The sequence below is a fragment of the Paenibacillus sp. J2TS4 genome (assembly GCF_018403245.1).
Taxonomy (GTDB): Bacteria; Bacillota; Bacilli; order Paenibacillales; family NBRC-103111; genus Paenibacillus_L.
On sequence record NZ_BOSH01000001.1, the window covers coordinates 519,042 to 576,712 of the forward strand.

Consider the following 57,671-nt stretch of genomic DNA (forward strand, 5'->3'; position numbering starts at 1 on the left):
GATATCGGTCATCGGCTTCTCCCGCGGAGCGGTCATGGCGCTGTTGGCTGCCAAGAAATGTACCGGGATAGGACCTGTTGTAGTATGGAGCGGGGTAAGCGACCTGAGGCTTACATATGAAGAAAGAGTCGACCTGCGGCGGATGCTCAAACGGGTCGTGGGCCATCCGCGCAAGGAGCCGGATAAATACATCGATAGATCACCGGTAGAGTGGGCAGAGCAGGTGAATTCACCGATTTTGATTATCCATGGAAGCGAGGATGATCATGTTAGCCCTGAGCATGCGTATCGGTTGGCCCGGGCCTTGCAGGCGGCAGGAAAGGAACATAGCTTGCTGATACGGGAAGGGCTGGGCCATCGCTTCCCCAAAGTAGAAGATGAACAAACGATGATGACGATTCATCTATGGATTCAGAGAAAATTAACGCAGAGTAGTAAATAAGTTCAAGCTTAGATAGTTTTATCGTTTTAGCCGTTGAACCGTCCTCATGTAATATGAAGCGTGTCCAAAGGCGCCTTCGATTTGCCACCCTGCCTTACCTTCAAATGAGCGGGCGCTTATGGAAGCCTTGTTCCCTTCCTGAAAATTTCCAGATCAAGAAGAGATAACCTACATTCTATTTCCTATCCTATTTTGCGGAGATCAATGGGGTCCGAGGCAGCGGATTTTCACCTCGCCCCAGCTTTCAAATTGGATGGAAGAGTGGAACTTCCAACGGCTAAGGAATATGAAACAAATGTTTGTTTTTGTAAAATATAGACGATCTATACGGATGCGGTCGCACAGTGGGGGAACGTTATGCCTAGGCACTTAATCCTTTTATATACCGCCGATTTCTATTCCTTGACTGAGTCGCTCCAGCAAGAAGTATATCGGGAATATTATATGCTGGTCTATCCGATGGTTTATGCTATCATCAGAGATCACGGAGCGGCGGAGGATATTATACAAGACGCCTTTATGAGAGCGATAGAAAGAGCGAAGCAAATTGAAGAGCCGGAGAAGCTGGCCGGCTGGTTGAAAACGCTGACAAAAAATTTTGCGATAAGTTTTTTAAGAAAATGGAGTCGGCAGCGTGATGAATTGCTTTCTGATGATGTCTTTTTATATAAGGAGGTTTCCTCGAACGAAATTGGGCTTTCTGTAGAGAAAGAAGTGGAGATTAAGATGATGAAGGAGGCCATTTCCCGCTATTTGGATCAATTGAAGCCTGAATATCGGCAAATTATGGAGATGAGATGGATCTATAATCTGTCTTATAAAGAGATGGCTGACGTATTGGGTTTAACAGAAGGCAGTATACGGCAGAAATTATTTCGTGCGCGGGAAGCAGTCAAAAATAAATTGAAGGAGGAGTGGGGAAACCGATGAAGAATGAGGAAGAATGGGATCGGCTGCTGGATTCGGTCTTCGAAGATGCGGTACGGGAGAACTATCGCTGTGAAGTGCCGGATCCTGCCCCCTCTTGGGAGAAGGTGAGGGAAAGACTGAAGGCCGAGAAGAGGAAGAGAGTGAGAAGAAGCTGGCGGATTAGGGTATCAGCCATTGCGGCTTCTTTAATAATCGGAGCCTTTATATTCGGGTCACCCCAGATGACGAATGCTTTCGAGCCTATAGGTTTAATGTTTAAGCAATTGACCGGAAATATGCTTTCGTTCTTCTATGGAGAGAGCGGGTTGGAGAAACAAACGGAGGCGAGAACTTCCCCGCCGCCTCTGGATGATATATCCCCTTCTCCTCATGCAGTGGGAAGCGACAATTCCGATGCCGATGGACCGAGAGTTACGAATACGCTCAAGACGACCTTGGAAGAAGCGAGGCAAAGATCCGCTGTGCCATTGTTGGAACCGCAGTATGTAATAGCTGGATATAAACTGGATTCGGTGAAGCTTTCCCTGGATCAGAACGGAACCGCGTTGGATACGGTCATGTACTATATGAATGAAGAAGGAAGCTTTTATCTGGTAACCCAGAGCCATCTGGAGTTAAATACGAGCTTATCGACGGTGTATGACGACAATGACCAGGTTAAGGATATAACGATTAATGGCTTCAAAGGCGCATTGATTCAGGGCAGCGTGAGTCATTATTTACTTCTGGCCGGTAATGATACCCTAATTAAAATCACCGGTTCTATGAGCGTTGAAGATATGATCAAAATCGCTGAAAGCTTGAAATAACTTCGTCTTTGCATTCTCTTTGCGTGCTGTACACTATATACACGGCACTAAAGAATTTATAGATCATGGAGTGGAGAAAGAAAGATGCTTCCAGGGCGAGTTTTGGCTTTGTATTCCTACCATCCGAAGGCCCATCCAGTAAATAAGGAGCTAGGTTTGGTTGGGGTCCCCGAAAAGTACCTGGAATCACTTCGAAGCCTATCTTCACTTTTTGGGGAAATAGTTTAGATGTTTGAAGCTTCGGAGGCACTTTCCTTCGGAACGGAATGATCGCTTTCTTTAGTGCCATTTATATAATACATGATAAAGAAGAGCAAGGTCGGAAATCATCATTTCCGACCTTGCTCTATCAAAGCTGAAAACTGCCCTACTGAAGCAGAATAGTCTTGGAATAACTGTAGCCACTTTCAAAATCTGTTCCCTGAATCACCCAATGATAGCCCTTCACGCGGTAGTAATAGCCGGATGTGCTGGTACGGGAGTCGGCTCCATATACGGTGACATCGTTATTCGCTTTAAACTCGTTTTCCTTTAAATCAATCCAGTCCTGGCCGGTCCACATTTGCAGGGTTAGCTTGATTGCGATCGTACTTACTATTTGCGTGGCAAAGGTGCTGCCGGAGAAGCCAATACTTCCGTTTCCTCTATCCGTGATTGTCAGGTCTCCATAGTCGAGGTACTTATGCCAAGGTTCAAACTTGTAAGTTCCGATTCCCCCCAAACCCATCTCGAAATCCCGGATGAATACAGTCCCGTGATGCATGTCGGATTCCGGGGGCGGAGGAGTTTTGGCTCCATTCGGATAGAGAGCTTCCGATTGTGCGCTGGCAGCTGTAGAGAAGGCAAAGCAGAGAATAAGGGCAACAGTGAGCAGAAAAGATGGTTTGAACATGCGATTTCGGTTCATTCAAAATACCTCCCATAAATATATTTTTTTGTATATCTTACATATATTGGACGCTTTTACCATATGGGAAGTTTCTCCAAATCTATGAAATAATTGTGAACAATTTGTGAAATCTCCTAAACTATCACTCACTTTTTATCTACCAGAGGCCTACAGTCAAACCCGGTTCGTTCTGCGAAATTCGGATGGCGTCATATTGAGCTTTTGAGTAAACAACCGGCTAATATAGTATCCGTTCTGATAGCCGCATCGTTCCGCAATCTCGTCGAGCGTCAAATCGCTCTCCCGCAGCAAGGCGCAAGCTTGATTCAAGCGAATCGAAATGAGATAGTCCACAGGGGTCGTCTGATAGGCTGCGTGAAATTTCCGCGAAAACTGCACCGGAGTTAATCCTAGCGAAGCGGATATCGTCCCCAGATTCAAAGGCCCGAGCGCCTTCTGCCGGATCATCAGCGCAGCTTGGTCCATAAGCGGGTCCTCCGTTGCCTTGCCGGTCGGAAGCAGCGCGGGATGCTGTTCGGCGCAATACATCAGCCAGCAATCGCCCAGCAGATGGTTTTTCCAAAAACGGACAGACGGCTCCGCTGTAATTGGCAAGGAACGTAAATAAGCACAGATGGATTTCAATCGGTTTATGTCCCGGATGGCGACTTTCCCCGCGAGAAGGAATTCCAGCTTCATCCCGGCGGGGCTCTCTTCGAAAGCGGGGTCCGCCCAAGCCCAATTAAACATAAACATGTGAAACGACAGCGGCGTGATGGTTCTTCGCTGAAAAGGCACGTTCGGCGGACAGAAGACGAGGCTGCCAGAGGATGCCTCTCCTTTACTTTCTCCGATCCCATAGGCAAAGGAGCCGTTTTCAACAACGAATAAGCACCATTGGTTGTACGTATCCGTCTCATATAGAAACTCTGCTTTCCTATTCCAATATACGTGGGTATGAAGCACAGGTGTGAACTGCCATATTTGCTGCATCGGATGGCCCTCCTCCTTGGCCGGGAAAAGTCTGTGCGACTCTTCCATCTGCTGAAATAATGTATAACATGTAGTATAAAATAGTGCATTAAAAATGAACAGCGATCCCTTTAGGATTGAAAATAAAGACAAATCCATAATAGACAACAGGAAAGAAGGAATCGTTATGTCCACATCGAAGCTGCGCAGCAGCAAATCTTTGAAAGCCGACATCGTAGTGGCAGGCGGAGGAATGGCGGGCGTCCTCGCTGCCATATCGGCAGCAAGGAACGGGGCGAAAGTCATCTTATGCCAGGATCGCCCTGTGCTAGGAGGTAATGCTTCCTCGGAAATCCGCATGCATGTGTTAGGAGCTTGTCCGCGAGGCAAAGAAATGGAGACGGAAGCGAGGGAAACAGGCATTCTGGAAGAAATCCGCCTCGAATGTGCTGTCCGCAATCCTCAGAGCAGCGCCAATATGCTGGATTTGATTTTATACGAAAAGTGCCGGGCGGAGCCTAATTTGCAGCTGCTCCTAAACACTTCTTTGGTAGGGGTGACGATGGATGGAGAGCGGATTGTATCTGCCCAGGCCAACCGCGAAAGCACGGAAGAGCGGTTCGACCTGACCGCCGAAGTGTTTATCGACTGTACGGGGGACGGCCGTCTCGGCGCAGAAGCCGGGGCGCTGTTCACTACGGGCAGGGAAGCTGCTGACGAGTATGGCGAATCTGGTGCTGCCGCGAACCGCGACAGCTACCGGCTGGGCTCGTCCTTGTTGTTCACGACCCGCGATCTGGGGAAATCCATGCCGTTCACTCCGCCGTCCTGGGCGCGCAGGTTTACTGAGGAGGATTTAAAATTCCGCAATCACAGCTCGTGGGAATACGGATACTGGTGGGTCGAATATGGAGGAACGCGCGATACGATCAAGGACAATGAAGAAATTCGCGACGAGCTTCTGGCTATTATGATGGGGGTCTGGGATCATATTAAAAACAGCGGCCACCATCCGGAGTCGGAGACCTGGGCGCTCGACTGGTTCGGCTTCCTGCCCGGCAAGCGGGAATCCCGCCGTTTCATCGGCCAACATGTCCTAACCCAGAACGATTTGGAGCAGGCGGTCGATTTTGAAGATGTTATCGCTTACGGAGGCTGGTCGATGGATACGCATCCCCCCCGGGGAATTGATGCGAAGGAGGAGAATCCGTGCCACCAACCGATGACGCCATATATGTACGGCATCCCCGTGCGCTCGCTGATCAGCCGGAACGTCGGCAATCTGATGTTTGCCGGACGGAATATTTCGGCTACGCACATTGCCTTCTCCAGCACGCGGGTTATGGCGACCTGCGCCGTCATGGGGGAGGGAGCGGGGACGTTCGCCGCCACGGCGATACGACGCGGCATCACGCTGCAGGAGGCTTGGCAGAACGAAGCGGTCATTCATGAGGCGCAGCAGCAGCTTATGCGTCAGGGCGTCTTTCTTCCCGGCAAGATGCTGGAAGATCCAAACCTGGCGGCGCAGGCCGAGATTACTGCTTCCTCTGAACAGCCCGGCGGGGAGGCGCGCCACGTGGTGGACGGCTATACGCGCACAGTGCACGGCGCTGGAGGGGTCAGACCGGAGCTGACGACGCCCGGCACGCACCGCTGGATGGCCGAACCGTCCGACCGTGAACCTTGGCTGAGTCTGAGCTGGCGGGAGCCTGCCGATCTTGCGCAGATCACCCTCGTTCTCGATACCGGCCTGCATCGCCAGCTTACGCTGACGCACGAGAATGGCTTTCGCCGCAGAATGAAGTGGAGCGCCCAGCCGGAAACGCTCAAATCGTTTACGATTGAAGCGGAGAGGAGCGGGCGCTGGGAAGAAGTCATGCATGTCGAGAATAACTACCAGCGTCAATTGGATTTCCCTGTCCAGCTTCAGAGTGTAACCCGGCTAAGGATCCGGATCCAGTCGACGAACGGGCTGGACCATGCTCGAATAGTGGAAGTACGATGCCAATAGCCCATACGATAAGATTGAATAACCCGGGATAGCTCGATGCTGTCATAGCAGGGACTGTTGCCTTTCAGGTGACGGTCCCTTTCCTTCAATTCTGATTAAGATTGGAATAGTCGCCCGTAATCTTCTATAATATTTAACAAAAGCTTATAAATTTCGTCCGTGGTATGCTTGTCAAAGAATAAACTGTGGAAAAGAGGAATGGCATGCAAGCAGCAAGTTTCGAAACATTACCGCTCGGAAGTGATTGGATCAAAAAGCTGAACGCCATGAATATCGTTACACCGACTCCTATTCAGGCTGAGGCTATTCCGGCTGTCCTTGAAGGTCAGGATGTGATAGCCCAATCTCAGACTGGGACTGGAAAGACGCTTGCTTATGTACTCCCGGTATTGGAAACTATCGACCGCACCTCCAAGCATCTGCAGGCGGTCCTCCTGACGCCTACCCGGGAACTGGGCATGCAGGTTCTCGAAGTGATTGAACAATTAACCGGAGAAACCGGGATTACAGCCCAATCGTTAATCGGAGGAGCCTCCATTCAGCGGCAAATCGATAAGCTCAAGCTTCATCCGCAGATCGTCGTGGGAACACCCGGAAGGGTGCTTGAATTGATCAAGCTGAAGAAGGTATCGATGCATCATGTCAGAACAATTGTTGTAGATGAGGCGGATGAAGTCTTCCGGCTGGGAGAGAGCAATGAAGCGGAGGCGATCATTAAGAGCGCGCTGCGGGAACGGCAGCTGGTGTTCTTCACAGCTACGGTCCCTGCCGAATTGTTGAATTGGGCCGAGCGGCTGATGAAGGACCCGGTGGCGCGTCTACGGATCGATCCGGGGCAAGCGGTGCCTTCCTCGCTGGAGCATATTTATTTTATTAGCGAGGAACGGAATAAGATCGATACCCTGCGCCGATTAGTGCGGCTCTATCATCCGAAATCGGCGATCGTATTCATCAACGATACGGATAAAGTGGCTGAGGTGGTCGCGAAGCTGCAATACGTTGGCTTGTCCGTGGAGGCCCTATACGGAGATTCCGGCAAGCAAGAAAGAGCACGGACGATCAAACGGTTCAGAGAAGGCAAATTTCAGCTTCTGCTGGCGACCGATGTCGCGGCCCGCGGTCTTGACTTTCCAGAGGTGTCCCATATTTTCAACCTCCAGCTTCCCGTCGACCCGGATCATTATGTCCATCGAGCCGGCCGTACGGGCCGGATGGGGCGCAGAGGGACGGTGGTTTCCCTGACGACCGTCGGCGAGCTTTTCATCATTGAGAAATTTTCCAAAGCGATAGGAGAGCCTCTTGTCCATAAGGATATGTATGAAGGGGTCATCATTGACGGCGGAGAGAAGAAAAGCCGGCGGTCGGTACGCAAGAAGGAAGAGGCCGTCATTTCAAGCCTCAACGAGAAGCCGGATGACACAGAGCTCATGAAGCGGCCGATCAAGCCAAGACGGGTTCAGGAATCTGCCGCCGTTTCCGCTTCGCCGCCATCTCCGAAGAAGGCTAAGGCGGACCGGATGCGCGATCGTAAAAATAAAGGCGCCCCCAAATGGCTGAAGGCTAAAAAGCAGTAAAGGAAGGCCGCCTTATGAAACTAGCCAAACTAACAAAAAGACTATTTAAGCTCCTGTTGCTGATTTTGGGATTAGTGGTTATACTGGCGGCCGCCTTATGGTTATATGTGAAGCCGGATAAGCCATTGGATCTTGCGTACGGACCGGTATCCATTAGAGATAAGGTCGAGCAGATGATTCGCAGCCGACAGCTTTCCTTTCAATTAAGCAAAGAGGAAATCAATAGCCTGGTCAAAAAAGCGATCCTTGAACATCCACTCCCTCTACCTCCCGACCTTCAAATAGAGGGGGTGGATATCCAACCGGTCGAACAAGGCTTCGTGGGTGAATTCAATTTGCGTTATAAAGAAAGGCTCCGCTTTGCGGCGACGGCAGACGTACGAATCGAATGGCAGAGCCCCGAGCTGTATATCGAACTGGAGCAGGTGAAAGTAAAAAAACTGCCGATTCCCAACGCTTTGTTGGACAAGCGGCAGTATCGCCTTCGCCTGGACGAGCAGCTCCCGTCGTTTGTCGATCTTTCCAGAATTGATTTTCATCCCAACGGCGTCCAGATTGAATGGACGATAGACCCCGACCGGGTGGAGGAGCTGCTGGACGATTTATTGCGGAAGTGGGAGAAGGAATTCCCATAGAATCAACTAAATAACGGACAACCCTTTCGGAATCTTTGTTCCCCGGGGTTGTCCGTTTTATTATGATGCGCTATCGGTCTTGGCCTGACCTTAACATCTCTTCAGCCCGCTATTTTGATCTGGAATAAGAGGGGAAGATGATTTCGCCCTTATTCAGTTTGCGGATTTCTTCCTCTGTCCAGCCGGCCAGTTTGTTCGTTGCCTGAATATTCGTCAGTTTGATTTGATATTGATTCTCCAAATAAGCATGCAGCTCGGGCCAGTCGCTTTCCGTCAACTGCTTCAGCGTCTTTTTGCCTTCAATCTGTCCTAGAATAACCCCGATCGATTCGGCGGCCAGAGCGGTATTGGGCTGAATTCTCGCGCTGCCATAGGCAATAGCGGAGGAGCCTACATTTTTACCGGCCATGATGACATTGTCGTAATTTTTAAGCAGGAAGCTTCGCAGCGGCATTCCGTATTTATCCGGCCGGCCCATCTCGATTCCCCATTTTTGCACACTGATGCCTTGAAGATCGAGCGGATATCCGCCGATGCTGACATTGTCATAGAACATGCGCCCGCCAAGCATATCGGATACCTGCATCACATAGTCTGTCTCATAATGATCGTACTCCCGGATGTACAGATAATCCGGAAATCCATTTAATTCTGCATTTTCCCAGCCGACGATGTTTTGACGGAAATGCTCCAGGATCAGGGGGATTTCCGCCTTGCCCAGCTCTATCGCTTCCTGCACCGATTGTTCGTCCGCAGGATTGACATCATAGATGAGAAAAGCGTTGATGATTACCTCCCCATCCCGCTGACTGACGGCGTTCAGCCCGCGCAGAAACACTTTATCGTTGGTTGGGGTATAGGCGGAGGTCATCCCGCTCAGGCCGATGGCGTAGCTTTCATTGACGGAGCCGTAGCCGTATTTTTTATTGCGTTCGGACGCGGATAAACCGTTGAAATGAGTGATGAACTTTTTCCAGTCGACGTTCTTGAATTTCATCATCATTCCGGCACTCATATATTCAATTTCATTCTTGCCGTAGAACGCTTCAAGCCCGGGCAGCCGATTCACTTTAAGCTTGCCGGCCATGGCAGCATAATCGGTATTTTCTACAAAATAAGAAGCTTTAATCCGATGGAGGGTTCCGTCTGCAGCCGTATATTCGATAGAAGCAACCGTCTCGCCCCCGTCCATTCCCGGCTTGGTTTCGATTCGATTAATCTGTATCCCCGATTCTATCGGGATATTCTCCCGCAGCTTCTCGTAATAGTCCGTGAACTCGGAGAGCTTGCGGATTCGCCCCGCGCGGAAGCCGTCGAACAGCTCCTTGGCCCTGCCTTGCACGAGCAGCTTGCCGCTGCCGTCTCTGGTTTCATCAAGGAACAGCATCTCCCCTTGCAGCAATTGACCGCCGACTTTGTCGCGAGGGTCCAGGACTACGACATTCAAGCCCTCATCTTTGGCCGCACGGGCCAAATACATTCCTTCCATCTCGCTGCCAATGAGAACAATATCGGCTGTCGCTTCTTTAAATTCAGGCTCCGGCTCTGGCGTCTGCTCCGGCGACTGGGAGGATGGCTGTCCCGGTGGAGCTGAAGAGTCGGGTGATTTGGATAAGGCGGAGCCTGGAAACATTCCGCCGGCAGGATTCATTACAATGACTGCCAGGATGGCGGCCACAACCAGGATTAATCCTGATAGAAGGACCCATTTTAATCGCATAATCTACTAATCTCTCCTTTAGAAGTGTGGGAATTGAATTTACTGTGGGTTAAATATGGACAAGCGAATCGCTGTAATCCAGATGGTGCCAGAGGACTATGTGACATGTGACCATTTATGAGTACGGCAGATCATTGTTAAATATCGTTTGTCCCAACGTATAGTCTAACATTTTCCTGTGACCCCCTCAAATGATTTATGGCCGGCGAAACGTTTAGTGAAACTGGGGAACCTTTCGCGAACAGGCCCGATCCCAGCCTATTATGAAGGGGAGTGTAATATTAATGAATAATAAATCTTCATCTATCAAAAAATTACTGATTGGCGGATTAACCGCGGCTATGGTATTAGGAGGGACGACTTCCGCTTTTGCATCGGATCATAAAGGGGAAGATCATCGAGGTAACGGTAAAAGCAAGCAGGAACAAAAATCGAAGCAGCAAAAACCAGCCAAATCCAAGCCTAAATTTAAGGCGGATTTCGCAGACATCAAAGGCGGGGATGTCGAATGGGCTAACCGCCATATAGCGAGCCTGGCTTCTTTGCAGGTGTTCGAAGGCTATGAGGACGGAACGTTCCAGCCGCGTAAGGCAGTTACCCGGTTGGAGACCATTGCTGCGGCGGTACGCTTGATGGGGCTCCGCGACCAGGCGGAATCGGAGAAGGAGATGAAAGCGCAGCTCAACTTCCGTGATGCCGACAAACTGACCAAGAAGTATCCTTGGGCTGTAGGCTACGTATCCGTTGCGCTCGCCAACGATCTGTTCCTTGAGAATGAGACCGCCATTCAGCCGGAAGCTTCAGCCGACCGTCTCTGGGCAACTACACTGCTGGTCAAAGCGATGAAGCTGGACAAAGAGGCGAAAGAGAAGATGAACACCAAGCTGGACTTTAAGGATGCCGATCAGATTCCAGCCGGCGCTGTCGGATATGTAGCGGTAGCTGTCGAGAAAGGAATCATTCAAGGCTATGAGAACGGCAAATTTATGCCTAACAAGCCGGTTACCCGCGCAGAACTCGCTGCCTTGTTAGACCGGACAGGAGACCAGATGCCTGATGTGGGTCATACACTGAAAGCAGGAACGGTTGTCTCCGCTGTAAGCAATAATAAGCTGATTATTCAGCAAGGCAAGGATTCCGTTCAGTTGACCTTGGATCCGGATGTATTTGTATTCAAAAATGGCGTTAAAGTGAACGTGTCCAGCATCCAGGCAGGAGATTACGTGAAAGTCCGAATGTACAATAACTTAGGCATCTTCGTCGATATTATCCGCAGCGGCGAAGTCAACTCCCTGAAAGTGAGAGGCGGCTTTGAAAAATTCGGCGTGGACAACCGGGGAAAAATCAGCTCGATCACCATTAGCGAAAATGTGAATGGCCAAACGAAAAGCGTTACCTATCCGGTCAACGATGACGTTCGTTTAATCGGCGACACCTCTAAGCTGGTTCTGACCGATCCGAAAACGCAAGTCGAACTGGTCGGAAGCAACTATCAGGTTGATGTCATTCAAGTAATCCAGAACTAAATCGGAATTACGGATATAATAAGTAAAGACTATCCCGTCACAGGTCGGCGCAGACCTGGGGGATAGTCTTTCTCATGCTGAGGCCGGGCTAAACGTATGCCGCCGATGCTTTTACTAAATGGCTTTCTTTACTTAAACCGCCGCATCTTCCAGATCTTTAACCCCTTGGAAGATCAAAGTGAACAGATCCTCGATATGATCCTCTTCAATACAGGAGAAGGCTACGCGCAGATCGGTATCTCCCAAGGCGATCGTGCCGATTCCGTACTTATCCAGCAGATGCGAACGAAGCTGCTCCGCATGGACGGTTTTAAGCTTCAGACACATGAAGTATCCAGAATTAAACGGATAGTATTCCCATACGTCATCGAATTTGCCGCTGTCCAGAATCGCTTTGACCCGGTTGGCACGGCCTTTCATTATTCCGTACTTTTCTGCCTTCTGAGCTGCAAAATCCGGGGATTGGAGTGCATGCAGGACGAAGGTTTGCGACGGATGAGGACCGCTGGAAATCGTCGCGCGGATAATGCCCAGCGTTTTTTGCTCCAGAGCGCTGAGGACAGCTTCGCTGGAAGAGCCGTAAGTAATGAAACCAACCCGGAAGCCCCATACGTATTCTTCCTTGGTCGCTCCATCTACTTTAACAGGCAGGATGCGCGGATGGAGGCCGCACAGCGAGCCAAACAAGGATTCATGAACGGATTCCTCGAAGAAGAGACCGAAATAGGCGTCGTCGGTTACCGCTACGACATTAATGCCTGCTTCCGCTCCGGCCTGGATGGCAGCGACAATCTCGCGGCCTTCCTCCGGGCCGGGAGTATAGCCGGTCGGATTGTTCGGGAAGTTCAGGATGACGATCGCTTTGCCTTTATCCTTCTGGGCAAGAATGGCGTCGCGCAGCCCTTGGGCGTTAAACCGGTTCTCGGCATTGTACAGCGGATAATGAACAATAGGGGAGCCTCTTCGGATTCCGAAGGTCAGCTCGTAGTTTTCCCAGTTTTTATCCGGAATAATAACGGCATCTCCCGAATCCGCAAACAAGTCCGCGACTATACTCAAGCCGTGTGTCAGGGCATTCGTTACGACCGGCTGGCCGAAGCTTTTGCCCTCCAGACTTGGATTTTCCTGCAGCATCTTGGTTCTCCAAGCGGTGCGAAGCTCCGGTTTGCCGGCAGGGGGAGCATACTCATAAATATCTTTAGGAGAATAGGCGGACAACGTATCCTGGATGACCTTGAGATGCATCGGCTGCCCATTCTCGAGTGCAATCCCGATGGTCGCGTTATATTTGTTCGCCTTCGCTTTAGCTTCCGCGGATTGACTCAGAATCCCTACTTTTGGAAAATAAATTTGTTGGCCCAGTCCCGAAAGCATGTCATAAACATATGGGTTCTCCCGTTGGATCGTTTCGTTAAGTTGTTTTGCCAGCTCGTTCACAGATGATTCATCCTTCCCAACAGCATAAAGATTTTAGGCATTATTATATCATTATCTTATCAGGGAGTCATCCGGATAAAGAGAGATCATCCAGTCAAGAAATGTTGTTATATTATGATAATGTCGTCATATCACGCATTTCTCCCCTAAAGCAGCGGTAAAATGGAATATTTACTATGAATTTGCTAGTATAGTGGGTGTGTATGGTTTATATTATCCACCGGAGGAGGATTACAGTTATGGAAATTCGTTACGCTACTAATCCGACAGAAGCTAAACAATATGACACAGAGCGTCTGCGGAAAGAATTTTTAATTGAAACTCTGTTCGTTCCCGGACAGCTTAACTTGGTTTATAGCCACGTAGATCGTATTATTACAGGGGGCGTCATTCCGACTAATGAACCGATTCTGCTCGATGCGGATAAAAAAGAAATGGGCTCCGACTTTTTCCTGGAGCGCCGCGAGATCGGAATTATTAACATTGGACCTAAAGGAACGGTTACGGTGGACGGCACGGACTATGAGCTGGAAACCAAAGACTGTTTATATGTAGGAATGGGCAGCAAAGAGGTAACCTTCAAGAGCGCGGATGCTTCTCAACCGGCGAAATTCTACCTCAGCTCCACTCCGGCGCATAAAACTTACCCGACAGTGAAAGCGGCACTGTCCGATGCTCAGCCGAACCACCTCGGATCGCTCAGCCAATCCAATGAGCGGACGATTTACAAGTTTATCCACAATGAAGGAATCCAGAGCTGTCAGCTCGTTATGGGCATGACGCTGCTTGATCCAAGCAACATGTGGAATACAATGCCTTGCCATACGCATAATCGCCGTGCAGAAACTTATCTGTACTTCGACATGCCGGAAGATGGAGTAGTCTTCCACCTGATGGGCGAGCCGACGGAAACCCGCCACCTCGTTGTTCGCAACGAACAGGCGATTATCTCCCCAAGCTGGTCGATTCATTCCGGCGTCGGGACAAGCAACTATACGTTCATCTGGGCCATGGCCGGTGAAAACCAAGAGTTCAGCGATATGGATATGGTGGACATGAAAGATTTGAAATAAGAACTGTGAGCCTTCCTTCGGGAAGGCTTTATTTTTGTTTAGCCAGGAAATTAAAACATTTCCCTTTTCTGTGGATAACTTTATGGTGGAATTCAATCCCATATCATATGAAGAAATAACAAGGATTGAAAAAGGTGCAGATGTAATCAAACCAATATTTATAGAGTGATGGGGAGCAGACATATTAGGGGTAAACATATAAATACTGAAAGATCACTCTGCGAGTTTCAGGGATTTACATAAAGGTCGTTTCCTAAAAGTTATCGTGATGATATTAAAGAAAGGGTAGGGGGGCTGGGGGAAACTGGGGAGATCCTCCGAAAAACCTGGTAAACCCGGAAAATCCGGTAAACCCGGTAAACCCGGTAAACCCGGAAAATCCGGAAAATCCGGTAAACCCGGTAAACCCGGTAAACCCGGTAAACCCGGTAAACCCGGTAAACCCGGAAAATCCGGTGAGCGCTGGTAAGACTCGTAAAACCTGAAGGAGCCATTGATTGCGGAATACAGTTTGGGTTTTGCACGATATGAGATGTTTTACGAGGGAATAATTATTGTAGGGCAAGACTCCGGATTAGGGGGCCTAGCCGAAATGTGCAGTCGCGGAGCATGTTTTGCTCCCTTTTCGACAGTTCGATTGCAAATATGCAGTCGATGGACGACTTTTTCTCTCATTTTGAGAAATCTACTGCAAATGTGCAGTAGATTCGTCCCTATAGGCCCGAAAAAGGGATGAACTAACGATTTGACTGCAGATTTGCAGTCAATGGACGGAAAAGAGCGAATTTCGGCCTAAACGACTGCACATTTGCAGTCGTTTGTCAGCGGGGTGCCTAGCCTACCTGGCAGCACGCTCCACTGTGCTTAATCTGCCTGACAGCACGTTCCGCTGCACCTAACCAATGTCGCTCTGCCTGACAGCACGTTCCGCTGCACCTAACCAATGTCGCAGCACCCGATTTGCACTTGTCCATCTTCATAAGACACCGTCAGGCATTTATCCTTGTGTACTATTTTTCGCAGTCGATTTTAGCGATCGCCTTTGTTTGCCTCCCCCTTATCATGACCCGGACAATATAACCGCATTAGCCTGGCGGTCTCCTCATCCAGCTCCGCCTTGCGGCTGTATAGCGAGGTGATTACTTGATCACGAACCTCTTCCCGCAAATTTTGCCCAAATTTAAACTTGGCCGTCATGTCCATAATGTTTATTGCGACGACAGCTACTCCTTTAATCCTTGCAGCATATTCCGGGTCTTCGGCTGTGATCGGTCTGAAGCCTCCTTCGGGCTGCAGCTTTTGCATGAAGGCTTGCAGTGCCTCGGCTTTTTCTGCGGAATCCTCCACCATTTCGGCGGTGCCCTTAACCCAGACCGACTTGAAGTAAGCGGTGGCGGGACAAGCCAATTCCGGGTCGGTATAATACGAAGGGATCAGAGCGTATTCTTTCGCTACGAGGAAGGTGACCTTGTCGGAGGTCTTTAGATGTTTCATTTTTTGCCCAAATCTGCTACCGTGAAAATAAATTTTCCCCTTGTAATAAACAAAATTGACCGGTGTAATATGAGGCCAGCCGTCTTCGTTGACTGTTCCCAAACAGCCGAAAGTCATTTCATCGAGAAACTGATCGATTTCCTCCTGTTGTTCCATCCTGAATTCTTTTCTTCTCATGGCTTTACTCTCCCCTTCATGTTTATGCCAAAAAATTTATAAAGACGGTCCATTCAAACTCCCATCCCAATTATCCTGGGTAACACAATAACCGATGCTTAGTTGCAGCAGGAACGCTGCGCTCACTTCTTGCAAATTATTTTAATAGTTTCATTGACATGAAAAAAGATCCACTTTACTATGCTTTTAATAGACCATTGAGTCGGAAGGAGGAAATCCGCCAATGGATTTTCAAGTTGCTTATTTCGAATATGTTAAACGATCCCCCACTAAATATGAAGCTTTATACCAGGCAATCAAGGCAGCGATTATGGAAGGACGTCTGGCCTACGGGATCCAACTGCCCTCGACACGGGAACTGGCCAAGCAGTATTCTTTATCCCGGGGAACCGTTAACGTTGCTTATGAAATGCTGGCGGCGGAAGGGTACACCTCTTCAGAGACGGGCAAAGGGACGTTCGTGGCGAAGAAGACGATACTGGGCGGACGAGCCGGAGGAAGCGGACGAACTGATCGCCCCCTGGTTCCACTTTATTTATCGGAGTGGGGGGAGCAGCTTTTGGCGTTGCCGCTGCGAGCTTTTGCCCCGGTGACCCGGACAGCCCATAACCGAATCAGCTTTCATCTAGGCGAGCCGGACTTGTCGGTTTTTCCAAAGGCCTTATGGAATAAATATTTATACGCTCAAGTTAGAAAGCAGAGTGAGCAGCCGATGGCGGATGCGTATCATACAGCGGGCCATGGGCCGCTGCGGCAGGCTATCGCTCAGCATTTGGGCCGTACCCGAGGGATACGCGCCGAGCCGGACGACATCGTTATCGTGAACGGATCGATGCAGGCGATCGGCTTGCTGGTGCAGCTGCTGGTTCGTCCCGGGGACGAAGTCGTAGCGGAGAATCCGGGCTATGCCGGCTTTCGCCACTCGGTTCAGGCAGCAGGAGGCCGGATTCTGGCAGCGAACGTGGATCAGGGAGGGATCGTGCCGGAAGCTTGGGATGCCCGGCTCGCGCTGGTTACTCCCGGCAGGCAATTCCCGACCGGCTGCGTCATGACGATGGAGCGGAGAATGAAGCTGCTGGAGTGGGCCTCCGATAAGGGAGGTATCCTTATAGAGGATGATTACGACAGCGAGTTCCGCCATCGCGGCAAACCGTACGAGCCGCTCAAAGTGCTGGATGAGGAGGACCGGGTAGCTTTTATCGGAACGTTCTCCAAAACGATGCCGCCCCGTTTAAGAATTGGCTATGCCGTGCTGCCTCGCTGTTTGCGGGAGGTCTTTATCAAAGCCAAACAATTGCTGGAGCCGCATTCCAGTTCTTTGCTGGAGCAGGGTGCGCTGGCCGCAATGATGAATAGCGGTCAATATGAACGGCATTTGCGAAGAATGCGGAGAGTGTACAGCCGCAAATATTCGATTTTGTTGGAGCGGATGCGGGCCGGGCTGCCTCATTTATTCCAGCCTGTTGAAGCGGATGCCGGCTTGCACTTGTTTGCCTGGTGGAAGCAGTCACCTGAGCAATTTAGCGAATATACGGCGGCTTGTAGGGAGGAAAGGGTCGAATGGTCGGATTCGTCATTTTATTATATTCAGGATGTTAAAAGCTCGGCCTGCTTCGGGTTTTCCCATCTGAGCCTGCCTGACATGGAAGAGGGGGTCGAGCGGATGATCCGGGCCTGGCACCGGATAAAGTAGCCGGGCTGGGCCAGTAAGGCTTGAATTTGACTTTAAAAAGCCATTCCTTGTCACAAATCGGGGCGGCACGGTTGTTATATCTAGTGAAGAAGGGGCCCCATCTGAACAGAAAGGAGTGCTTATGAACAACAAACCCGATTCGCCGATCCTTAAGCCGGGCGAGATAGAGGCGGTGGTCGATCAGGTTAAGCATGGAGAGACGGAATCGTTTCAATTTCTGGTCGAGCATTTTCAGCGCCAATTACATGTATACTGCTTTCACATGCTGGGGAACAGCGAGGAAGCGAAGGATGCCGTTCAGGATATTTTTATAAAAAGCTATGAGAACCTTCAGCGCTATCATCGAAAGACGTCTTTCTCGGCATGGCTGTACAAGATCGCCTATTACCACTGCCTGAATCTGCTAAAAAAACGAAAAGGCTGGCAGCGACTGCTGTCCATCTATTATTCCCGGCAGGTTAACGAGGAGAAATCAACCGGATATTCCGGGCGGATAGACGGGCTTTTGGATCGTTTGACTCCCGAGGAGAGACAATATTCTGTTGTTAAGAGCGGTGGAAGAGCACAGCTTTGGAAACTGGAGTGATTCTGGGGAGCAGGCCGGCCACGGTGCGTAAAAAGTACGAACGATTGCGGAGAAAGCGAGGCGGTTACCCGTGAAAGCTTTGGAACCTCCACATGAAGATCACAGAGATCAAGTAACCGATCATATTAAACAGCGGATTCAAAATACGAGCTTGCCCGTGATCGATTTTACCGGTTCGGTCATGGAGCGGATTCGTTCTTCCTCCCTGGAAGGAACGGCACGTCCAGCTGCATTGCACCATCCAAGGAAGCTCGCTTTTCGGGCCGCCATCATTGTGTGTGCTATTGCGGTCATGAGCGGGTTCAGCTACGCGATCCTTAACGATCTGATGCTAAAGGACGATCAGGGCCAAACGGCGATGGAAGTTCGCAAAGCGAGCGATATGGCAGAACCGCCGGAGATCCGTGATATATTGGCTGAAGTGAGGACAAAGCTGGAGCCGGGCGAAAGTGCCACGGTATTTATCGGAACGAGCCAGGAAGAGATCTCGGAAGGGAATAGCGAGTATATATATGGCACAACCCGTCCATACGAGTTCGCCTCGCTGGAAGAGCTCTATGACAACCTGGACACCCCGTATGCTGATTTGCCCCAACCTCCGGAGAGAGTGGCCGGGTATACTTTGCGCCAATCCTTTCTCCTTCCAGGTCCAACCGATCCTTCCTCCGACTATATTTTTGGAGACACAAGCTTGGGTGGGTTGGAATATGCCTATATCAAAGGAAAATCTGAAGGAGTAAACGGTCTGCAGCTACAATATGCATGGGATGATAAAGACCTTGCCTATGTAATGAATATCAGCGAGGAAATGATGATCTACTACGACAGCGCTCCTTCTGCGGATTCGGTCATTAAGCTGGAGGGGATCGAGGCTTATTGGAGCCGAAATGGAGAGCTGGGCGCAGTCAGGTGGTCGCAAAAGTCAGGGGAAATGATGCAAAACTACACCGTTGTGTCCAGCAGTTCCAGTCAAGAGGAACTGATCTCCTTCGCCAAAGAAATGATTAGAAACAACGCCCGATAGAGGGCCAGACTGGATCATAAGGTGTCATGTGGATTTTTGGATTGTCCATCTAAAGCCTGAAAAACCTCCGGGCCTCTATATAGAGGCATCCGGAGGTTTTTCGTTGTTACAAATATAGAATAAGGTGCAAGTGTGCACTTCAACTCTTTCATTTTTGCATTTTTTGAGATTAGGGTGCATAAATGCACTTTAATCTTCACAATTCTCGAAAATCGACGTTTTCGTTTAAATTAAGGGGTACTTTTGCGCTTTAATTGCCCCAAATGGGTAGACGTTGGAAATAAGAGGTACCTTTGCGCTTTAATTGCCACATATTGAGCGGCCACTGAAATCAGGGAGCGCCAAGGAGATATCACTGCGCTATGATTTTAAAAAAAGGGACGCCGACTGTAACGGGACTATATTGCTTTGGCCCCTATTCCTCTCCCATCTCCGCATTCCATTCTCTTATTTTGCGATCCGACGGCAGCAGCATCGTCAGGATTCCCATCAGAGGCAGAAAACCGCATGCGGTCATCATGAAGGTGATCGAGGTAAGGTCGATCACCTTCCCTAAGGCGACGGCGCCCAAGGCGCCCATACCGAAGGCCAGGCCGACAATCAGGCCGGAGACGGTTCCGATCTTGCCGGGCATTAGCTCCTGCGCATAAACGACGGACACCGAGAAGCTCGACAACACGATAAATCCGATGACGAGAAGCAGCACGAATGCCCAGACCGGACCGGCATAAGGCAGCAGGATGGCGAAGGGAGCAGAACCCAGCATAGAGAAGAACAGGATATTTCTGCGACCGAATCTATCCGCGAGCGGTCCTCCCAGCAGTGTGCCCAAGGCGCCTGCCGCGAGGAAAGCAAAGATAAAATATTGTGCTGTTTCTTTGCTAATGCCAAAGTTTTCTATCGCGTAGAAAGAATAGTAGTTCGAAATGGCAGCGTGATACCAGGAGCGGACAAAGACCAGAAACACGAGCAAATACAGAGCGATGGTAACCTGCCGTTTCCGCTCGGTCAGCGCTGCGGAAGGCCGGACATTCCGGACTTTCGGTTTGGGCGGATGGGCGATCATATAATTGCGATACCATCTGGCAATATAGAATTGGACACCAATGGCTGCTGCGGCTACCAACGTAAACCAGGCCGCTCCCGACAGTCCCAGCCGGTAAAAAATAAAGATCGCCATAAGCGGGGCCAAAGCTTGCCCTGCATTGCCGCCTACCTGGTAAATTGACTGAGCGAGCCCTCTCCTGGCGCCGGCCGCCATATAAGAGACCCGCGAGCCCTCGGGATGGAACACCGCAGATCCCAGCCCAACGAACAGTACGGAGATGAAGATCATCGTATAATTGTCGGCGAACGCGAGCGTAAGCATTCCGGCAAAAGTAAATACCATGCCCAAAGGAAGCAGATAGGGCGACGGCTTGGTATCAGTGTAGGCTCCGACAATCGGCTGCATGATGGAAGCCGTAAAGTTGAGCGCAAAGGTCAACAAGCCGATTTTGGTATACGACAAGGCCATCGAATCCTTCAAAATCGGATAAATAGCCGGAAACACGGCCTGAATCGAATCGTTAAATAAATGAACAAGACTGATTAAAAAAAGAACCCGATAGAGGGTCGGTTTAGGTTCCGGCCGGGCGATCCCCGCCGTTAAAGCTGGTTGCATGATACGTTACCTTCTCTCTAATGGTGCAGATTGATTACTCTTTAGGCTGAAGCGTTCCCAGACGCTCCCCTACCTTAACTTTGCTTCCGACAGCCAGGTCGTTGCGCGGATCGAAAGTTCCGTTCTCCGCCAGCAGCACGACCGTGGACCCGAATTCAAAATAAGCGAGCTCATCCCCCGCATTCAACTCATTAGGCAACGGCTCGACATAGCGAATGCTGCTTACGTTCATCGCTCCTACTTTGACGACTGCCAATTCACCGAAGGTATGGCGGATATAAGTGATAAGCCGCTCATTGCGGCTGAGCACCCGGCGCATATAACGCAGGCCGAATTCGTTCACCGGGTAGACCTTGCCGGGGATATGCTCTTTTTCGATCACCTTTCCGGTTACCGGAGAATGGATGCGGTGATAGTCTGTAGGGCTTAAATAGAGGACGAAATAAAATCCGTCGGTGTAGTTCAATTGTCTCGGGGACTGGTTTAGTAATTCCTGAGTCGTATAATCCTGCCCCTTCACGTTAATAATTTGTCCGGCTTCAATCCGCCCCATGCCCGTTATGGCAGCGTCTACAGGACTAACCAAAGAAGCCTCGGTATTATCGATCGGCCGCAAGCCTGGCTTAAGACGCCTTGTAAAAAAATCGTTCAACGACAAATATTCCGCCACGGACTTCTCGGCATCTTCTATTGGAATCCTATAAGATTTGGCGAACCAGGGAATGAGCGAACGGCTTAGTTTGGATTTGGCAAAAGCTCCGGTTAGTCTGGAAACCGATTTTCGCGAAGATAGTTCGGTAAGTAAACGAAAGAATCGTTTCGCCATATTAGTGTAGTCTCCTATATTCCCAAAATAAATATCTCTGTGGACTATCTTGACATAGAAGGAACGACAAATCAATAACGGAATCGATAGTTGTTTACTAAGATTCGCTTCTGTAGTACATTCAAAAGGATGTTATCGATTACAACAATTCATTGAGAGGATGAATGGAAATGCCGCTTATGGACCTGCCCCTATCCGAGTTACAACAATATCAACCTAAGCTGACGCTTGAGCCGGACTTTCAAACGTTCTGGGATGACGCCAAACAGCAATCGGCTGCAGTTCCCCTCAACGCCAGAATCGTTCCGGTCGATTATCCAGCCAAGAATGTGTCTGTATACGATGTGACTTATGATGGGGCGGACGGTACACCTATTCATGGCATCTATCTGGTTCCTAATGAATCTATGGCTGCACCCCCGATGCCAGCTATGGTTAAATACCACGGGTACGGCGGAAGAGCGGGGAGGCCGCATGATTATCTTCATTGGGTTTGTATGGGCATGGCGGTTTTTGCGATTGATATCAGAGGGCAGGGCGGGTTATCCCCGGATTACGCTCAATACCCGACCGGTGGAGCACCGGGATGGATGACGCTAGGCATTCTTGATCCGTCATGTTACTATTATAAGCAAGTATATCTGGACTGCATTCGAGCTATCGACTTCGTATGTGAACGCAAGGAGATTGATCCTGCCCGGATTATTGTATCGGGCAACAGTCAGGGAGGCGGCTTGACGCTGGCCGCAGCGGGATTGGACGATCGGCCGAAGCTGGCCTTGCCTCTCTATCCGTATTTATGCGATTTTCGCCGATCGCTGGAGATGTATACGACCGGTCCCTATGATGAAATCAAAAACTGGTTCCGTATCTATGATCAAGAGCATGCACAAGAAGAGCGAGTCTATCGGACGCTTAGCTACTTTGACGGGATGAATCATGCCGCTCAGGTCAAAGCCAAGACGATGATGGCCATTGCTCTTCAGGACACAACCTGTCCGCCTTCTACCTGCTTCGCCGCTTTCAATCATCTTCCAGGGGAGAAGGAAGTGAAGGTGTATAATGATTTCGGACATGAAGGTCTCCCGTTTCATGAGCTTGCGATGATGCAATTTGTAGAAAAGCATCTGTAAAATCGGGAAATCCGTTCCGTCATTCATAGCTTTCACATAATTCATTCACTGCAGTGAGGACCGCCGTTTATCCGGCGGTCTTTTTGGCGACCCTATAAGCAGGGGTGAGCTTATGAAAATCTTGCTGATAGCGGCCTCCATTGCCGTTCCAATCCTTATGCTGGCGTTGGAAAAGAAGTTTCCACATCTACGTCGGTGGTATTCTTTAGTGGCATTGATCGCCGCCTGGGGATTCGGCATTATAACGATTCTATCCATCTATGATATTCTCCGGGACGGAACTGTATTTATGACCCATATTCATCGGGTCTTTCTTAATCCGGTTTTTCTGGGATCCGGAGCCTATTTGGGCAATTATGGAATCTATCAGATAGCCAGTCTAGTTTGGAATAATCCTTCGCAGAAAGGAAGCCAACGAAAATAAAAGCGAACCTTTCTGTTACTGGTAAAAACCTCTTATCCGGGTCGTTTGACAAAAGAAAAAGCACATTCGACAAAATTAGAAGCTGCTGCGCCTAAATACATCCCATTATATGACATACTAATTCGATGCGCTAAGGTATACTTAAATTATGTTATCTATGCTGTGTCGGGAAACTTTAACTGTTCAGGCTTCAATATTTCAAGAGAAGGGAGAGCAGGAAATGGCATACGGTAAAGTATTTTGTGTGGAGTGCAATCATTTGATTTCCGAAGAGAACGCCAGATCTGTTTTTCAAACAGGGTTTTATCGGAGAGGAGTTCCGCTCGGGCAATGTCAGGAATGCATGGAGAGCAGTACTCCCCATCATTCGGTAACGGACAGGTATATAGTCAAGTTGTAGAATGTCAATCGAATTACTCTGTATCATATCGCTCCGCAGCCGTTTATATTAAATCGACAGGAATTAAGGATACAGGGGGAAGATGAATAAGGAACCCGCAGGACAAGCTGTCCTGCGGGTTCTGCTGCGTTGATAGATGAGTTACAACTTATAGTTTAGGATAGTCTGAACTTGGAGATTGCGTCCTGCAAATCTTGTGCGACTCGGGTCAGATCGTTAGCGGAAGCGGAGATCTCCTGCACGGCTGCCAGCTGTTCCTCTGTCGTGCCGGCTACCGTCTGCGCATTATCCATAGACTCCCGGGCTATAGAGGAGGATTGCTCCACGGAAGCCAGAACCTGCTGGGAGCCTGCGGACATTTGCTCGGTGACGGCCAAAGCTTCGTCTAATTGCCCGCCAATCCTTCTAATCGCCTCCAGAATAGCCTCGAATGCTTCCCCTGCTTGATTGACGATAGATGTTCCTTCCTCCACATCACGGGAGCCTTGCTCCATCGAACGGACGGCACTCTTCGTATCCCCTTGAATTTCTTCCACGAGTTGGCTGACTCTTTGCGCGGATTGCTCCGATTGAGCGGCCAGGACACGGATTTCTTTGGCTACTACCGCAAAGCCTCGGCCCTCCTCCCCGGCTCTCGAAGCTTCAATTGCTGCATTCAACGAAAGAATATTCGTTCTGCCGGCAATAGCGGATATATCATATACGATCTGGCCAATCTCGTCTGAACGGCGCTGCAGCCGGTCAATGGCTTCTGCCAACTGCTTAACGGAAATTCCGATCGTTTTCATTTGGGTTACGGCTTGTTGGGCCAGCTCGTAGCCTTGATCGGCCTGCTTCTCCGCATGATGGGAATTATCGGTGATGAGGCCTGCGGACTCGGCGACCTTCTGAATCCCGATCGTCATTTCTTCCATGGCCCGGGACATTTCCTCCGTTCTCACCATCGCATTCTCGGCGCCTTCCGCCATCTCTTGAATGCTTTGCGCCACGTCGTTGGAGGACTCGGCGGTCTGTTCCGCGCTGGCCGCTAGCTCCTGGGAGGATGCGGCGACCTGCTCGGAAGCTTCACTGGCTTGTCTAATGACTGTGCGCAAGTGCTCGACCATTAGATTGACCGCCTCCGCCATTTGTCCGCTTTCGTCCCGACTGCGGGTGATAATCGGCTCCACCGCCAAATTGCCCGACGCAATTTCATTCATGGTTCGGGTGACGCGGGAAAGAGGGGAGGCTATCAATTTAGCCAGAGAGCCTGCCACGATCAAGCCGATCACTAACCCGACAGCAATCGCTACCTGTCCAAAAGTGACGCTAAAGCGATATTCCTCTTGAGCTTGCTCTCCCGCCTGATTGGCCATTTCCCAGTTCAAAGCGATAAGAGGATCCAGCACTTCCTTAACTTTTTCTAACAAAGCCGCTCCGGCTTCCAACAATCGATCGGCTTCGTTTTTATCCGTCCGGCTCGTTTCGACCAATTGATTGCTCATGGCCAAATATTCCGACCAGCGGATGATTAATTGGTCGTACAGTGTTCTTTCCTCTTCGATAGTAATGTTACCCTCATAACTGGCTAATAGAGACTGGATATTATCGATTTGCTCCAGCCGCTCCTTAGCAGTCACATCTTCCATTTCCCCGGTGGACAGGACATAGAATAACGTTTTGGAACGAAAATCGTTTAATGCGGCCTCCATTTGGATAATAGTGGCCATTCCCGGCATCCAGTCGGTCAGAACCGCGTCCATTTTATTGTTAATACTCCCCATTCTGGACAGGTTCATAAACGAAGAAATGGTGGTCAGCATTAATAGAATCAGGAAGCCCCCCATTATTTTTTTCCCAATAGTCATTCGGAATGTTGATTTTAATATTCGTCCAATTTGCTCCATGCGGCACCTCTATGTCCATTATTTTAAGTTCAAGAAATATATCGGTTTTTTCGACAAAATTCAACATAGTTTTTATTGGTCTCAGAAAAAAAATTTTTACATCCCCGTCGTTTCCGGCGAAAAATCGCATCATTTTAATCAATAGCAGCGGCGAAAAGATATGTTCAAAAGCGTATTTGTCTATTTTAAGTAAATTGCATTGCAAAATTGTGAACTGTGACTTAAGTCATAGTGGAAGGTGAAGCTGGCTCCTACAATAGCTTTAAGAAACGCTATGGAAAGGGGGAGTAAAGATGCCATCACCAATTTCTGCCAAGAACGAAAAATCATCTCGAATCTCGTCTCCGATTAAAGCAGAAAAAGAAAATTTAAGAGGGACGTTTGCCGCGGTTATGATGCTGGGGGGCTTTCTCATACTGACCTGGCTAGGAGTATTTCTTCTATTCATCGCTCGAAATTAACAAAATAACCCCGCAAAGTGACGTGTGGCCTTCGAAGCGCATTCCATCCGCACCCTGACAGGGTCGGCGTCTAAACCTTCCTCTAATCGCGGTCGATCTTGCTGACTTGGCTTCGAAAGGGGTGTATACATTACTTTGCGGGGAGCCCCGGAATTAAATTCTATAAGGACAAGGAAACCGCGAATAAAGGAGTGGCTGTTATGCACATTCATCGGCTGGAAAAAATATGGTTAATCTTCGGAATATCGATGCTGTTCGTATTTTTGGCGGTGCTTGGAGTCGGCACCTTCGCCATGGGTGTCGCTCCGCCGGGCGGTCATCATCATGCGGTCGATCCGGATACCGTAATGGAGAAGGAGCCCTTCAACAATCCGGGGCTGCGGGAGATTGGCGAGAATGAATACGAGGCGGTCATGCTTGCTTTTGCGTTTGGCTATAGTCCGGAACGAATGGAAGTTCCGGTTGGCGCCAAGGTTCATTTTATCGTCACCAGCCCGGACGTCGTTCATGGGTTCGCTATTCCGGGAACTAACGTGAACATGATGGCTGTCCCCGGTGAAGTCAACTCGGTCAGCCATACCTTCAAGGATCCCGGCGAATATTTGATTCTCTGTAACGAATATTGCGGAGCCGCCCACGAGATGATGATGACGACGATAATCGTACAATGACCGACAGTTTCGGGAGGATGGAATCTATGAAGACAGATACGAATCAAGCGTTGCCGATAGACCGCCGTGATTCTAAATTGGTCTTGGCGCATATCCTTATTGCTTTTGGGGCCTTGCTTCTCGGCGGGATCGCCGGACTGCTGCAAGGAATGGTTAGAGGCGGGATGATTACTCTTCCTGCGGACATCGGCTACTATCAGCTGTTAACGGCACATGGAGTGCTGATGGCTCTTGTCTTTACCACCTTTTTTATTATCGGATTTATGCTTTCGGGAGTAGCGAAGACGACCGGCGGACAATTGCTTCCTTTAGCAAGAAGGCTGGGCTGGATCGGATTCGCCATGATGACTGCCGGAACAGTCATCGGGACCATCTTCATATTGTTGAACAAGGCGACAGTTCTCTATACTTTCTATGCGCCTATGCAGGCTTCTCCCTGGTATTACATTGCCTTGGTCCTGGTGGTCACCGGAAGCTGGATGAGCGGGATAGCTATTTTCTATAATTACCGGCGTTGGAAAAAATCGAACCGCGGCAAAATGTCGCCCCTCTTCGCCTTCATGGCCGTAGTGACCATGACGATGTGGATGGTAGCTACGCTCGGGGTCGCCTTTGAAATTGTATTCCAGTTAATTCCCTGGTCCTTTGGGTGGGTCGAGCGCGTCAACGTAATGCTGAGCCGCAGTTTATTCTGGCTCTTTGGACATCCGCTTGTCTATTTCTGGCTGATGCCCGCATACATTTGCTGGTACGTCGTGATTCCCAAAGTCATCGGCGGCAAATTATTCAGCGATGCGCTGGCCCGCCTATCCTTTCTACTGCTTCTGCTGTTCTCCATTCCGGTAGGCTTTCACCATCAATTGATGGAGCCGGGCATCTCCAGCTTTTGGAAATATTTGCAGGTTGTGCTGACGATGATGGTCGTTATTCCGTCCCTCATGACCGCGTTTTCGATTTTTGCTACGTTTGAGCGGACCGGCAGACTCCAAGGAGCGACAGGATTATTTGGCTGGTTTAAAAAGCTTCCCTGGAAGGATGTCCGTTTCTTTGCCCCTTTTATGGGAATGCTGATATTCATCCCTGCCGGGGCAGGGGGGATTATCAATGCCAGCAACCAGATGAATGCGGTAGTGCATAATACCCTTTGGGTGACCGGCCACTTTCATCTGACGGCGGCGACGAGTGTCGCACTTACTTTTTTCGGAATCACCTACTGGCTTATTCCATCTCTTACGGGACGCACATTGACTTCCCGCATGCATAAGCTGGGGATCGTGCAGACCGTCATCTGGATGATTGGGATGTTCTTCATGTCGGCTTCCATGCATACGGCGGGCTTGTTTGGCTCCCCTCGGCGCACAGCTTACACAACTTATCAGGACCATCCAGATGCCATTTTCTGGATGCCGTATCACGTAGCGATGGCAGTCGGCGGAATTATTTTATTCGCAGGCCTCGTTCTGATGATCTACAATGTCATCTCATTGCTAAGAGCGCCTAAAGGGTATACCGAGTATCCTATTGCCGAATCGGAGGAATCGCCGGAGCTAACTCCCCGACTGTTTGAGCGCTGGGGAGTCTGGATTACGCTCGTCGTCGTCTTGGTTCTCGTCGCTTATTCGATGCCGATGATGGATATGGTGAATCATCCCGTTCCGGGCTCGAAGCCGTTCGTAACCTGGTAAATTGTCCCTGTAACGCAAACATCCCGCTCCTCTCACGAGGTTCGGGATGTTTGCATACTGGTCAGGGGTGAACGCAGCTAAGTGACTTGGGCTAGATGCGACATATCTCTGGCGGGCAATCAGGGCAACGGACCACGCTCTTCAGATGAGCCAGGTCGCGAATAACGATATGGCCTTTGTCATAGTCGATGACGCCTTCACTCTTGTAGGCAGCCAGCATCCGATTGACACTCTCCCGGCTCGTTCCAATCATATTGGCTAGGTCGGTGTTGGACAGCTTGAGCCGAATGAAAATTCCGTCCTCCGTCGGTTCTCCGTAGGAGTTCGTAAGCCGGATCAAGGTGGAGGAGAGAGCGCCTTTTTTGCCGTAGAGGATTAAATCGCGGAATTTCGATTCGGTCGTCCGCTGCATCAGACTCATCCATTTGATGAATTGCAGGGCAAAGGCTCCGTCTTCGGAAATTAGCCGTTCCAAATCCTTTTGCTGAATGACGGCCGTTTCGGAGTTTTGCACGGCTTTGGCGTCGTATGAATATTGACAGGTGCCGGAGCTGGCAAACTCGCCAAAAAAATCCCCTTCCTGCAAATAGAACAGGATGAGATCTTTGCCGTCATCGGTCGATTTTGTAATTTTAATTTTGCCTTTCTTTACATAATATAGCTGTTCCGCAGGCTCTCCTTCCCAGAAGAGATGCGAGCCCTTGGTTAAATAATGATCATTCATCAGCTTCTGCAGCTGTTCAAAATGCTCTTTCGAAAGAAAATGGGCGATCTGGTAGTTCAACTCGTTGCTCTTCGCCTTGCTCACGTTCGAAGGGGACATAAGAACATTCCTCCCTTGTACTGCGCGGTTAAACCTATTATAAACTATCCGAGGATATTCAAAAAGGCCCCTTTTTAACCACAATGTATACCAAGAAGCCGGATCGAAATCGAACTTTTTGTCCATAGCATAATGAATTCAAGCTATTGAAAAGCGGAAAATCCGATGGTCTCATCGGAATTGAGCTTTAGCACTAGCAAAATGATTTTCTATTTCATAGTCTGTGAAAATAATAAAGTTTCTCTGAGTCTCAAGGGAGGGAAGGGGATGGATTCTAGGTCAATCGCTTTAGCAAGAAAAGTTCTCAATTCATATTCCATTCGTCCAAATTCGATTCAAGTCGTTCAGGGAGGCGGGATGAAAACCGTTTGGATGGTGAACACACTAAAGCGTACCTATTGTTTAAAGAGATTGAAGCATGGTTTGAAAAGAATGAATTTCTCCATTCAAGCCCAGAAATACATTAAAGATCATAAAGCACAGGTGGCCGATATCGTTAAAACGAAGAAAGGCGCTCAATATATTGTTCATAATGGACAATTATTTCTATTGTATGAGTGGGTTCACGGAATAAAGCCCGACTTCTCGTCCAGCTCTGATTTGAAAAAATCGATTGAAGTTCTCGCTCATTTTCATAAAGCATCGGCTGGCTTTGCTCCTCGTACTTCTTGTCGGGAATCCACAAAGTGGGGAAAGTGGCCGATTGAGTATCACAATATGATGGAAGACTTTAAATCATGGGGACGTTCTGATCATTTCCGCAACATAGACGAACCTATCCGTGAGATTATCGGGCAAGGAAAGCACGCGAAAGCTCTTTTGTCCCGCTCCTATTATGCAAACTGGATTAGAAAGAATGAGAAAGTGGTATGCCACCAGGATATTAAGGAAGATAACGTCGTTTTAACGAGAAAAGGCTGCGTCATTTTGGATTTGGATAGTATAACCTATGACCTCCCCCTGCGTGATCTTCGCGATATTATCCATACCGAAATGTTGAAAATTGGAAAGTGGGACTCCAGATTATTTCAAAAGATCATTTCTTGGTACATCTCAGTGAATCCGTTAACTTCAAAGGAATTAAAAGTTCTGTACATTGACTGTTTGTTTCCGCATGCGTTTCATGCAACCGCTGCAAGCGTTTATAAGAAAAGGGAAAGTGTTTCTTCTTCTATACTGACACAAGTAATTGAAATTGAAAGATCGAAAAAAAAGGATTTGCTCCAAAAAATTTAGCAAACTATATAAATTGAACTAATGATTGAATAGCTCATGAAGTGGAGAAAGAAAGATGCTTCCAGGGCGAGTTTTGGCTTTGTATTCCTACCATCCGAAAGCCCATCTATATAGAAGGAATACAAAACAAGATGTTTGAAGCTTCGGAGGCACTTTCCTTCGGAACGGAATGAGAGCTATTCTTTAGTTCAACATATATAGCAAATTGAGAGATATACTATCTGTTGAAATTTTCGGACCAACATAGAGGATAAAAGCCAGGGATATCCCTGGCTTTTGCATGTTCAGATAAGCATTTCAAATTCTTTTAATTCCTTTTCAGGGCATAAGCCAATTTTGGCACAAGTAGTTATTGGTCAGTGTCCCTCCATGGGGTATAGCATATCATTAACCATTAAGATTGAGAAATCTTATAAGACGCGAAAGGAGTGTGCTCTGTGAAAGGTGTAATTCTTGCGGGAGGTTCAGGAACCCGGCTTCGTCCTTTGACGAATATGATCAACAAACATTTGCTGCCGGTAGGAAGATACCCCATGATCTATTACAGCATAAAGAAACTTTACGAAGCAGGGATCGAGGATATTTTGATCATCATGGGGAAGCATTCAGCCGGTTTGTATACCGATTATTTGGGCAGCGGCCAGGAGTGGGGGGTCAGAATCACTTATAAAATCCAGGAGGAAGCTGGAGGAATTGCTCAAGCATTGGCGCTATCAGATGGATTCGTAAATACTGGCGATAAATTTGTTACGCTCCTTGGCGATAATTTGTTTGAGGATTCTCTCGCAAGCTATGTGCAGAAATATGAAGAACAGGATAAGGGAGCCATGGTGATGCTCAAAAAAGTAACGGATCCGCGTAGATACGGCGTTCCTATCCTTAACGAAAACAAAATAATCTTTATAGAAGAAAAACCGTCCACACCTAAATCGAATTACTGTGTGACAGGAATTTACATGTATGATTCAGACGTATTCAAAATCATTAAACAGATTGAACCTTCGAACCGGGGGGAGATGGAAATAACGGATGTAAACAATGTTTATGCCGCTGAAGGCCATCTCGCCTACAGTATTCTTAACGGTTGGTGGACTGATGCCGGTACTTTCGATTCCTTGCACGAAGCGGCAGCCAAACTTTTGACTTTTGATGGTGACCCGCAATGAGTGAGCCATATGATTATCTCATCATCGGAGCCGGTATCATCGGGTTAACAATCGCGCGTGAGATAAAATCAAGATTTCCGGAAAAAAGAGTCGCCATTATTGAAAAAGAATCGGATGTGGCTTTCCACGCGAGCGGCAGAAACAGCGGGGTGCTGCATGCTGGTTTTTATTACACCGCCAACAGCCTGAAAGCGAAGTTCACTCAGGAGGGAAACAAGGCGCTGAGAAATTATTGTAAGGAGAATGATCTGAAAGTTAATTACTGCGGGAAATTGGTAGTAGCAACGAACGAGGAGGAGCTTAAAGGACTCGAGGAATTGAAAAGAAGAGCGGAAATCACCGGCGTCGAATTGCACTGGATGGATGAGACTGAAGTCGCCCGAGTGGATCCTAACGCAAGAACTTACCGAAAAGCGCTGTATTCTCCTTCGACGGCAACGGTTGATCCTATTGAAGTTTGCCAAGCGATGAAAAAAGAAAATGAGCAGAATGGCGTCGTTTTTTACTTCAATACTAAATACGAGACATATAGAGAAGGGATGGTATTTACAAACCATAAATCGTTCCAATGTGCTTATGTCATTAACGCTGCCGGTTTGTATGCTGACAAAATTGCTCATGACTTCGGGTTTGGACAAAAATACACCATTATTCCTTTCAAAGGAATTTATTTGAAGTATGCCAAAAACAAAACGGCTATTCGCACGAATATTTACCCGGTTCCAAATCTGAACAATCCCTTTTTAGGTGTGCACTTTACTAAAACGGTCGATGGCAGCATCAAAATCGGGCCTACGGCAATCCCCGCTTTATGGCGGGAAAATTATACAGGAATCAAAAATTTTCGGCTGAAGGAATTCATCAGCATTCTTTACTATGAATTCAAGTTATTTATTACCAATTCCTTCCACTTTCGAAGGCTTGCCTTTGAAGAAATGAAAAAGTATGTCAAAGCGCATTTTGTTCGTCTCTCGTTGAAGCTTGTAAAAAATATCGACGAGCGGGATTTTGGTTCATTTATAAGGCCAGGGATAAGAGCTCAATTATTAAATAAGGAAAATCTGGAGCTGGTTCAAGACTTTATCATTGAAGGCGACGATCGATCCATACATGTGCTGAATGCCGTGTCACCGGCTTTTACGTGCTCCATACCATTCTCCAAATATGTAGTTGATTCGATTGTGGAGAAACAAGGAGGTCTAGAGCGATGAACTTGATTCCAACGAAACTGGAAGGTGTAGTCATAATAGAGCCGGATGTATACGGCGACCACCGTGGATTTTTCATGGAAAGCTATAATCAAAGCAAATTTGCTCAACTTGGACTCCATTTTGATTTTGTGCAGGATAACCAATCCCTGTCCGTTCAACCAGGCGTGATTCGAGGGTTACACTATCAGATGCATCCAAAGGCTCAGACGAAGCTTGTTCGGGTATTGACGGGAGCGATTTACGACGTGGTTGTTGATATTAGAAAAGGATCGCCGACATTCGGGCAGTGGGTCGGTGTTATTCTCAGTGAGGATAATAAAAGACAATTGGTTGTGCCTAAAGGCTTTGCTCATGGGATATGCACCTTGGTATCCCATACACAAGTGATGTATAAAGTGGATCAATTTTATTCTGCTGAACATGATCGGGGCATTGTATGGAATGATCCCGAACTTGGTGTGGAATGGCCTGTTTCCTCCCCTATTCTTTCGGAGAAAGACAAGAATCAGCCTAGTCTCAAACAGGCCGAAAATAATTTTGTCATGGGAGAGTGATCAGATGAAAACGGTACTGGTGACAGGAGCCGGCGGTTATATAGGCAGTGTGCTCGTTCCCAAGCTTTTAGACAAAGGCTATAAAGTCAAGGCGCTCGATCGATTTTTCTTCGGGGAAGATAAGCTGGAGCCCCATCGTAACTTGCTTTTGATTAAAGAGGATAGCCGGAGAATGAAAGAAGAATATATGGCGGAGGTCGATGCAATCATCGATCTTGTTGCATTGTCCAACGATCCGAGCGGGGAGACATTCCGGGAAGCGACATATCAGATCAACCATATATCAAGAGTAAACACGGCGACTATGGCCAAAAAATTGGGAGTTGGACGGTATATTTTGCCTTCATCGTGCAGTCTATACGGCTTTCAGGCTGAAGATGTAATCGTGAACGAAAACTCTCCGACCAATCCAATCTCTACGTACGCCAAAGCGAATGAAATGGCGGAAAAAGGCATACTGCCTCTCGCTGATGACCGTTTTACTGTTGTTGTTATGCGGCAAGCAACGGTATATGGCTATTCCCCTCGAATGAGATTCGATTTGGCGATCAACGGAATGACACTTGGAGCGTGGAAAAGCGGCGTCATACCTCTGATGAAAGACGGAACGCAATGGAGGCCGATGGTACACGTTCAGGATACAACGGATGTCATGTGTTTATTGCTGGAAGCTGAACATGACAAAATCAATGGTCAAATTTTTAATGTAGGATCAAACGATAATAATTATCAATTGGGTAAACTCGGCGATGAGATTGCCAAAGCGCTGCCCAAAGAAGTAAAGATTCAATGGTACGGAGATCCGGACCACCGTTCCTATCGTGTCAATTTTGATAAAATTGAGCAGGTTTTAGACTGGAAAGCCAAGTGGACGGCAGCAAAGGGCGCGGAAGAAATATATAACGCTCTGGAGACAGGAAAAATATCCGTCATGGAACAAACGATCACATTAAATTGGTATAGGGAACTGATCAAATGGCACCGATTAATTCGGCAAGCAGAATTGTATGGAGGAATTATCGATTTACAGGGGTCTGGTGTAGAGGAAAGGTTTTGATGGCATGAAAGCATGGAGAATAGGATGGGAAGACGGTTATCGGCGAGGATGGAGTTATGGCTATCATTTGGGCAAATGTGAAGCCATCGTACGCCAAAGCATGGAAGTGAAGGGGAGGTATTGGGATGTTAAGGTGCTTTTTGTGCCAGCACAAGGAGCACCTTATGCTTCTCTCGATCAAGGAATCGGCAGGGAACTGGAAGGACTTGTACAACAACTCAGGATCGCAGACAACCATCAGGATGCGGTTGTTCTTGCTGCTGAATTCCGTCCTGATCTTGTGATTGTCCTGGATGCTCTTGGGCAGACCTTTCCTGCCCATAAGGCGGATGAACTTCGAGCAATGGGAATAAGGACGGCCGTCTGGCTTCCGGACGACCCGTATCATTCGGATGTGACAGTAGGCATTGCTCCTCATTATGACTATGTGTTCACACTCGAAATGAGTTGTGTTTCCCTTTATCGGGAACTCGGCTGCAAGCAGGTCTACTATCTTCCTTTTGCCGTAAATCCCAACTATATTCGCCCAATTTATACAGAAACTGCTTATGAAACCGATGTTTGTTTTATCGGCAGCGCTTTTTGGAATAGAGTTGCGTTATTTGATGAAATTGCCGAATACTTGGCCGGAAAAAAGGTGAAAATTGTCGGATACTGGTGGGAACGATTAAAACATTATTCATTGCTTAAGGATAAAATCGACGGGATATGGCTGAGTCCGGAAGAAACGTTAAAACATTATAACAGAGCCAAAATTGTCATCAATCTCCATCGTTCAAGTGAAGATCCGTCCCATAACAGTAACAGCCGAAATCTCCCCGCGCGTTCTGTCAATCCTCGCATGTTTGAAATTTCCGCTTGCGGCACATTGCAGCTTTCGGATGTTCGTGAAGGACTTCCGGATTTGTATACTCCGGAATATGAGATGGCTACATTCTCTTCCCCCGACGAACTGGTGAATAAAATTGAATATTATTTACACCACGAAGACGAGAGACGCGAAATGGCCTGGAGAGGGTTGCAAAAAACGATGCGGGAGCATACTTTTCGAAACCGGTTGTCTGAACTGTTAAGCATTGTCTTCGATTAAAACACGAGAATAAAATGGACGGGTGTACCCGGCTCAATGAACGTACCAGGGAATAATATATTAACGAGTAAAAGAAGATGGATAGGTGGTGAACGAATGCTCCGTCTTAAGCGGAAAAAGAAGAGAATAACGCCCAAAAAAAACTGCAGTAAAGTATTTAACACTGGTTTTAACCAAGGCTACGACAAGGGTCATGATGAGGGTTATCAACGTGGAAAATACGATGGTGAATACAAGTGGAGGGACGGGGTTGAAGGAATAGTGGATTCACTGCTCCCGGATGGTGTAATCCTGCCGGAAATATCAGCCGAACAAATTATAGCAGCCGGACTAGAGCCGTTACGGCCGCACTTTCACCATCTTCTTACTGCCCAGCAAGTAGGAGACGAGATATTACATTCACTCGAAACGCGCATTCCGATGTCAGTCGTTCGCCTTGGAGATGGCGAACTGCTTACACTGGCTCAAGGAGTCGTCCTAAGTATTGAACAAGTAAAATCGGAAGGAGCTTTCCTGCAATACGCCGGGGTTAACGTTCCTGATTATGCAGCGCGCGATGAACTGGCTGATTCTGTGCGGCAAGCTACTATCGTAGGAATCCCCAAGCTGAGAGTTCGAAATTTCCAGCCCCTGTCCTTTCCTGTTTTGCGCGCACACGGAATTGATTATCAACAGTTATCTTTAACCGATTCCTTGATCAACTACTCTCTGTATCAGTCAGGTTACCTGTCCAAAATGGTTAGTGGACGCAATGTATTGATTATAGGTAACCTTGCCGTATCTTTGGCGGATTATTTACGACGATACGGAGTGAACGTTGTCGATGCGATCGCTCCGGTTCACGGGGTCAAAGATATTCCCCGGGTCATGGATGAAGTTTTCCACTGTGTCTTTGATATTGCTCTGGTTGCATCCGGAATTGCATCCGTTATTATTGCGCAGAGGATTGCCGACGGGCTTGGCAAAGTGGCCATTGACCTGGGACATCTTGCCGATTCGATGCTGAAAGGAGAAGCTCCGTACAAATAGTGGAGGCACCGGATGTTATACGACAAGAGAGCGATGTGAAAACATGTACTGAAAGAAAGTAAAAGGAGGTGATGATCATGATCCGTGATCGGAAGAAAAAGAGGGCTTCTTCCGCCAGACGCCGAGTTAAGGCGAAGAAACGGATTGTACTCAAAGTTCTTAACAGTAAAACGAGAAAAAGAAGCGGGGTCAGAAAGCGGAGGACAGGAAGGAAAATTAACGGCGTCCTTTACAATAAAGGTTATGATGTCGGTTTTGACCAGGCATATGAAGAAGGTTTTAAAGTGGGATATGAACAAGGAATGGAGCAGGGGCATCAGACGAACGAGAGGGTATCTTGATGGGTGGCAAGTCGGCACTTAAAGGAAGGGGGGCATTTATGGAACAAGGAAGCGTCCTGTCAAGAAAAATAATCTCTCATAAACGAAACGAACAGTATTCTTATCAAAAAGGATATGAGCGAGGCCGTCTTGTCGGATATGAACGGGGATATGAGGAAGGAATAGCGCGTGGCCTCCAATATACTTTATTGCCGATCGCTCTCGTCATAACGGCTTCCAAGGATTTACCGACATTAAAAATGATGATTTACCATCCGTTTGACCAATTGAAAAAAATGGGTCAATACAATTTCATCGTGAGAACGGAAGACGAAGTCAGTAGGGAAGATCTGGAACTCGCCAGTATCGTTGTATTTGTTCGTAATGTTGAACCCGGTGCTTATCGACATTTGGAAACGGCCCATGAGTTGGGGAAACGAACGGTCTATTGCATCGATGACAACTTTCTCGAAATTCCAGAGGGAGCACAAGAGTATCCTTACTACAAGGAACCGGTGCACAGGGAAGTTTTCGTCAACTTTTTGAGAAATGCACAACATATTCACGTCAATTCCGAATTTTTCGCAGATTATATCCGTCATCATTTTAATTCCCGGGTAACCTATTTTCCTGCAACGGTTGACTATGAATGGCTGGATCAAGGGGTAAAACCCATCCGACAAGACGGTCAAATTGTGATCGGTTATGAAGGAACCTATAAGGAGGATGATTTCAAACCGGTCGTTCCTGCAATCAAACGTCTTCTCGAGGAATACGGGTCGAGAATCAGGGTTGAATTCTTTGGTTTTATTCCTTCGTCTTTGCAAGGATACCCGGGAGTTGAGCATTTACCTTATGAACAAGATTATCGCATATTCATTCATCGATTATACGGATTAGCCTGGGATATCGGTTTAGCTCCGCTTGCAGATACCTTATTTAATCAGTGCAAAACAAATAACAAATTCCGCGAGTATGGGGCGTGCATGATTCCCGGCATTTACAGTAAGGTTCCCACTTATTCGAGTTGGGTGAATCACGGGGAAACCGGTTATCTCGTACCGCATTCAGAAGAAGGGTGGTACGAAGCCATGAAAATAATGGTTGAAAATCCGGCCTTGCGCCAGAAAATAAAAGAACGCGCTGAAGCTTTTGCCAGGAACCATTTCTCCATTGATGCCTGCGTCGAAAACTGGAAAAGTCAGATTTTATCTTAATTTAGAATAATGAAGGGAGAGACGTTGGGTTGGAGACCAAACACATTCCCGTACTGCAGCCTAGCATCGGGCAAGAAGAAATCGATGCCGTAGTCGAAGTGTTGAAGTCCGGTTGGCTTGGTTTAGGGCCGAAGACCGAACAGTTTGAAACCGAATTTGCCGCTTATGTCGGAAGTCGCTTCATGGTCGCTCTTAATTCCGGGACAGCTGCTTTGCACCTCGCGTTAGAGGTTCTTGACATAGGTCCGGGAGATGAAGTGATCGTTCCGTCGATGACGTTCGTTTCCACCGCTCACGCTGTCAGTTATGTAGGGGCAACGCCTGTCTTTGCCGATGTGGAGAAAGATACGCTGAATATTTCCCTTGTGGACATCGAGCGGAAAATAACGGACAGAACGAAGGCGATCATTGTAGTCCATATGGCAGGGCATCCGTGCGATATGGACGCCATTCACCAGTTGGCGCTTTCCAAAGGAATTAAAGTGGTGGAGGATGCAGCGCACGCCTGCGGAGCTGCCTATAATGGTCGCCTGATCGGTTCGATAAGCGACATTACCTGCTTCAGTTTTCATGCCGTTAAAAATCTGACCTGCGGCGAAGGCGGCGGAATCACCTGCAATCAAGAATGGATGGCACGCAAGGTGCGGGAAAAAAGATGGGTCGGCATATCCAAAGATACGTGGATAAGATCGTCAAGCGAAAGGGTCTATGCCTGGCAATATTTTGTCGATAAAATCGGGTACAAATACCATATGAACGATATTCATGCCGCACTCGGCATTGTACAGCTTGGTAAATTGAATCAACTTAACGGTCGACGAAAGGAAATTGCAAGCCGTTACCAACAGGAGCTCAGCAACATTTCGTGGCTTGAACTTCCGCAGGAGAAAACGTATGCGCAAAGCTCCTGGCATTTATTTCAAATTAAGCTGGAGAATGAACAACTAAGAGACAAATTAATCCGTCATTTACAGGATCATAATATCGCGCCGGGGGTTCATTATTATCCTTGTCATCTGCATCCTTATTACCTTCATCTGAAGGCAAGCGCTCCTGTTTCTTCGGAAATATGGAAGAGACTATTGACGCTGCCTATTCATCCTAATATGACAGATGAGGATCAGGAACGGGTTATCGATTGCGTCCGTCAGTTTTCATCCTAGTATTGCTGTAAAATGAAGGAGGTTTCGTGTTAGGAAGGGAAGAAAAGGACTCTGCGCCGGCTAGACGCGGGAGGCTTTTCACTTCCTATCCGGGCCTCCTTTCCTGAGCTTTTAGGATAAAAAACAGAACAGGAAAAGGAGGACCATATGAAAAAAAAATCGTCTTTTTCTTTTTCATATCAATTAGGTTATCGTGCGGGCCGTGACCGCGGATTTGCTGTGGGGAAAGAGGCGGGTTATCAACTTGGACTGAAGGACGTGCAAGTGGCCAGACAACCCGATACTCAAGAGCATGAAGCAGGTTTGGAGCAAGCAACGGAGCAAGCAAATCTATTAAATCTGGAAGCAGGAGCAATAGCCGTGGCAGACAAAGAAGTAGTAGCAGAAGGAGTAACAGAACTAGCCGGTGTAAACAAAAAAACGGCTCATATTCTAATTATTAGCGCAAAGAATTTGCCGTCTTATCAAATCGGAATCCATCAACCGTTCAGCCTGCTTAAAGATCAGGGGCTTTGCACCTTTGAAGTCAGAAGCAAATATGATGTCTCAGACAAGCATGTTGCCGACTCGGATATCGTGATCGTTCAACGAAGTGTCGAGCCTAATGTTTACAGATATTTCGAGCAGGCCCGCAAGCTGGGGAAACGTACCGTTTATGTCATCGATGACTATTATGAAGCAGTTCCGCCAACCGGCAAGCGGGGCAAATATTTTGCCGATCCCGGCAGACGAAAGGCATTTGCCGATTTTCTAAAAAATGCGGATATTGTGAAAGTAGATTCATCCTATTTCGAAAAGGTTCTGATTGAGAAATATCGTTCCAATGTTGTCTATTTTCCGGCAAGTGTGGATTTTGCCTGGATTCAACAAGTTAAGAAAAAACCGAAAACGGGAAGTGCCCTTGTCATCGGATATGAAGGCACCGACAAGGAAAATGATTTTGCTCCCGTCGTTCCTGCCTTGTTGCGGATCTTGAAAGAGTACGGTAAAGCCGTTAGGCTGGAATTTTATGGTTTTGTCCCGGAGGCTCTTAAGAATCATCCGTCCGTTACCTATGTTAAGCCGGAAGCGGATTACAGGACATTCATTCGCAGGTTATATCAAAGCAATTGGGACATCGGTCTGGCACCCCTGGAAGAAAATCTGTTCAATAATTGCAAGACGAATAACAAATTCAGAGAATATGCCGCTTGTGAGATTCCGGGCATTTATTCGTCTTCGCCGGCGTATAAGGATTGGGTCGATCATGGAAAAACCGGAATGATTGTTCCTCATTCGGAAGAAGGTTGGTATGAAGGAATGAAGCAATTGATCGAAAATCGCCAATTAAGAGCAACCATTAGAGAGCAGGCGGAACTGGTGGCTAGAAGACACTTTACGATCGATGCTTGTGCGAAGGAGTGGAGAAAGCGTATTTTGCATATTTAAATGGATTAAAGTTGAAAGGAGTGATTATATGAGCGATACAATCAATGAAAAAGTGATTTATAAAAAATGGGAAGAGTATGGATTTGACAAAAGCTTCAGAAAATTTTTCGGCGGAGACGGACGCTTAGATAAACGTAAGATAAAATGCCTGAAAAATTCCTTGGCCTATCCTTATTACAAAAGCGGCGTCTGGAAATTGCAGGTCACCGTCAAGAAGCGATCTTTCCCCGTTATTCTTAAGGTTATCAAGAAAGGGAGAAGAGGCAATGAAATTGAAATCAACATGTACCGGAAAGCGGGGAGGACGCTGCAAGATGTAATACCGCAAATTTACAGTGTGCGTTCAGATGGTGACTATATTTGGGTACTTACGGAGCATGTGCAGCCCATTGATGAGCAGATTGAATTTCATCCCAAATATTTTCTGAAGGTTATCCCAGGTTTAGCGAAGATGCATTCCCGGACGTTCAATAAATGGAACAGGGACTTGTATGGAGATTGGCTGCCTTTTTATCATTCAGAAGATATGAAAAAGGAACGAGAGCAAATGATGGAGCAAACATTGCGATATCTGGATGAAGGAATGAAACAAGCAGATTTAAAAGCAGTGTTGAAACCGCATTATCATATGCTGCAAAAAATTTATAAAAAGGGCCCTATCTTTTTCCCTCAGGTCATCAAAGCCGGACAGTGCATTACCCATAACGACCTTCAAATGAGAAATGTCGGTTGTAACAATATGAGCAAAAGTCAATGGAATGTTAAATTTCTGGATTGGGAATCTGCCAAATATATTCCATGCTGGTTCGACGTCGTCAGTTTAATCGGTGTATTCTTTGGATACAGGCAGGATTTCAAGAATGAAGAGGATCGTATTCTCAAGCAATGTGTCCGCTTATACGCTCATGAAATGCAGAAACACGGGGTGAAATTCAGAAAAGATCCGATGAAACTATATAAAATGGCCTATTTGCAGCGAGTGTTGGAATATGATTTATATTATCATATAACCAAGGGGTTGGATAGAAAGGAAATTACGTTATTGCCGGTCTTTTTAGAGAAAATTAAAGAGTGGGGAAAAGAACTGAGGCTGTATTAATCGGACTATAGAGTATGGCTGGGGACCTTTATCGTCCCCATTTTTATGTTCTATATAAGCTTAACGAGACACTTTCTTTTGGACGGAATGGTTAGCTATTTTACAAGAGAGTGGCTATTGGTCGTGTCTCTTAAACAGGGAAGAGAATATCATATAAATAATATATTAATATTCCTGTAGTTCTGGGCGAATAGGAGGGGGTGTGCTATGAAAGGTAAGGTTAGGATTGGCCAGCCTAGTAGTGACGTTCATGTAGGGATATCGGATAAAATTGTGAAACGATTACGTGGTGGCAGAAAGCTTTTGCATGTGCTAATCATAAGTGTGGAGCAACTTCCATCTTTTCAAATCGGTATTCTGCAACCATTTCTCTTGCTTGAAAAGCAGGGGGTCTGTACCTTTAGTGTAATAAATGAACACGGAATGACGGAGGAACACCTTGTTGCCGCGGATATAGTTATTGTTCAAAGAAGCGTCAAACCAAGCGTTTACAACTTCTTTAAGAAAGCGAAAAAGATGGGAAAGCGTACGGTATATGTTATTGACGACTATTATCTGGCATTCCCTCCAACCGAAGATATCGGCAAGTATTATGCTGAGCCAAGCCGCCGAAAAACATTCATCAAATTTTTGAGAAATGCGGATATCGTTAAAGTTGACGCTTCGTATTTCGGTAAATTACTGCAGAGGAACCATAATTCTCATGTCGTCTACTTTCCGGCAAGCGTGGATTTTACCTGGATTGAACAAGTAGAGAAGAAACCTAAAGATAAAAGTGTCATTGTCATAGGATACGAGGGAAACAATAAGGAAAGAGATTTCACACCTGTGACGCCAGCCTTATTACAGATCATTGATTACTATGGAGGCCTTGTAAAACTGGAATTTTACGGGTTTGTCCCAGAAGCGCTTAAAAATTACCCTGGCGTTTATTATGAGATGCCGGAAGCGGACTACAGGACATTCATTCGCAAACTGTATCAATGCAATTGGGACATCGGTCTTGCACCGCTAGCGGATAAAATTTACAACAACTGCAAGACGAATAATAAATTTAGGGAATATGCCGCCTGCGGAATCCCGGCCATTTATTCTGATTCGCCGGCTTATAAAGATTGGGTCATCCAGGGGGAGACGGGAATGGTTGTGCCGCATACGACAGAGGGTTGGTATGAGGGGTTGAAGCAACTGATCGATAATCGTTCCCTGCGTTCGAAAATTAAGAAACAAGCGGAACAGGAGGCGAGAAAACATTTTTCGATTGAGGTTTGTGCGAAGCAATGGGAAGAGCACATCCTGCTTTTAAAAAGGAAGTGAAATATATATGAATAAAGATAGGGTGATAGACAAAAATGCCATTTTCCAGAAATGGGAAGAGCTTGACTTGGGTAAATGTTTCCAGCCTTCCTTTAATGGAGATGGATTGCTTGATAGGACCAAATTAGAGTGTTTGAAAGATTCATATAAAAGCAGCATCTGGAGATTGGAAGTAACCGTTCATGGAAAGTCTTTCCCTGTTATTCTTAAGATCATGAAAAAAATTGGGAGGGCGAAGTCCGAAATTGAAGTCAAAATGTACCGGAATATGAATAGTGTCTTACAACACTTGATGCCACAAGTTTATTGCATTCATTCGGAACCAAATCATGATTGGATTCTCATGGAGCATGTAGAGCAAATAGATGGACAGGTTACATTCCATCCTAAATATCTTTTAAAAATTATCCCCACGTTAGCGAAACTGCATTCCTATACGATTAATAAATGGCAGGAGGAATCCTATGAAAGATGGCTTCCTGCTTATGATTCGGAGGTAATGATACAGAAACGGCACCAAATATTTGATCAAACAATAAAATACCTTGATGAAGCAATGAAGCAAACAGATTTAAAAAAGCTCCTCGAGCCATCCTATTCTCTATTGCAGACGATATTGCAAAAAGGTCCCGATTATTTTCCGGAAGTCAGAGAAGCCGGTCAATGTATTACCCATAATGATCTGCAAATCATCAATATCGGATGTAATAATGTGAATGAACATGATTGGCGAATTAAATTTTTGGATTGGGAATCTGCACAAATCAACCCTTGTTGGTATGATATATATAGTTTGATTGGGGTATTCTTTGGATATCGACAAGACTTTCAAAGTGACGAAGATCAGCTGGTTCACAAATGTGTAGGACTCTATGCACACGAGATGAATAAAATGGGGGTAACCTTTCATAGGGATGCCATGGAACTATACAAGATGGCTTATCTCCAGCGTGTATTGGAATATGACTTGTACCTTCATCTCAAGAAAGGTTTAGAAAAAGGAAAAATCGTATTATTACCGATCTTCCTACAGAAAATAAACGTGTGGGGGAAGGAACTGGGACTGCATTAACATGACAAAAATAAAGAGGTCGATGAGCAGATCATCTGCTCATCGACCTCTATTTCACAAGACAGGCTATGATCAACCTAATTATAGGATAATCCACTCACCTTTGGATAAGCTCAACGATCAGCCGTGTACGAAGCATGAGGAAAGAAATTGGACGGCCGCCAAATGCAACGGCCGGTGTCGGTTCTACGATCGTATGGGCTCCCTGAGCTTCCAGATCAGAAATGGATTTATGAATATCCAGGCACTCAAAGCATTGGTGGTACATTTTGATGCCTCTTGCCAAAATATTGAGTACAGGAGAGTGATCTCCTGCCGGCTCAATTAATTCTATACGCATAGGGCCATGTACGATGAAGATGCCGTTAATTTGCTGAATCGGATCGTGAAAAGGCGCTCCTTCCACTACATAACCAAGCGATTCATGCGTTTTGATTTCGGCGGCTAACGACTTGCAAGCCAGCCCGATATGGTGAAAAGTAAATTCCATTACTTCTGCAGACATTCAGGTCACTTCCTCTAAGAATCGTTCAGCTATTCTGGCGGCAGGTTCCAGGCGGCTTCCAACAAGCGGCCACTTATCGGCTGTGACTGTATGGATGATCCAATCCATCGACTTCCCCTTAATGGTGATGGCTCCCGGCTCTATTCCGGATCTTACCGCGCCGCTGTTGTCATGAAATGAAACCACATGTTGATTGTCTATTACTGTTCTGCAAAATACGCTGGATAAACGGAGAATATCAAAAGCGACGTGATACATAAGCCATACACTGCCTGGAGCGGCTGGATAGTGAGGCTGAATAATGAGCCTGCCCCATTCGGCGGTATTTCCATTCCGATTGTATATCGCAATGGTTCCTATCGGAATATTGGATCGGGCGGTTTCGATGCAAAAATAGTAATCGCCCTCCCGTTGAAAATATTTTTTTAACCATGCCACATGAACAGAAAATTGTTCATCGAACTCGCCAATGTATTGAGCTAATTTCGGATCGCGCCGCAGTTCAAAAATGAAAGCCGCATCCTCCAACGTCACCGGCCTTAATTTTAAACCGAAATTTTGAACGGTAATCGAATGGTTCATCAGCTTCCACCCAATATGGCTACAATATCCTCGAGACTCTGAATATTCGCAGTTTGTTCAGCGGAAAATCTAACCTGAAATTCTTCTTCCAGCACAAGGATCAATTCCAGGTGTTTAAGTGAATCCCATTGTGCAGTTGTGTTGCGAGTAAGATTGAGATTAGCTGAAACAGGAATTTGTAAAACCTCTGATACCAGCGTAGACACCTTGCTGCGTATTTCCTCTTTCACGGGATCTCCTCCACTTCTACAGGATAGCTGGAATAGGATGCACTGACACGGGCATATAAGTCAGATACGCTTTGCTCGTTCCCCGGATCGGTTATGAATCGCTGCAGCCATTCGCGCGCCGGAGCATTCCGCGGCCCCTCCTGCACTTCTATGGTTAATTGTTTAATGCCAAGTTCCAGTAATCGATTCAGTAAGCGGGCGAAAGCGATGGTTTCAATTTCTCTGCCCAATGCCCGGCAGCTGAACACAACTTCGATAAGCTCTGCTTTTTCTTGTTTAAGACGGCATACGAATGTGCCAATAATGCCGCTGTCTGAAAGGATATCAGAAAGTTGTACCGTCATTATTAAATATTCACTGCTCTTCATGAACTGTTCTACTTCCGTTTTGCTCATTCGCCGAAGCGCAAGATTAAACTGGTTGGTTTTATGGCTCATTTCAAATACCCGATTCGTATGGGTCGCTTCGTTCACATATATGCGTACAATCATCTGCAGGCTCTTCAGGTACGAACCATAATCAGATGATTGGTTTTTTAGCTCTGCCCGGGCCTGATTGGCCTGAATATCGGCTGTTCTTAAAGACGCGGAATCATCTTGAAGCAATTGGTAGCAACCGGGATAGTGGGAAATTTTAATTAGTGTTTGTTCGCCTGACGGATCGGCCCGAAGTAATCGGACAGCCGGGATGTGATTTGCCATTTTAAGCAATTCCGCCGGATTGTCATCGACGAACAGGATCGCGGACGGATCGATATTCAGCTTTTGCGATATAGTGATCAAATTATCCGGTTTTGGATTCCAGTTGGCGCATACGACAGCAAAGTCATCCCATCCTAGCGGAAAATCGGTTCTTTGTTGAAAGAGCTCCCGTACATCCTGTTCCTCATTTCGGCTGCAAATCGTAAGCATCATACCCGAGCGCTTCAGCTGCAGTAACAAGTTTTGCAACCTGCTATGAGCATCGCTTAGAGTGAGGCCATCTACGCCGTCCTCTCCTAATACTCCGTCATAAAGCGTATCGTCCAAATCCAAAGCGATCGCTTTGATTCTGGGAGACAATACGGCAGGCAACAGATGCACTCCTAGATGACGGGCAATCGCAATCGTTGCTTGATCAGAGAAAGGATAATGACTTACACTATCATTTCTGCTATCGAAGAAAGCCTCGCCCAGTTCAAGAGCAATATAAGACAAATCAATGATCCAGCAGTCCGAAACCAGATTAGACAGGCGGAACAAGCCTTCGTTAAACTGGCGAGCCCACTTTCGTTTTCCAGTTTGGATACTGAACAGCTTATCTTCTATCTCATATTGCTCCGGCCAATTATTAATCAATATGGGTTTGTCCGTTCTGGACCTTAACGTAAGGATTCTTTCCTTTACCCAATCGCAGGCTGCTTGTTCCGTCATAGATTCATAATATAATCTCCAGTCCGACCAGAGGATAAATACGTCTGCACTGGCATCGCCGCCTATGGATGAGAACGAAGTATCATATGGCGACAGGTCGATGGTCTCTTCCGCATCCCATAAACTTAAAAAAGGCGGCATAACGCTATGAATAAACTCAAACGGCATGGTACGTTCTACTCTAAGTTTTACTTTACGCTGCCCCGGGAATCGTGGTATGTGATTCAGTTGTCTTCTGGTAGGCAAGGGACCGAGCAGTGTATCCAAAGCATCCAAGTATGTGAGTTGTCGGTTGATAATAATCCCTCCTGTACAGTAATATGCAGTAATTCTTAACAACAGTTTATGGGAAAAAATCATATAGAAACACGGCCCTCGCCTTAAATATAAATTTTCTATAATATTTATTTTCAATGGGCAGGCTGGGCCAATATCCCTAATTCCTCACATCAGCCAGGCAACGTTACAAGCATATTTTGGAACCATTCTGTAACAGACCAAGGACTTGGGAATACAATAGTGTGATTTTGAATGCAATGATGAAGGAAAAGATGTCTGATCATAGCGGCGACAATGAAAGAGAGGGATCTATTTGGCGAATTATCAAGTGGTATGGAGAGGTCCGGTATATGATGCTACGGGATATGGAACGGCCAGCAGGGAATATGTTTTTCAGTTGGATAGGCAAGGGGTGGATGTCAAAATTGAAGCATATAGATGGGGTATTCCTTTAATCGAAATAGATAAGCTCGAGAAAGATAGATTAAAGAAATTAATTGAAAAACCTTATGCAAAGAATAAAAGAAAAGTTTTAATTTATCACTCTCCACCATGGAAAATCGATACAAAAAAAGAAAGAAAACAGTTCGATTATCTGATTCTCAATACGGTATGGGAAGCCGCCAGGATGCCTAATTCTTGGTTATTAACAATCAATCAATTTGATGCGGCATGTGTCCCCAGCACTCATAATATGGAGGCTATGGGCAATAGCGGCGTTCATGTTCCGCTATTTCTTGTTCCACATGGAGTGGATACAAATAAATATAAGCCGGAGAATAGGAAACTATCCATAAAAGAAGCTGAAGGAAAATTTATCTTTATTTCTGTATTCGATTTCAATCACCGAAAAAATCCAGAGACTTTATTAAGAGCTTACTGGGAAGAGTTTAAAGCGGATGATCATGTCGCATTGGTAATCAAAACGGCAAAAAAATATTGGGACGGATCTAGTAAACAGCGGGTGAGAAACAGAATAACCGAATACAAGAAAAGGCTTGGTTTTGGGGATGAAACAGCCCCTGTTTATCTATTCACCGATGTATTTGAAGAAATGATTCTTACTGGTATTTATACGCTCGGCCATGTATTTGTACTCCCTACAAGGGGAGAAGGGGTGGGATTGCCATTCATGGAAGCACTATCGAGCGGTATTCCAGTGATAGCTACCGGATGGGGCGGACAAATGGATTTCTTAAATGAACGAAATTCATTCTTGATCGAGTATCAATTAAAATATCCAGGGATTAGCATGAACAGTGAACATGCCATTTCGTCGGTTTACCGCGATTTATTTGAAGAAGAAGGACAGCTTTGGGCAGAGCCCGATCTTCGTGATTTAAAGAGAAAGATGAGATATGCCTATGAAAACCCGAATCTTTGCAAGAAGAAAGGAAAGCAAGGCAGAAAAGACATGCTGCCATTCTCTTGGAATAAAGCCGGAATAGCATTACAACAAACTGTTGAGAAGGTCATCGATAACAAGAAATCATGAACGGGACACAACATTGCGAAAAACGCGTAGCGTTTCCTGTGCATTCTTTGCCCAAGAGAATAATTTCGCTCGTTCCTTGCCTTTGCTAATTAATCTTTTTCTCGTCTTCGAATGGGATACTTGCATCATTTTTGTTGCCAAATCTTCAGGATCACAAGGGTTGAACAGCAGAGCTGCCTCTCTAACAATCTCGGGAATGCTTCCTCTGGTGGAGCAAACGATAGGGGTTTCGGTTCTCATCGCTTCTACTAAAGGGATCCCAAATCCTTCATGAAGGGAAGGAAAGACTAGAAAGGCAGAATTGAAATAAAGATAAGGCATTTCGTTCTGTGGAATATATCCTAATATTATCACCTGATCTTCCAGAGCGTGTTCTTTAATGAAACCTGCAACAGACTCGTACACCCTATTCTTTTTTTCCCAAAAACCCGATAAAACAAGCGGAATTCGTTCGTTGTACTTGTCCCGAAGAAGCAGTATCGCCTTCAGCAGATTGTGATGATTTTTGTGCGGATTATAGCTCGCGGGGTAGAATCCGTAGTTATCGGGCAACCGGTATTTGGCCTTGATTTTCGCTTTCAGCTTCTCTTTTGGAGGGAGATAAAAAACATGGGGCGCATCCGGATAAATAACATGAACTTTGTTTGATGGAATATGAAGGCGTTCGGTAATCGATGCTTTGGAAAATTCAGAAACGGTAATTACGGCATCGAAGGCGTCCTGATATTTTTTATAATACCGGTTATTCTTGTCTAATCCGCCTGATACGAATTCCGGATAAAAAGTATGGAGCACATCATGAATGGTCACAACGGTTGGAACAGGAATGTCGGGAAGATACGACCGGTGCAGGGGACAAAACCATAAATCTAAACGATGCTGTTGGACAGCTTTACAAATGTCGGATGGATTTCGTAAGTCGCTAAATAATACTAAATTTATTTGTTTGTGATGATCGGGGAATAGACTTCTGTTCGAAGATGTGAGAAAAAGGAACAGTTCCAACCCGTCTCCTTGGACTGCTAATTCCCGGATTAAATTTGTCAAATATTGTTCCGCTCCGCCGAATCTATCTTTTGACAGATTTAATAGATTGATTCCAACCCTCATCCGTTCACACCTCCCATCTATATTTGGTTAATTAATCGATCTATTTCTTTCTTGATGTTTTTCGCCAATTTGAACCATGAATAGTTTTTATTAATGTATTCTTGTCCACGTGAAGCTATTTTCTGCAACCTTTTTTCATCGCGGCAAAACGTATTGATCTTGTCTGCGAAGTTTTCTTTTTCCACTCTGATATAATGTTTCATATCGATAAGATTTAACCCTCTGGCCCCGAATGGGGTAGAGAATAAAGGGATTCCGGCGGATAAAAATTCAAGGGTCTTAATGTTAACGCCTGCCCCTAAAGACATGGGGTTGATAGCTATATCGGCTTGGGAGAATAGTTTTAGTTTTTGTTTATGACTGACTTTGCCTAGTAATATGACATTAGATTTAGTTGGTATTTCAAAGGTTTTGCAGCAGGATCCCGCAATAATAAACTGTATATCCGGACACTGATCTGCCAAATGCTGCAAGATATAACGTACAGCTTCGATGTTAGGGGGATAATTCGCTCCAATGAATAATGCCTCTGTTTTTCCATTGGATTTCATAGTTCTTCGAATCCATTCTTCCGGATTAATGCCATTTGGTGCTAGCTTTATTTTGGAGGAGTCTAAATTATACATGGAAAGAAAACTGTTTCTTTCATCCTCTGACGTGGCAAATATTAAATCAGCGTTCTCCACCAATTTCTTTTCCAGCTCATAGATAGATTGGAGGTATTTCCTTGCCTTTTTATTTGTCCAGAGTTGTTCTGCCAATAAGAACTCGTGATTATGACTGTTATAGATTCTCGGTTTATGATCCACCCCCAGATAGCGGTCATACTTAAGTAAGTAAGGAGATTCATGAATAATGATATCGCTGGTTTTGTATAAGTCATCATAATATCGTTTATATTCTGTCATTTGTTCTGATACTTTCATATTGACGATCAAAGGAAGTTCATACTTCATCTCCTTATTTTGTATCTCCTTACTAATCTGCTTATGCAGGGGGTCTTTCTGGACCTTATATTCCCTGAAGGTCGGAGAAAATTCAACCCTTTCTCCTACTTCACTGAGCGATTGGGATAAAAGAGTAATATCATAATAATTGCTAAGTTGATTGTAAAGATGGAAATACCTCAGCGTCCCTCCGCTTCTTGGCGGATAAACAGTGGGGAAATGATTGAGGACCAATATTTTTTTCATGATGCTCCCCTTTCACAAAAACCTTTTCTCGGGCTTATTTTAATCATGCTCCTCCGTTATAACCGGTTAATTGTCTATAATGTCGGATGACTTTGTTACATACTCCCGAAAATCTTTTAGATATGGAATAATCAGAACATTGGAAGATGAAACCAGCTTTTGGTCACTGATCGGCCATGTATGATCTTTGGCATTCTCTCTGCGGACGGCAACAAAATTATACCTGTCATTCGAGAACATTTTAAAACCCAATTTCCCACAATCCCCACAAAATTTGCTGTCCTCACCCAAATTTCGATCCGGAAACCGGACCTTATCAAATACTTCTTTTTTTATGACCATTGTTGCTCCGGGAAGATTGGAAACAAATTTGTTTTCATTTTTGGGAGAGCGGAGCAGAAGTAAATTAGATCCTTCAAGATAAACATAATGCGTATATTTGCCAACGATATCTGCATTGGTCTTTTTAAAAGAATACATGCACTCTGTCAAGTAATGAGGAGAATAATAGTCATCATCGTCGAATTTAGCCACATAGCTATGCTTTGAGTTATCTACGCCAAAATTTAAACATTCGCCTAAAGAATGGCCTTCCGGCAGTTGATAAACCGTTACATTTTCATATTTTCTTGCTTTCCTTCTGAACTTCTCAATGTCCATGTCATCTTTATTTAATATAATAATGAGTTCCTTTAATTTCCATGTTTGCTTTCTATAATTATCAAATACATTATCTAGATACTCCTGTCGCTTGGTACAGGTAATGATGGAGATTCCTTCATTATTTTTTGATTCTGAAGATTTTTGCTTACTCAATCCTACTCCCCCTCGTCTTATATAAATACTTCTCTGATAGGATATAATTCGCCGGATCAAATGGAAACGGCAAATATCCGACTTACCGGAATTAATTACGCCTTTTATGAGTGCACTGAGAAGGACTTGAAGACATCTTCGAAAAGGCTTCGGTGGATGGAAGTTTTTTTATCTTTCTATCAGCATACGCCCTTCCACATATGATAAATGGTCATAGAATGAAAAAGACAAGAAGGCGTTTATACACTGGAGGGAATACCTAGAAGTAAGGGAAGATGGGGAGATCATTCTATGAAGCGTAAGAAAACAGCGATGAGACGATATCGTCGGGATCATCTACACAAAAAATTTAATACGGGGTACGACAAAGGTTATGATCTTGGTTATAGGCGGGGCTACGATCTTGGATTCGAGAAAGGAATATCAGGAGCGGCTGATTTATTTGTCGGAACAAGTATTGTCATTCCAACTTACAATCAGTTGGAATTTCTCAAGGAATGCATACACAGCATTCAGAAGTACACTCCTGAGCCTAATGAGATCATTATCATCGATAATGGATCAACGGATGGTACGGATCAGTACTTGAAATCTTTAAGCGGAAAAATACGTTACAAAATCTTTAAGGAAAATCTGGGATTTGCTGGCGGAGTAAATCAAGGTTTGATGATGGCTACAGGAAATACATTGTTATTTTTGAACAATGATACGATCGTTACGACAAATTGGTTATCCAATTTGCAAGCGTGCTTGCAGAGTAATGAAACATTTGGCTTGGTTGGACCTGTTACCAACTATATCGGCGGTGATCAGCTAATTGAAACCACCTATCAATCGCTTGATGAAATGGCCATTTTTGCGTCTTCCTTCAATCGTTCGGACCCCGAGCGTTGGACGAAAACAGGCAGATTAACTGGGTTTTGTGTACTGATGAGACGGGAATTTTTCCAGCGCTTGGGTTATTTGGACGAAGGTTTTGAAATTGGTAATTGTGAGGATGACGATTACGGCTTGCGGGCCCGGTTAATGGGTTCGGATTTGATCATTGCGAGAGATACTTTTATTCATCATGCCGGCAGCAAAACAATTAAAGCATTCACACCTTCCCAGTTCGATCAATTCTATGGAAAAAATAAACAGTTTTATTCTAATAAGTGGGGGGACACTCACGCACTTCTGACAGAAGTTTTAGACGGTCAGGACGGAGCTCCACTCCAAATGAAAGACTTCTATCCGACTCATGTCCTCGTAAAAGGGGCAGGATCTGCCACGTTTTGGGTAGAAAATGGCGTTCGTTATCCTCTGGAAGAACCGGCGGAGTTCGTATCTACACGCCTTTCTCAAGTAGATTTGCGAAACTGGCCTGTCGGCTTCACGCTTTCGAATGATCAAGTAAAGCAAAAGTTGCTTTCCTTAACAACTTCTACCGAAGGAGCGCTTTCTGATGGAGTTCTGGTCAGGACCCCTGAAGGAAAGAGCTATCAGTTTAAACAGGGGAAATTACATCGTTTTGTCACGGATTGGGCTTTGACGACGTGGAATTTGGATAATCGTCATATCATTCCTATATCGGATGCGGAAAAAAATAAATATGCCGAAGGAATTCCCATTATAGCACCGCCGATCATACGCGCAAACAATTTGTAAATAAGGGGGGCCAAAGGAAACGATGCGGAAAAAAAACAGACGGCTTACACTCACAAGGCGTAGGAAAGGGCGTCTTACATCCCAATCCCGTAAAAGGAAGAAAAAGTTTAATAAAGGGTTCGATTCAGGTTATAATCGGGGTTTTGATTTTGGCCTGGCCCAAGGGTTTGAAGATGGATACGAGAGAAAGTATATAGAGTCTTATTAACGTCCGCACAAGAAAAAATCGTGGGAAGTTGTTAAAAAACCGGGTACCTTTGAGGTGAGACCATGAAAAAACAAATGATCCGGAAGGTGCGACAGCGAAGTAGAACGACCCGCGCAAGAAGAACTAAAGTGCGCAAACGAAGTAAATTCGTTCGTAAAAAAGGAACGAAAAGATTAAAAAAAGCGTTGCGTGTTCAAAATGTTCCACGCAAGGTGCTCCTGCCGACCGACAAGCGGATCGGCGTCGTCTTATCGGTGCAGAACGAGGCGCAAACATTACCGCTTGTGCTACGTGAATTGAGCAGGCTCCCCTTACATGAACTGATCATCATCGTAAACGGTTCGACGGATGCCAGTCTGTCCTTGGCGAGAAACGTTCCGGGAGCGACGGTTGTTCATTACCAGGAACCCGTTGGTCATGATGTGGGACGGGCGATCGGTGCCAAGCTGGCAACGTCGGATATCCTTGTCTTTGTTGACGCAGACTTCATCATTCCTGCAGAACGACTTGTGCCGTTTGTTACTGCAGTGGATCGTGGAATGGATGTGGCCTTGAACAATATTTCTCCTTATTTAAAACCGTCCCGTTCTTTAGACAGAGTAACCTACTTGAAAGAGTTTTTGAACCGCATTCTGGGACGGCCGGATTTACGGGCGAATTCGTTAACTGCGGTACCCCATGCCATTTCGAGAAAAGCGCTTGACATGATCGGTTGCCACCAACTTATGGTCCCTCCGAAAGCACAGGCCTCCGCCATTATAAAAGGACTTGTTGTCGGGGCGCCGGGCAGTGTAGAGGTACTGAAAGCGAACAGACACAAAGCGGGGAATGTTGGCAGAATGAATATGGTTTCGGAACTGATTGCGGGAGATCATCTGGAAGCCCTTCAATTTGCAATGGATGAATTGGGGGGAAGACTATGGTTTTCCGATCACGGCCGGAGACGGGATTTGCTCGGGGGTGCCTAACATGTTGACAAGTATTATTATTCCGACCTATAAAGGTCTTCATCTGCTGCAAGATTGCGTGCAGTCCATTCGGCAATTTACGGAGGAACCGTATGAAATCATTGTAGTGGATAACGCTTCAGGTGACGGTACGCTTGAATATTGTGTGCAGCAAGGGATAGATTTCGTGTCACTGCCTTCCAATCGGGGATTTCCCGTCGCCTGCAATTATGGCATGAAGCTGGCGAGAGGCGATTGTGTGCTGTTATTAAATAATGATATCGTTGTATCCCATCATTGGCTAGCGAATCTACTGAATTGCTTGACAAGCCAACCGGATAGGGGAATAGTCGGACCGATGACCAATTATGTCAGCGGCAAGCAGCAGTCTGATCTTCAATATGAAGATTTAAGCCAATTTCATCATCTTACAGAGACGGTGAACCGGCCAGATCCGGCCAAATGGCAGGAGGTGGAACGGCTCGTCGGATTTTGTTTTGCATTTAAACGAGAGTTGATGGATAGAATCGGATGGCTTGATGAACGTTTTTCTCCTGGACATTACGAGGATGACGATTACTGTTATCGTGCACGGCAGGCAGGGTACAAACTAGCCATTGCCGGAGACACACATGTGCATCACCACGGCAGTGCAAGTTTTAAACAGCATGCGCCTGAACAATTGTTGCAGCTGCCAGAAACTAATTATTACAAATTTATGGAAAAGTGGGGAGTCGATCCCCGACAATTCATATAAGGTGAAGACGGGAGGTACTAGGCGGTTGTTTACGCAGGTCACCTCCCGTTATCATTTCATCCGTTTCCCAAAGAAAACGCTTCACCCTATTTCTTGATAGAGCCCGGTCCACTATAGTTCACGCATTTGCTTGTCGCAATAATTCAGATGATAGGTTCAAACGGATGGAGTGTTTTACAGAGATTTTTTTGAAAAAAAAGATAATATATACTCGGCACTAAAGATTTCAAAGCTCATGAAGTGGAGAAAGAAAGATGCTTCCAGGGCGAGTTTTGGCTTTGTATTCCTACTATCCGAAGGCCTATTCAATAAATAAGGAACTCGGTTTGGTCGGGCCCCCGAAAAGTACCTGGAATCGCTTCGAAGCCTATCCTCACTTTTTGGGGAAATAGTTTAGATGTTTGAAGCTTCGGAGGCACTTTCCTTCGGAACGGAATGATAGCTTTCTTTAGTGCCACATATATAGAAATGAGTTTGCATGTGGAAAAGAAGGGATTTAGAAGACCCCTCCTTTCTGGGTGGGTGTCTATTTTCGGCTGATTTTCATCTTATTGGGTGACCGCCCTGTCAGGCTCCGCATATGTTACAGATGACTAGGTAACTTGGAAGAGAGGAGTCGAGCGATGAAAAAGCGAAAAGCACCGCCTTCCAGAAAACGCGTTCGGGAACGCGGTACGTTCATTGACGCCAAACTGTCGGAGTTGAACTGGCTGGATGACGATCTACATCAAAGGGAAGAACGTCTACCGAAGGAAAAAACGGCAAAATCTGAAATTAAACGGATCAAGGAAAAGGAGGAATGGGCCCCAAAGAGCCGATTAGAGCTTCATAGAACGTTGCTGGAAAGGAATAAGGAGCGGATGGGTCATGTTCCCGTGCCCAGACCTCCCCAATATTCCGTTTCGCGCCAATCCGGACCGAAAGTGGAATCGTTCCAGTCTTTAGAGGCGGCAGAAGAAGAAAGGCCGGCTCCGGAAGAAACTCATTTCAATGACGAAAGAAGCTTAAACGAAGGAAACTACTTCGTTGAAAGGAAGCAATCTCCCGCTTCATCCCGGTTGGAGAGAGCGGCAGCCGAGGAGGAAAGGCTTACGAAGTCGGCTCCATCCTCCGATGCTAAGAAGACACGTCCTGCGGAGATCCGTCCGGATAAGTCCGCGGTATTGGAAAGAAAAGTGGAAATGCGGAATACTCCGGTTATCTATACCGACGATATTGTCGATGCGGCTATAACCGGGGAGAAAATCGCAGCTCATGCCGTCGACTCCAGAAAGCTTAAGCCGGGAAGCGTCGTTACCGAAACGTTAGAAGATTATGCGGTCGTAGTCGAGAAGCTTGGGAACGGTGCGGTCACCGGAATTAAGCTGGCTGAGGGAGCGGTGGAAGAAAAGCATCTGGCCGAGCGATCTGTTTCTGGAAACAAGCTAAAGGATCAATCTATTTCCGGAGACAAGTTAATAGATAACAGCATTACCTCTGCCAAGCTGGCGGACAAAACGATTGACTCGATTAAAATTGCGGACGGATCCATTCTCGGCAAGCACCTTCATGCTCAGTCGATTTCGACCGAGCTTATTCAGGATCAGTCGATAACTTCGGATAAGATCAAGAGCGGGGCTATCCTGTCGATCAATCTGGGCAACCAAACGGTCAATTCCGCCAAATTAACGGACGGATCGGTCACGACGGATAAACTGCGGGACGGTGCGGTCGTGTCCGAGAAAATCTGCCCTAACAGCATAACCTCCATTCACCTGCAAGGGGATTCGATCGAGAGCAGGCATATTCGGGACGGTTCCATTGGCACGGAACATCTGGCCGACGGCTCCGTCACCCCATCCAAGCTCAGCGATCACGTGATCCAATCCTCTAATATCGCACCGCAATCGATCGGAACCTGGCATTTGCAGGAACAGTCGTTAACGAACGCTCACTTCAAGAAGGAATCGGTTGATTCCGAGGTTCTCTCACCCGAATCGGTAACGGCCAGGCATATAGGAAATCAGCAGGTCGGGACAGAGCATTTGACTGATTTGTCAGTGACAGGCTCCAAGCTGGCGGAAGGCTCTGTGACAAGCGGCAAACTAGCGAATCAGGCCGTCGGAAGAGATAAGCTCGCTGACGGCTCGGTCGGTCCGAGCAAGCTCGCCTTCGACTCGGTTCAGAGTGAGCATCTGACGGACGGTTGCGTCACACGGGAAAATATCGCTAATCAGGCCGTGGAGGCTCACCACTTAAATCGAAATTCCGTATCCGGACATCATATCCAGGATCGGGCGGTGGCCACTTCGATGATTATGAATGAAGCCGTCACCTCCCAGAAGCTCGCGCCGGGTTCTGTTACGAAGGATAAGCTGACCGAGGATTCGGTCGAAGGCATTCATATTGTTGCCGAGGCGATTCGCGGGTATCATTTGCCCGCCGATGTTATCCGTACGTATCATTTGGACAGCGAATCGGTGAATGAGGAGAAGCTGGCCCCGGAGGCGGTCAATGGAAGCAAAATCCGCAAGCAGGCCATCAGTTCGCATCATTTGGCCGATGGAGCGGTTATAAGCGATAAAATT

Annotated in this window: 51 protein-coding genes (2 of these 51 cut by a window edge); 35 read left to right on the forward strand and 16 right to left on the reverse strand. The window is 46.6% G+C overall.

Annotation, left to right across the window (positions count from 1 at the left end):
* The 3 genes from KJS69_RS02345 to KJS69_RS02355 all read left to right on the forward strand — a co-directional run.
* Window positions 1–442, forward strand: the end of a protein-coding gene (locus tag KJS69_RS02345; RefSeq protein ID WP_374706598.1) for an alpha/beta hydrolase family protein. Its footprint begins 518 nt before the window's first position; 442 of the gene's 960 nt are visible here — the last part of the coding sequence; its start codon lies beyond the left edge, outside the window; the stop codon is at window positions 440–442.
* A 357-nt stretch (window positions 443–799) separates the two neighbouring features.
* Window positions 800–1,372, forward strand: a complete 573-nt coding sequence (locus KJS69_RS02350) for an RNA polymerase sigma factor (protein ID WP_213581391.1) — start codon at window positions 800–802, stop codon at window positions 1,370–1,372.
* Window positions 1,369–2,181, forward strand: a complete 813-nt coding sequence (locus tag KJS69_RS02355) for a DUF4367 domain-containing protein (protein ID WP_213581392.1) — start codon at window positions 1,369–1,371, stop codon at window positions 2,179–2,181. The genes KJS69_RS02350 and KJS69_RS02355 overlap by 4 nt, the downstream gene beginning before the upstream one ends.
* A 367-nt stretch (window positions 2,182–2,548) precedes the next feature.
* Here KJS69_RS02355 and KJS69_RS02360 read toward each other — a convergent pair whose 3' ends face one another.
* Both KJS69_RS02360 and KJS69_RS02365 read right to left on the reverse strand, forming a co-directional pair.
* Window positions 2,549–3,088, reverse strand: coding sequence for a hypothetical protein (locus KJS69_RS02360; protein WP_213581393.1), 540 nt, complete (start codon window positions 3,086–3,088; stop codon window positions 2,549–2,551).
* Window positions 3,089–3,244: 156 nt separating this feature from the next.
* Window positions 3,245–4,063 (reverse strand): helix-turn-helix domain-containing protein, encoded by an 819-nt coding sequence (locus KJS69_RS02365; protein WP_213581394.1) that lies wholly within the window; start codon window positions 4,061–4,063, stop codon window positions 3,245–3,247.
* Between the two features lie 166 nt (window positions 4,064–4,229).
* Here KJS69_RS02365 and KJS69_RS02370 point away from each other — a divergent pair, with 166 nt between their 5' ends.
* The 3 genes from KJS69_RS02370 (at window position 4,230) to KJS69_RS02380 (ending at window position 8,262) form a co-directional block, all read left to right on the forward strand.
* Window positions 4,230–6,053, forward strand: coding sequence for an FAD-dependent oxidoreductase (locus KJS69_RS02370; RefSeq protein ID WP_213581395.1), 1,824 nt, complete (start codon window positions 4,230–4,232; stop codon window positions 6,051–6,053).
* A 203-nt stretch (window positions 6,054–6,256) separates the two neighbouring features.
* Window positions 6,257–7,627 carry a DEAD/DEAH box helicase gene (locus KJS69_RS02375; RefSeq protein WP_213581396.1) on the forward strand — a complete coding sequence of 457 codons (1,371 nt, stop codon included), beginning with the start codon at window positions 6,257–6,259 and terminating at the stop codon, window positions 7,625–7,627.
* A 14-nt stretch (window positions 7,628–7,641) separates the two neighbouring features.
* On the forward strand, window positions 7,642–8,262 hold the full coding sequence (locus KJS69_RS02380; protein WP_213581397.1) for a hypothetical protein: 621 nt from the start codon (window positions 7,642–7,644) through the stop codon (window positions 8,260–8,262).
* 109 nt (window positions 8,263–8,371) lie between these two features.
* On the opposite strand, the gene KJS69_RS02385 is transcribed toward KJS69_RS02380, so the two are convergent.
* A complete protein-coding gene (locus tag KJS69_RS02385; RefSeq protein ID WP_213581398.1) occupies window positions 8,372–9,982 on the reverse strand; it encodes an FAD-dependent oxidoreductase in 1,611 nt (536 codons plus the stop codon).
* Window positions 9,983–10,266: 284 nt separating this feature from the next.
* Between KJS69_RS02385 and KJS69_RS02390 the strand changes: the two genes are divergently transcribed.
* A complete protein-coding gene (locus KJS69_RS02390) occupies window positions 10,267–11,508 on the forward strand; it encodes an S-layer homology domain-containing protein (RefSeq protein ID WP_213581399.1) in 1,242 nt (413 codons plus the stop codon).
* A 132-nt stretch (window positions 11,509–11,640) separates the two neighbouring features.
* On the opposite strand, the gene KJS69_RS02395 is transcribed toward KJS69_RS02390, so the two are convergent.
* Window positions 11,641–12,945, reverse strand: coding sequence for an aminotransferase class I/II-fold pyridoxal phosphate-dependent enzyme (locus KJS69_RS02395; protein WP_213581400.1), 1,305 nt, complete (start codon window positions 12,943–12,945; stop codon window positions 11,641–11,643).
* Between the two features lie 239 nt (window positions 12,946–13,184).
* Here KJS69_RS02395 and kduI point away from each other — a divergent pair, with 239 nt between their 5' ends.
* The gene (gene kduI, locus KJS69_RS02400) at window positions 13,185–14,018 is read left to right on the forward strand and encodes a 5-dehydro-4-deoxy-D-glucuronate isomerase (RefSeq protein ID WP_213581401.1); all 834 of its coding nucleotides are present in this window, start codon (window positions 13,185–13,187) and stop codon (window positions 14,016–14,018) included.
* Window positions 14,019–15,047: 1,029 nt separating this feature from the next.
* On the opposite strand, the gene KJS69_RS02405 is transcribed toward kduI, so the two are convergent.
* Window positions 15,048–15,689, reverse strand: a complete 642-nt coding sequence (locus tag KJS69_RS02405) for a pyridoxamine 5'-phosphate oxidase family protein (RefSeq protein ID WP_213581402.1) — start codon at window positions 15,687–15,689, stop codon at window positions 15,048–15,050.
* A gap of 223 nt (window positions 15,690–15,912) precedes the next feature.
* Here KJS69_RS02405 and pdxR point away from each other — a divergent pair, with 223 nt between their 5' ends.
* From pdxR to KJS69_RS02420, 3 genes are all read left to right on the forward strand, one after another.
* A complete protein-coding gene (pdxR, locus tag KJS69_RS02410) occupies window positions 15,913–17,382 on the forward strand; it encodes a MocR-like pyridoxine biosynthesis transcription factor PdxR (protein ID WP_213581403.1) in 1,470 nt (489 codons plus the stop codon).
* A gap of 121 nt (window positions 17,383–17,503) precedes the next feature.
* The gene (locus KJS69_RS02415) at window positions 17,504–17,968 is read left to right on the forward strand and encodes an RNA polymerase sigma factor (protein ID WP_213581404.1); all 465 of its coding nucleotides are present in this window, start codon (window positions 17,504–17,506) and stop codon (window positions 17,966–17,968) included.
* 70 nt (window positions 17,969–18,038) lie between these two features.
* Window positions 18,039–18,992, forward strand: coding sequence for a hypothetical protein (locus KJS69_RS02420; RefSeq protein WP_213581405.1), 954 nt, complete (start codon window positions 18,039–18,041; stop codon window positions 18,990–18,992).
* 415 nt (window positions 18,993–19,407) lie between these two features.
* On the opposite strand, the gene KJS69_RS02425 is transcribed toward KJS69_RS02420, so the two are convergent.
* Window positions 19,408–20,655: an MFS transporter gene (locus KJS69_RS02425; protein WP_213581406.1), complete on the reverse strand. Its 1,248-nt coding sequence runs from the start codon at window positions 20,653–20,655 to the stop codon at window positions 19,408–19,410.
* Between the two features lie 34 nt (window positions 20,656–20,689).
* Window positions 20,690–21,481 carry an archaetidylserine decarboxylase gene (gene asd / locus KJS69_RS02430; protein ID WP_213581407.1) on the reverse strand — a complete coding sequence of 264 codons (792 nt, stop codon included), beginning with the start codon at window positions 21,479–21,481 and terminating at the stop codon, window positions 20,690–20,692.
* A 170-nt stretch (window positions 21,482–21,651) separates the two neighbouring features.
* Here asd and KJS69_RS02435 point away from each other — a divergent pair, with 170 nt between their 5' ends.
* Window positions 21,652–22,614, forward strand: coding sequence for an acetylxylan esterase (locus tag KJS69_RS02435; protein ID WP_213581408.1), 963 nt, complete (start codon window positions 21,652–21,654; stop codon window positions 22,612–22,614).
* Window positions 22,615–22,726: 112 nt separating this feature from the next.
* A complete protein-coding gene (locus KJS69_RS02440) occupies window positions 22,727–23,038 on the forward strand; it encodes a transposase (RefSeq protein WP_213581409.1) in 312 nt (103 codons plus the stop codon).
* Window positions 23,039–23,593: 555 nt separating this feature from the next.
* Here the strand turns inward: KJS69_RS02440 and KJS69_RS02445 are convergent.
* Window positions 23,594–25,324, reverse strand: a complete 1,731-nt coding sequence (locus KJS69_RS02445; RefSeq protein ID WP_213581410.1) for a methyl-accepting chemotaxis protein — start codon at window positions 25,322–25,324, stop codon at window positions 23,594–23,596.
* 293 nt (window positions 25,325–25,617) lie between these two features.
* On the opposite strand from KJS69_RS02445, the gene KJS69_RS02450 reads away from it, so the two are divergent.
* From KJS69_RS02450 to KJS69_RS02460, 3 genes are all read left to right on the forward strand, one after another.
* Entirely contained in the window at window positions 25,618–25,785 is a 168-nt protein-coding gene (locus KJS69_RS02450; protein WP_249730313.1) for a cytochrome c oxidase subunit 2A, read from the forward strand.
* 200 nt (window positions 25,786–25,985) lie between these two features.
* Window positions 25,986–26,456 carry a cytochrome c oxidase subunit II gene (locus KJS69_RS02455; protein ID WP_213581411.1) on the forward strand — a complete coding sequence of 157 codons (471 nt, stop codon included), beginning with the start codon at window positions 25,986–25,988 and terminating at the stop codon, window positions 26,454–26,456.
* Between the two features lie 26 nt (window positions 26,457–26,482).
* On the forward strand, window positions 26,483–28,141 hold the full coding sequence (locus KJS69_RS02460) for a b(o/a)3-type cytochrome-c oxidase subunit 1 (protein ID WP_213581412.1): 1,659 nt from the start codon (window positions 26,483–26,485) through the stop codon (window positions 28,139–28,141).
* Between the two features lie 91 nt (window positions 28,142–28,232).
* Here the strand turns inward: KJS69_RS02460 and KJS69_RS02465 are convergent, their stop codons facing one another.
* Entirely contained in the window at window positions 28,233–28,964 is a 732-nt protein-coding gene (locus KJS69_RS02465; RefSeq protein WP_213581413.1) for a Crp/Fnr family transcriptional regulator, read from the reverse strand.
* Window positions 28,965–29,129: 165 nt separating this feature from the next.
* On the opposite strand from KJS69_RS02465, the gene KJS69_RS02470 reads away from it, so the two are divergent.
* From KJS69_RS02470 to KJS69_RS02535, 14 genes are all read left to right on the forward strand, one after another.
* Window positions 29,130–30,200: a CotS family spore coat protein gene (locus KJS69_RS02470; protein ID WP_213581414.1), complete on the forward strand. Its 1,071-nt coding sequence runs from the start codon at window positions 29,130–29,132 to the stop codon at window positions 30,198–30,200.
* Window positions 30,201–30,637: 437 nt separating this feature from the next.
* Complete coding sequence (locus KJS69_RS02475; RefSeq protein WP_213581415.1) at window positions 30,638–31,366, forward strand: sugar phosphate nucleotidyltransferase; 729 nt, start codon at window positions 30,638–30,640, stop codon at window positions 31,364–31,366.
* On the forward strand, window positions 31,363–32,577 hold the full coding sequence (gene lhgO / locus KJS69_RS02480; protein ID WP_213581416.1) for an L-2-hydroxyglutarate oxidase: 1,215 nt from the start codon (window positions 31,363–31,365) through the stop codon (window positions 32,575–32,577). Before KJS69_RS02475 ends, lhgO begins: the two co-directional genes overlap by 4 nt.
* Window positions 32,574–33,131 (forward strand): dTDP-4-dehydrorhamnose 3,5-epimerase, encoded by a 558-nt coding sequence (gene rfbC, locus KJS69_RS02485; RefSeq protein ID WP_213581417.1) that lies wholly within the window; start codon window positions 32,574–32,576, stop codon window positions 33,129–33,131. Before lhgO ends, rfbC begins: the two co-directional genes overlap by 4 nt.
* A gap of 4 nt (window positions 33,132–33,135) precedes the next feature.
* Entirely contained in the window at window positions 33,136–34,188 is a 1,053-nt protein-coding gene (locus KJS69_RS02490) for an NAD-dependent epimerase/dehydratase family protein (protein WP_213581418.1), read from the forward strand.
* A gap of 4 nt (window positions 34,189–34,192) precedes the next feature.
* Window positions 34,193–35,278, forward strand: a complete 1,086-nt coding sequence (locus KJS69_RS02495; RefSeq protein WP_213581419.1) for a CgeB family protein — start codon at window positions 34,193–34,195, stop codon at window positions 35,276–35,278.
* 96 nt (window positions 35,279–35,374) lie between these two features.
* On the forward strand, window positions 35,375–36,307 hold the full coding sequence (locus KJS69_RS02500; protein ID WP_213581420.1) for a GT-D fold domain-containing protein: 933 nt from the start codon (window positions 35,375–35,377) through the stop codon (window positions 36,305–36,307).
* A 77-nt stretch (window positions 36,308–36,384) separates the two neighbouring features.
* Window positions 36,385–36,648 carry a hypothetical protein gene (locus KJS69_RS02505; protein ID WP_213581421.1) on the forward strand — a complete coding sequence of 88 codons (264 nt, stop codon included), beginning with the start codon at window positions 36,385–36,387 and terminating at the stop codon, window positions 36,646–36,648.
* A 38-nt stretch (window positions 36,649–36,686) separates the two neighbouring features.
* Window positions 36,687–37,844, forward strand: a complete 1,158-nt coding sequence (locus KJS69_RS02510) for a glycosyltransferase family protein (RefSeq protein ID WP_213581422.1) — start codon at window positions 36,687–36,689, stop codon at window positions 37,842–37,844.
* Window positions 37,845–37,873: 29 nt separating this feature from the next.
* Complete coding sequence (locus tag KJS69_RS02515) at window positions 37,874–39,007, forward strand: DegT/DnrJ/EryC1/StrS family aminotransferase (RefSeq protein WP_213581423.1); 1,134 nt, start codon at window positions 37,874–37,876, stop codon at window positions 39,005–39,007.
* A 147-nt stretch (window positions 39,008–39,154) separates the two neighbouring features.
* Window positions 39,155–40,435 (forward strand): glycosyltransferase family protein, encoded by a 1,281-nt coding sequence (locus tag KJS69_RS02520; RefSeq protein WP_213581424.1) that lies wholly within the window; start codon window positions 39,155–39,157, stop codon window positions 40,433–40,435.
* Between the two features lie 28 nt (window positions 40,436–40,463).
* The gene (locus KJS69_RS02525) at window positions 40,464–41,534 is read left to right on the forward strand and encodes an aminoglycoside phosphotransferase family protein (protein ID WP_213581425.1); all 1,071 of its coding nucleotides are present in this window, start codon (window positions 40,464–40,466) and stop codon (window positions 41,532–41,534) included.
* Window positions 41,535–41,741: 207 nt separating this feature from the next.
* Window positions 41,742–42,851, forward strand: coding sequence for a glycosyltransferase (locus tag KJS69_RS02530; protein WP_213581426.1), 1,110 nt, complete (start codon window positions 41,742–41,744; stop codon window positions 42,849–42,851).
* A 7-nt stretch (window positions 42,852–42,858) separates the two neighbouring features.
* A complete protein-coding gene (locus KJS69_RS02535) occupies window positions 42,859–43,923 on the forward strand; it encodes a phosphotransferase (protein ID WP_213581427.1) in 1,065 nt (354 codons plus the stop codon).
* A gap of 97 nt (window positions 43,924–44,020) precedes the next feature.
* On the opposite strand, the gene KJS69_RS02540 is transcribed toward KJS69_RS02535, so the two are convergent.
* Genes KJS69_RS02540 through KJS69_RS02555 form a run of 4 tightly spaced genes read right to left on the reverse strand, consistent with a single transcriptional unit; the run spans window position 44,021 to window position 46,820 of the window.
* Window positions 44,021–44,428, reverse strand: coding sequence for a VOC family protein (locus tag KJS69_RS02540; protein ID WP_213581428.1), 408 nt, complete (start codon window positions 44,426–44,428; stop codon window positions 44,021–44,023).
* Entirely contained in the window at window positions 44,429–45,010 is a 582-nt protein-coding gene (locus KJS69_RS02545) for a GNAT family N-acetyltransferase (RefSeq protein ID WP_213581429.1), read from the reverse strand.
* Window positions 45,010–45,240, reverse strand: a complete 231-nt coding sequence (locus tag KJS69_RS02550; RefSeq protein ID WP_213581430.1) for a phosphopantetheine-binding protein — start codon at window positions 45,238–45,240, stop codon at window positions 45,010–45,012. The genes KJS69_RS02545 and KJS69_RS02550 overlap by 1 nt, the downstream gene beginning before the upstream one ends.
* Entirely contained in the window at window positions 45,237–46,820 is a 1,584-nt protein-coding gene (locus KJS69_RS02555; RefSeq protein ID WP_249730314.1) for an HAD-IIIC family phosphatase, read from the reverse strand. The genes KJS69_RS02550 and KJS69_RS02555 overlap by 4 nt, the downstream gene beginning before the upstream one ends.
* A 424-nt stretch (window positions 46,821–47,244) precedes the next feature.
* Here KJS69_RS02555 and KJS69_RS02560 point away from each other — a divergent pair, with 424 nt between their 5' ends.
* The gene (locus KJS69_RS02560; protein ID WP_213581431.1) at window positions 47,245–48,426 is read left to right on the forward strand and encodes a glycosyltransferase; all 1,182 of its coding nucleotides are present in this window, start codon (window positions 47,245–47,247) and stop codon (window positions 48,424–48,426) included.
* Here the strand turns inward: KJS69_RS02560 and KJS69_RS02565 are convergent.
* The 3 genes from KJS69_RS02565 to KJS69_RS02575 all read right to left on the reverse strand — a co-directional run bounded on the left by KJS69_RS02565 (window position 48,421) and on the right by KJS69_RS02575 (window position 51,545).
* The gene (locus tag KJS69_RS02565; RefSeq protein WP_213581432.1) at window positions 48,421–49,536 is read right to left on the reverse strand and encodes a glycosyltransferase family 4 protein; all 1,116 of its coding nucleotides are present in this window, start codon (window positions 49,534–49,536) and stop codon (window positions 48,421–48,423) included. The two genes, KJS69_RS02560 and KJS69_RS02565, sit on opposite strands and share 6 nt — an antisense overlap.
* 17 nt (window positions 49,537–49,553) lie before the next feature.
* Window positions 49,554–50,729 carry a glycosyltransferase family 4 protein gene (locus KJS69_RS02570; RefSeq protein WP_213581433.1) on the reverse strand — a complete coding sequence of 392 codons (1,176 nt, stop codon included), beginning with the start codon at window positions 50,727–50,729 and terminating at the stop codon, window positions 49,554–49,556.
* 66 nt (window positions 50,730–50,795) lie between these two features.
* Window positions 50,796–51,545, reverse strand: coding sequence for a glycosyltransferase family 2 protein (locus KJS69_RS02575; RefSeq protein WP_213581434.1), 750 nt, complete (start codon window positions 51,543–51,545; stop codon window positions 50,796–50,798).
* A gap of 291 nt (window positions 51,546–51,836) precedes the next feature.
* On the opposite strand from KJS69_RS02575, the gene KJS69_RS02580 reads away from it, so the two are divergent.
* The 4 genes from KJS69_RS02580 to KJS69_RS02595 form a co-directional block, all read left to right on the forward strand.
* Window positions 51,837–53,192 (forward strand): glycosyltransferase family 2 protein, encoded by a 1,356-nt coding sequence (locus KJS69_RS02580; protein ID WP_249730315.1) that lies wholly within the window; start codon window positions 51,837–51,839, stop codon window positions 53,190–53,192.
* Window positions 53,193–53,462: 270 nt separating this feature from the next.
* A complete protein-coding gene (locus KJS69_RS02585; RefSeq protein WP_249730316.1) occupies window positions 53,463–54,368 on the forward strand; it encodes a glycosyltransferase family 2 protein in 906 nt (301 codons plus the stop codon).
* A gap of 1 nt (window position 54,369) precedes the next feature.
* Entirely contained in the window at window positions 54,370–55,104 is a 735-nt protein-coding gene (locus tag KJS69_RS02590; protein ID WP_213581435.1) for a glycosyltransferase family 2 protein, read from the forward strand.
* 623 nt (window positions 55,105–55,727) lie between these two features.
* Window positions 55,728–57,671, forward strand: partial view of a WIAG-tail domain gene (locus tag KJS69_RS02595; RefSeq protein WP_213581436.1) — the 5' end (the start) only. It continues 2,952 nt past the right edge of the window; the window shows 1,944 of its 4,896 coding nt (coding positions 1–1,944); it begins with the start codon at window positions 55,728–55,730; its stop codon lies beyond the right edge, outside the window.

What these genes read in the sequence shown, in the direction of transcription:
- KJS69_RS02350 (WP_213581391.1), top strand. Translation starts at nt 800, where the DNA reads ATGCCTAGGCACTTAATCCTTTTATATACCGCCGATTTCTATTCCTTG.
- KJS69_RS02355 (WP_213581392.1), top strand. Translation starts at nt 1,369, where the DNA reads ATGAAGAATGAGGAAGAATGGGATCGGCTGCTGGATTCGGTCTTCGAA.
- KJS69_RS02360 (WP_213581393.1), bottom strand. Translation starts at nt 3,088, where the DNA reads ATGAACCGAAATCGCATGTTCAAACCATCTTTTCTGCTCACTGTTGCC.
- KJS69_RS02365 (WP_213581394.1), bottom strand. Translation starts at nt 4,063, where the DNA reads ATGCAGCAAATATGGCAGTTCACACCTGTGCTTCATACCCACGTATAT.
- KJS69_RS02370 (WP_213581395.1), top strand. Translation starts at nt 4,230, where the DNA reads ATGTCCACATCGAAGCTGCGCAGCAGCAAATCTTTGAAAGCCGACATC.
- KJS69_RS02375 (WP_213581396.1), top strand. Translation starts at nt 6,257, where the DNA reads ATGCAAGCAGCAAGTTTCGAAACATTACCGCTCGGAAGTGATTGGATC.
- KJS69_RS02380 (WP_213581397.1), top strand. Translation starts at nt 7,642, where the DNA reads ATGAAACTAGCCAAACTAACAAAAAGACTATTTAAGCTCCTGTTGCTG.
- KJS69_RS02385 (WP_213581398.1), bottom strand. Translation starts at nt 9,982, where the DNA reads ATGCGATTAAAATGGGTCCTTCTATCAGGATTAATCCTGGTTGTGGCC.
- KJS69_RS02390 (WP_213581399.1), top strand. Translation starts at nt 10,267, where the DNA reads ATGAATAATAAATCTTCATCTATCAAAAAATTACTGATTGGCGGATTA.
- kduI (WP_213581401.1), top strand. Translation starts at nt 13,185, where the DNA reads ATGGAAATTCGTTACGCTACTAATCCGACAGAAGCTAAACAATATGAC.
- KJS69_RS02405 (WP_213581402.1), bottom strand. Translation starts at nt 15,689, where the DNA reads ATGAGAAGAAAAGAATTCAGGATGGAACAACAGGAGGAAATCGATCAG.
- pdxR (WP_213581403.1), top strand. Translation starts at nt 15,913, where the DNA reads ATGGATTTTCAAGTTGCTTATTTCGAATATGTTAAACGATCCCCCACT.
- KJS69_RS02415 (WP_213581404.1), top strand. Translation starts at nt 17,504, where the DNA reads ATGAACAACAAACCCGATTCGCCGATCCTTAAGCCGGGCGAGATAGAG.
- KJS69_RS02425 (WP_213581406.1), bottom strand. Translation starts at nt 20,655, where the DNA reads ATGCAACCAGCTTTAACGGCGGGGATCGCCCGGCCGGAACCTAAACCG.
- asd (WP_213581407.1), bottom strand. Translation starts at nt 21,481, where the DNA reads ATGGCGAAACGATTCTTTCGTTTACTTACCGAACTATCTTCGCGAAAA.
- KJS69_RS02435 (WP_213581408.1), top strand. Translation starts at nt 21,652, where the DNA reads ATGCCGCTTATGGACCTGCCCCTATCCGAGTTACAACAATATCAACCT.
- KJS69_RS02440 (WP_213581409.1), top strand. Translation starts at nt 22,727, where the DNA reads ATGAAAATCTTGCTGATAGCGGCCTCCATTGCCGTTCCAATCCTTATG.
- KJS69_RS02445 (WP_213581410.1), bottom strand. Translation starts at nt 25,324, where the DNA reads ATGGAGCAAATTGGACGAATATTAAAATCAACATTCCGAATGACTATT.
- KJS69_RS02450 (WP_249730313.1), top strand. Translation starts at nt 25,618, where the DNA reads ATGCCATCACCAATTTCTGCCAAGAACGAAAAATCATCTCGAATCTCG.
- KJS69_RS02455 (WP_213581411.1), top strand. Translation starts at nt 25,986, where the DNA reads ATGCACATTCATCGGCTGGAAAAAATATGGTTAATCTTCGGAATATCG.
- KJS69_RS02460 (WP_213581412.1), top strand. Translation starts at nt 26,483, where the DNA reads ATGAAGACAGATACGAATCAAGCGTTGCCGATAGACCGCCGTGATTCT.
- KJS69_RS02465 (WP_213581413.1), bottom strand. Translation starts at nt 28,964, where the DNA reads ATGTCCCCTTCGAACGTGAGCAAGGCGAAGAGCAACGAGTTGAACTAC.
- KJS69_RS02470 (WP_213581414.1), top strand. Translation starts at nt 29,130, where the DNA reads ATGGTCTCATCGGAATTGAGCTTTAGCACTAGCAAAATGATTTTCTAT.
- lhgO (WP_213581416.1), top strand. Translation starts at nt 31,363, where the DNA reads ATGAGTGAGCCATATGATTATCTCATCATCGGAGCCGGTATCATCGGG.
- rfbC (WP_213581417.1), top strand. Translation starts at nt 32,574, where the DNA reads ATGAACTTGATTCCAACGAAACTGGAAGGTGTAGTCATAATAGAGCCG.
- KJS69_RS02490 (WP_213581418.1), top strand. Translation starts at nt 33,136, where the DNA reads ATGAAAACGGTACTGGTGACAGGAGCCGGCGGTTATATAGGCAGTGTG.
- KJS69_RS02495 (WP_213581419.1), top strand. Translation starts at nt 34,193, where the DNA reads ATGAAAGCATGGAGAATAGGATGGGAAGACGGTTATCGGCGAGGATGG.
- KJS69_RS02500 (WP_213581420.1), top strand. Translation starts at nt 35,375, where the DNA reads ATGCTCCGTCTTAAGCGGAAAAAGAAGAGAATAACGCCCAAAAAAAAC.
- KJS69_RS02505 (WP_213581421.1), top strand. Translation starts at nt 36,385, where the DNA reads ATGATCCGTGATCGGAAGAAAAAGAGGGCTTCTTCCGCCAGACGCCGA.
- KJS69_RS02510 (WP_213581422.1), top strand. Translation starts at nt 36,687, where the DNA reads ATGGAACAAGGAAGCGTCCTGTCAAGAAAAATAATCTCTCATAAACGA.
- KJS69_RS02520 (WP_213581424.1), top strand. Translation starts at nt 39,155, where the DNA reads ATGAAAAAAAAATCGTCTTTTTCTTTTTCATATCAATTAGGTTATCGT.
- KJS69_RS02525 (WP_213581425.1), top strand. Translation starts at nt 40,464, where the DNA reads ATGAGCGATACAATCAATGAAAAAGTGATTTATAAAAAATGGGAAGAG.
- KJS69_RS02530 (WP_213581426.1), top strand. Translation starts at nt 41,742, where the DNA reads ATGAAAGGTAAGGTTAGGATTGGCCAGCCTAGTAGTGACGTTCATGTA.
- KJS69_RS02535 (WP_213581427.1), top strand. Translation starts at nt 42,859, where the DNA reads ATGAATAAAGATAGGGTGATAGACAAAAATGCCATTTTCCAGAAATGG.
- KJS69_RS02540 (WP_213581428.1), bottom strand. Translation starts at nt 44,428, where the DNA reads ATGTCTGCAGAAGTAATGGAATTTACTTTTCACCATATCGGGCTGGCT.
- KJS69_RS02545 (WP_213581429.1), bottom strand. Translation starts at nt 45,010, where the DNA reads ATGAACCATTCGATTACCGTTCAAAATTTCGGTTTAAAATTAAGGCCG.
- KJS69_RS02555 (WP_249730314.1), bottom strand. Translation starts at nt 46,820, where the DNA reads ATGCCGTTTGAGTTTATTCATAGCGTTATGCCGCCTTTTTTAAGTTTA.
- KJS69_RS02565 (WP_213581432.1), bottom strand. Translation starts at nt 49,536, where the DNA reads ATGAGGGTTGGAATCAATCTATTAAATCTGTCAAAAGATAGATTCGGC.
- KJS69_RS02570 (WP_213581433.1), bottom strand. Translation starts at nt 50,729, where the DNA reads ATGAAAAAAATATTGGTCCTCAATCATTTCCCCACTGTTTATCCGCCA.
- KJS69_RS02580 (WP_249730315.1), top strand. Translation starts at nt 51,837, where the DNA reads ATGAAGCGTAAGAAAACAGCGATGAGACGATATCGTCGGGATCATCTA.
- KJS69_RS02585 (WP_249730316.1), top strand. Translation starts at nt 53,463, where the DNA reads ATGAAAAAACAAATGATCCGGAAGGTGCGACAGCGAAGTAGAACGACC.
- KJS69_RS02590 (WP_213581435.1), top strand. Translation starts at nt 54,370, where the DNA reads ATGTTGACAAGTATTATTATTCCGACCTATAAAGGTCTTCATCTGCTG.